At 48.3% G+C, this 57,671-nt stretch carries 55 protein-coding genes, 1 tRNA gene and 1 pseudogene (2 of these 57 running past the window's edge); 35 read left to right on the top strand and 22 right to left on the bottom strand.

All coding sequences use genetic code 11. The features are described 5' to 3' along the window. The 10 genes from AC1RJL_RS09060 to AC1RJL_RS09015 all read right to left on the bottom strand — a co-directional run. Positions 1 to 1,054: the 5' portion of a glycosyltransferase family 4 protein gene (locus AC1RJL_RS09060; RefSeq protein WP_492913088.1), read on the bottom strand. 143 nt of this gene lie to the left of the window's left edge; 1,054 of the gene's 1,197 nt are visible here — the first part of the coding sequence; it begins with the start codon at positions 1,052 to 1,054; its stop codon lies beyond the left edge, outside the window. 120 nt (positions 1,055 to 1,174) lie between these two features. Then, positions 1,175 to 2,665: a lipopolysaccharide biosynthesis protein gene (locus AC1RJL_RS09055; RefSeq protein WP_492913086.1), complete on the bottom strand. Its 1,491-nt coding sequence runs from the start codon at positions 2,663 to 2,665 to the stop codon at positions 1,175 to 1,177. A 55-nt stretch (positions 2,666 to 2,720) separates the two neighbouring features. Continuing rightward, positions 2,721 to 3,509 carry a WecB/TagA/CpsF family glycosyltransferase gene (locus AC1RJL_RS09050; protein ID WP_492913084.1) on the bottom strand — a complete coding sequence of 263 codons (789 nt, stop codon included), beginning with the start codon at positions 3,507 to 3,509 and terminating at the stop codon, positions 2,721 to 2,723. Further along, a complete protein-coding gene (locus AC1RJL_RS09045) occupies positions 3,509 to 4,735 on the bottom strand; it encodes a GumK N-terminal domain-containing glycosyltransferase (RefSeq protein ID WP_492913082.1) in 1,227 nt (408 codons plus the stop codon). Before AC1RJL_RS09045 ends, AC1RJL_RS09050 begins: the two co-directional genes overlap by 1 nt. 36 nt (positions 4,736 to 4,771) lie before the next feature. Continuing rightward, positions 4,772 to 5,890 (bottom strand): glycoside hydrolase family 5 protein, encoded by a 1,119-nt coding sequence (locus AC1RJL_RS09040; RefSeq protein WP_492913080.1) that lies wholly within the window; start codon positions 5,888 to 5,890, stop codon positions 4,772 to 4,774. Next, positions 5,887 to 7,029 (bottom strand): glycosyltransferase family 4 protein, encoded by a 1,143-nt coding sequence (locus tag AC1RJL_RS09035; protein ID WP_492913078.1) that lies wholly within the window; start codon positions 7,027 to 7,029, stop codon positions 5,887 to 5,889. The genes AC1RJL_RS09040 and AC1RJL_RS09035 overlap by 4 nt, the downstream gene beginning before the upstream one ends. After that, positions 7,019 to 8,332 (bottom strand): polysaccharide biosynthesis protein GumE, encoded by a 1,314-nt coding sequence (locus tag AC1RJL_RS09030; protein ID WP_492913076.1) that lies wholly within the window; start codon positions 8,330 to 8,332, stop codon positions 7,019 to 7,021. Before AC1RJL_RS09030 ends, AC1RJL_RS09035 begins: the two co-directional genes overlap by 11 nt. Before the next feature lie 21 nt (positions 8,333 to 8,353). Further along, positions 8,354 to 9,226: a polysaccharide biosynthesis tyrosine autokinase gene (locus tag AC1RJL_RS09025; RefSeq protein WP_492913074.1), complete on the bottom strand. Its 873-nt coding sequence runs from the start codon at positions 9,224 to 9,226 to the stop codon at positions 8,354 to 8,356. Further along, a complete protein-coding gene (locus tag AC1RJL_RS09020) occupies positions 9,223 to 10,617 on the bottom strand; it encodes a Wzz/FepE/Etk N-terminal domain-containing protein (protein WP_492913072.1) in 1,395 nt (464 codons plus the stop codon). Before AC1RJL_RS09020 ends, AC1RJL_RS09025 begins: the two co-directional genes overlap by 4 nt. An 11-nt stretch (positions 10,618 to 10,628) precedes the next feature. Then, positions 10,629 to 11,459: a polysaccharide biosynthesis/export family protein gene (locus tag AC1RJL_RS09015; RefSeq protein ID WP_492913070.1), complete on the bottom strand. Its 831-nt coding sequence runs from the start codon at positions 11,457 to 11,459 to the stop codon at positions 10,629 to 10,631. Positions 11,460 to 11,898: 439 nt separating this feature from the next. On the opposite strand from AC1RJL_RS09015, the gene glyA reads away from it, so the two are divergent. Continuing rightward, positions 11,899 to 13,164, top strand: a complete 1,266-nt coding sequence (gene glyA, locus AC1RJL_RS09010) for a serine hydroxymethyltransferase (RefSeq protein WP_492913068.1) — start codon at positions 11,899 to 11,901, stop codon at positions 13,162 to 13,164. 214 nt (positions 13,165 to 13,378) lie between these two features. On the opposite strand, the gene AC1RJL_RS09005 is transcribed toward glyA, so the two are convergent. Beyond that, positions 13,379 to 13,828 (bottom strand): RidA family protein, encoded by a 450-nt coding sequence (locus AC1RJL_RS09005; protein ID WP_492913066.1) that lies wholly within the window; start codon positions 13,826 to 13,828, stop codon positions 13,379 to 13,381. Positions 13,829 to 14,099: 271 nt separating this feature from the next. Between AC1RJL_RS09005 and AC1RJL_RS09000 the strand changes: the two genes are divergently transcribed. From AC1RJL_RS09000 to AC1RJL_RS08930, 15 genes are all read left to right on the top strand, one after another. After that, entirely contained in the window at positions 14,100 to 15,278 is a 1,179-nt protein-coding gene (locus tag AC1RJL_RS09000; protein ID WP_492913064.1) for a glycoside hydrolase family 88/105 protein, read from the top strand. An 89-nt stretch (positions 15,279 to 15,367) separates the two neighbouring features. Further along, positions 15,368 to 15,928 carry a peroxiredoxin gene (locus tag AC1RJL_RS08995; protein ID WP_492913062.1) on the top strand — a complete coding sequence of 187 codons (561 nt, stop codon included), beginning with the start codon at positions 15,368 to 15,370 and terminating at the stop codon, positions 15,926 to 15,928. 633 nt (positions 15,929 to 16,561) lie between these two features. Continuing rightward, positions 16,562 to 16,798: a hypothetical protein gene (locus tag AC1RJL_RS08990; RefSeq protein WP_492913060.1), complete on the top strand. Its 237-nt coding sequence runs from the start codon at positions 16,562 to 16,564 to the stop codon at positions 16,796 to 16,798. Positions 16,799 to 17,176: 378 nt separating this feature from the next. Continuing rightward, positions 17,177 to 17,644, top strand: coding sequence for a transcriptional regulator NrdR (nrdR, locus tag AC1RJL_RS08985; RefSeq protein WP_492913460.1), 468 nt, complete (start codon positions 17,177 to 17,179; stop codon positions 17,642 to 17,644). A gap of 21 nt (positions 17,645 to 17,665) precedes the next feature. Next, entirely contained in the window at positions 17,666 to 18,790 is a 1,125-nt protein-coding gene (ribD, locus tag AC1RJL_RS08980) for a bifunctional diaminohydroxyphosphoribosylaminopyrimidine deaminase/5-amino-6-(5-phosphoribosylamino)uracil reductase RibD (RefSeq protein ID WP_492913058.1), read from the top strand. A 14-nt stretch (positions 18,791 to 18,804) separates the two neighbouring features. Then, a complete protein-coding gene (locus tag AC1RJL_RS08975) occupies positions 18,805 to 19,386 on the top strand; it encodes an RDD family protein (protein ID WP_492913056.1) in 582 nt (193 codons plus the stop codon). 33 nt (positions 19,387 to 19,419) lie between these two features. Beyond that, positions 19,420 to 20,076: a riboflavin synthase gene (locus AC1RJL_RS08970; RefSeq protein ID WP_492913054.1), complete on the top strand. Its 657-nt coding sequence runs from the start codon at positions 19,420 to 19,422 to the stop codon at positions 20,074 to 20,076. A 94-nt stretch (positions 20,077 to 20,170) separates the two neighbouring features. After that, on the top strand, positions 20,171 to 21,283 hold the full coding sequence (gene ribBA / locus AC1RJL_RS08965; protein WP_492913052.1) for a bifunctional 3,4-dihydroxy-2-butanone-4-phosphate synthase/GTP cyclohydrolase II: 1,113 nt from the start codon (positions 20,171 to 20,173) through the stop codon (positions 21,281 to 21,283). A 148-nt stretch (positions 21,284 to 21,431) separates the two neighbouring features. Beyond that, entirely contained in the window at positions 21,432 to 21,902 is a 471-nt protein-coding gene (gene ribH, locus AC1RJL_RS08960) for a 6,7-dimethyl-8-ribityllumazine synthase (protein ID WP_492913050.1), read from the top strand. A 190-nt stretch (positions 21,903 to 22,092) separates the two neighbouring features. Next, on the top strand, positions 22,093 to 22,515 hold the full coding sequence (gene nusB, locus AC1RJL_RS08955) for a transcription antitermination factor NusB (protein WP_492913458.1): 423 nt from the start codon (positions 22,093 to 22,095) through the stop codon (positions 22,513 to 22,515). A gap of 83 nt (positions 22,516 to 22,598) precedes the next feature. Then, a complete protein-coding gene (thiL, locus tag AC1RJL_RS08950; RefSeq protein ID WP_492913048.1) occupies positions 22,599 to 23,570 on the top strand; it encodes a thiamine-phosphate kinase in 972 nt (323 codons plus the stop codon). Then, positions 23,567 to 24,052, top strand: a complete 486-nt coding sequence (locus tag AC1RJL_RS08945) for a phosphatidylglycerophosphatase A family protein (RefSeq protein WP_492913046.1) — start codon at positions 23,567 to 23,569, stop codon at positions 24,050 to 24,052. The genes thiL and AC1RJL_RS08945 overlap by 4 nt, the downstream gene beginning before the upstream one ends. Further along, positions 24,049 to 24,651, top strand: a complete 603-nt coding sequence (ribA, locus tag AC1RJL_RS08940) for a GTP cyclohydrolase II (RefSeq protein WP_492913044.1) — start codon at positions 24,049 to 24,051, stop codon at positions 24,649 to 24,651. The genes AC1RJL_RS08945 and ribA overlap by 4 nt, the downstream gene beginning before the upstream one ends. Positions 24,652 to 24,667: 16 nt before the next feature. Continuing rightward, positions 24,668 to 25,471 carry a 4-hydroxy-tetrahydrodipicolinate reductase gene (gene dapB, locus AC1RJL_RS08935; RefSeq protein WP_492913042.1) on the top strand — a complete coding sequence of 268 codons (804 nt, stop codon included), beginning with the start codon at positions 24,668 to 24,670 and terminating at the stop codon, positions 25,469 to 25,471. A gap of 82 nt (positions 25,472 to 25,553) precedes the next feature. Further along, positions 25,554 to 26,462: a DUF808 domain-containing protein gene (locus AC1RJL_RS08930; protein ID WP_492913040.1), complete on the top strand. Its 909-nt coding sequence runs from the start codon at positions 25,554 to 25,556 to the stop codon at positions 26,460 to 26,462. Between the two features lie 402 nt (positions 26,463 to 26,864). Here the strand turns inward: AC1RJL_RS08930 and AC1RJL_RS08925 are convergent, their stop codons facing one another. From AC1RJL_RS08925 to AC1RJL_RS08915, 3 genes are all read right to left on the bottom strand, one after another. Continuing rightward, positions 26,865 to 27,248, bottom strand: coding sequence for a hypothetical protein (locus AC1RJL_RS08925; RefSeq protein ID WP_492913038.1), 384 nt, complete (start codon positions 27,246 to 27,248; stop codon positions 26,865 to 26,867). A 1-nt stretch (position 27,249) separates the two neighbouring features. Continuing rightward, positions 27,250 to 27,630 (bottom strand): polymorphic toxin type 44 domain-containing protein, encoded by a 381-nt coding sequence (locus tag AC1RJL_RS08920; RefSeq protein WP_492913036.1) that lies wholly within the window; start codon positions 27,628 to 27,630, stop codon positions 27,250 to 27,252. A 65-nt stretch (positions 27,631 to 27,695) separates the two neighbouring features. Then, positions 27,696 to 28,325 carry an RHS repeat-associated core domain-containing protein gene (locus AC1RJL_RS08915; protein WP_492913034.1) on the bottom strand — a complete coding sequence of 210 codons (630 nt, stop codon included), beginning with the start codon at positions 28,323 to 28,325 and terminating at the stop codon, positions 27,696 to 27,698. A 97-nt stretch (positions 28,326 to 28,422) separates the two neighbouring features. Here AC1RJL_RS08915 and AC1RJL_RS08910 point away from each other — a divergent pair. Continuing rightward, a pseudogene (locus AC1RJL_RS08910) lies at positions 28,423 to 28,536 on the top strand (transposase domain-containing protein); the annotation flags it as partial. Positions 28,537 to 28,690: 154 nt separating this feature from the next. Here the strand turns inward: AC1RJL_RS08910 and AC1RJL_RS08905 are convergent. Further along, on the bottom strand, positions 28,691 to 29,011 hold the full coding sequence (locus tag AC1RJL_RS08905; RefSeq protein ID WP_492913032.1) for a hypothetical protein: 321 nt from the start codon (positions 29,009 to 29,011) through the stop codon (positions 28,691 to 28,693). Then, positions 28,999 to 29,391, bottom strand: a complete 393-nt coding sequence (locus AC1RJL_RS08900; RefSeq protein ID WP_492913030.1) for a hypothetical protein — start codon at positions 29,389 to 29,391, stop codon at positions 28,999 to 29,001. Before AC1RJL_RS08900 ends, AC1RJL_RS08905 begins: the two co-directional genes overlap by 13 nt. A 41-nt stretch (positions 29,392 to 29,432) precedes the next feature. On the opposite strand from AC1RJL_RS08900, the gene AC1RJL_RS08895 reads away from it, so the two are divergent. Then, a complete protein-coding gene (locus tag AC1RJL_RS08895) occupies positions 29,433 to 29,657 on the top strand; it encodes a SymE family type I addiction module toxin (protein WP_492913028.1) in 225 nt (74 codons plus the stop codon). Positions 29,658 to 29,739: 82 nt separating this feature from the next. Here the strand turns inward: AC1RJL_RS08895 and AC1RJL_RS08890 are convergent, their stop codons facing one another. Beyond that, positions 29,740 to 30,258, bottom strand: coding sequence for a YcxB family protein (locus AC1RJL_RS08890; protein ID WP_492913026.1), 519 nt, complete (start codon positions 30,256 to 30,258; stop codon positions 29,740 to 29,742). After that, positions 30,258 to 30,971 carry an RHS repeat-associated core domain-containing protein gene (locus tag AC1RJL_RS08885; protein ID WP_492913024.1) on the bottom strand — a complete coding sequence of 238 codons (714 nt, stop codon included), beginning with the start codon at positions 30,969 to 30,971 and terminating at the stop codon, positions 30,258 to 30,260. Before AC1RJL_RS08885 ends, AC1RJL_RS08890 begins: the two co-directional genes overlap by 1 nt. A gap of 140 nt (positions 30,972 to 31,111) precedes the next feature. On the opposite strand from AC1RJL_RS08885, the gene AC1RJL_RS08880 reads away from it, so the two are divergent. After that, positions 31,112 to 31,270: a SymE family type I addiction module toxin gene (locus AC1RJL_RS08880; protein WP_492913022.1), complete on the top strand. Its 159-nt coding sequence runs from the start codon at positions 31,112 to 31,114 to the stop codon at positions 31,268 to 31,270. A gap of 86 nt (positions 31,271 to 31,356) precedes the next feature. Here the strand turns inward: AC1RJL_RS08880 and AC1RJL_RS08875 are convergent, their stop codons facing one another. Continuing rightward, the gene (locus AC1RJL_RS08875; RefSeq protein WP_492913020.1) at positions 31,357 to 31,806 is read right to left on the bottom strand and encodes a hypothetical protein; all 450 of its coding nucleotides are present in this window, start codon (positions 31,804 to 31,806) and stop codon (positions 31,357 to 31,359) included. Continuing rightward, positions 31,790 to 36,319 carry an RHS repeat-associated core domain-containing protein gene (locus tag AC1RJL_RS08870; protein WP_492913018.1) on the bottom strand — a complete coding sequence of 1,510 codons (4,530 nt, stop codon included), beginning with the start codon at positions 36,317 to 36,319 and terminating at the stop codon, positions 31,790 to 31,792. The genes AC1RJL_RS08875 and AC1RJL_RS08870 overlap by 17 nt, the downstream gene beginning before the upstream one ends. Before the next feature lie 810 nt (positions 36,320 to 37,129). Between AC1RJL_RS08870 and carA the strand changes: the two genes are divergently transcribed. From carA to greA, 3 genes are read left to right on the top strand one after another with little or no spacing between them, the layout of a single operon-like run. Next, a complete protein-coding gene (gene carA, locus AC1RJL_RS08865; protein WP_492913016.1) occupies positions 37,130 to 38,302 on the top strand; it encodes a glutamine-hydrolyzing carbamoyl-phosphate synthase small subunit in 1,173 nt (390 codons plus the stop codon). Between the two features lie 11 nt (positions 38,303 to 38,313). Next, positions 38,314 to 41,535 carry a carbamoyl-phosphate synthase large subunit gene (gene carB / locus AC1RJL_RS08860; RefSeq protein WP_492913014.1) on the top strand — a complete coding sequence of 1,074 codons (3,222 nt, stop codon included), beginning with the start codon at positions 38,314 to 38,316 and terminating at the stop codon, positions 41,533 to 41,535. Between the two features lie 9 nt (positions 41,536 to 41,544). Continuing rightward, positions 41,545 to 42,024, top strand: a complete 480-nt coding sequence (gene greA / locus AC1RJL_RS08855; RefSeq protein ID WP_492913012.1) for a transcription elongation factor GreA — start codon at positions 41,545 to 41,547, stop codon at positions 42,022 to 42,024. A 90-nt stretch (positions 42,025 to 42,114) separates the two neighbouring features. Here the strand turns inward: greA and AC1RJL_RS08850 are convergent, their stop codons facing one another. Beyond that, entirely contained in the window at positions 42,115 to 42,417 is a 303-nt protein-coding gene (locus tag AC1RJL_RS08850; protein WP_133684458.1) for a YhbY family RNA-binding protein, read from the bottom strand. 424 nt (positions 42,418 to 42,841) lie between these two features. On the opposite strand from AC1RJL_RS08850, the gene ftsH reads away from it, so the two are divergent. From ftsH to AC1RJL_RS08815, 7 genes are all read left to right on the top strand, one after another. Beyond that, entirely contained in the window at positions 42,842 to 44,749 is a 1,908-nt protein-coding gene (gene ftsH, locus AC1RJL_RS08845) for an ATP-dependent zinc metalloprotease FtsH (RefSeq protein WP_492913009.1), read from the top strand. A gap of 97 nt (positions 44,750 to 44,846) precedes the next feature. Beyond that, entirely contained in the window at positions 44,847 to 45,707 is an 861-nt protein-coding gene (gene folP, locus AC1RJL_RS08840) for a dihydropteroate synthase (RefSeq protein WP_492913007.1), read from the top strand. A gap of 35 nt (positions 45,708 to 45,742) precedes the next feature. Next, complete coding sequence (gene glmM, locus AC1RJL_RS08835; RefSeq protein WP_492913005.1) at positions 45,743 to 47,080, top strand: phosphoglucosamine mutase; 1,338 nt, start codon at positions 45,743 to 45,745, stop codon at positions 47,078 to 47,080. A 219-nt stretch (positions 47,081 to 47,299) separates the two neighbouring features. Continuing rightward, positions 47,300 to 48,061 carry a triose-phosphate isomerase gene (gene tpiA / locus AC1RJL_RS08830; RefSeq protein WP_492913003.1) on the top strand — a complete coding sequence of 254 codons (762 nt, stop codon included), beginning with the start codon at positions 47,300 to 47,302 and terminating at the stop codon, positions 48,059 to 48,061. A gap of 40 nt (positions 48,062 to 48,101) precedes the next feature. Next, the gene (gene secG / locus AC1RJL_RS08825) at positions 48,102 to 48,509 is read left to right on the top strand and encodes a preprotein translocase subunit SecG (RefSeq protein WP_492913001.1); all 408 of its coding nucleotides are present in this window, start codon (positions 48,102 to 48,104) and stop codon (positions 48,507 to 48,509) included. Between the two features lie 14 nt (positions 48,510 to 48,523). Next, positions 48,524 to 48,608, top strand: a tRNA-Leu gene (locus AC1RJL_RS08820). 81 nt (positions 48,609 to 48,689) lie between these two features. Then, positions 48,690 to 49,427: a tRNA-uridine aminocarboxypropyltransferase gene (locus tag AC1RJL_RS08815; RefSeq protein WP_492912999.1), complete on the top strand. Its 738-nt coding sequence runs from the start codon at positions 48,690 to 48,692 to the stop codon at positions 49,425 to 49,427. A 334-nt stretch (positions 49,428 to 49,761) separates the two neighbouring features. Here the strand turns inward: AC1RJL_RS08815 and AC1RJL_RS08810 are convergent, their stop codons facing one another. Beyond that, on the bottom strand, positions 49,762 to 50,895 hold the full coding sequence (locus tag AC1RJL_RS08810; RefSeq protein ID WP_492912997.1) for a DUF3530 family protein: 1,134 nt from the start codon (positions 50,893 to 50,895) through the stop codon (positions 49,762 to 49,764). Positions 50,896 to 50,973: 78 nt separating this feature from the next. On the opposite strand from AC1RJL_RS08810, the gene rpe reads away from it, so the two are divergent. From rpe to AC1RJL_RS08780, 6 genes are all read left to right on the top strand, one after another. After that, positions 50,974 to 51,672 (top strand): ribulose-phosphate 3-epimerase, encoded by a 699-nt coding sequence (gene rpe, locus AC1RJL_RS08805; protein ID WP_492912995.1) that lies wholly within the window; start codon positions 50,974 to 50,976, stop codon positions 51,670 to 51,672. Positions 51,673 to 51,998: 326 nt separating this feature from the next. Next, positions 51,999 to 53,492, top strand: a complete 1,494-nt coding sequence (gene trpE, locus AC1RJL_RS08800; protein WP_492912993.1) for an anthranilate synthase component I — start codon at positions 51,999 to 52,001, stop codon at positions 53,490 to 53,492. 502 nt (positions 53,493 to 53,994) lie between these two features. Continuing rightward, positions 53,995 to 55,377: a TolC family protein gene (locus tag AC1RJL_RS08795; protein ID WP_492912991.1), complete on the top strand. Its 1,383-nt coding sequence runs from the start codon at positions 53,995 to 53,997 to the stop codon at positions 55,375 to 55,377. Then, on the top strand, positions 55,374 to 56,369 hold the full coding sequence (locus tag AC1RJL_RS08790; RefSeq protein WP_492912989.1) for an HlyD family secretion protein: 996 nt from the start codon (positions 55,374 to 55,376) through the stop codon (positions 56,367 to 56,369). The genes AC1RJL_RS08795 and AC1RJL_RS08790 overlap by 4 nt, the downstream gene beginning before the upstream one ends. Continuing rightward, positions 56,354 to 57,538: an ABC transporter permease gene (locus tag AC1RJL_RS08785; protein ID WP_492912987.1), complete on the top strand. Its 1,185-nt coding sequence runs from the start codon at positions 56,354 to 56,356 to the stop codon at positions 57,536 to 57,538. Before AC1RJL_RS08790 ends, AC1RJL_RS08785 begins: the two co-directional genes overlap by 16 nt. Then, a protein-coding gene (locus AC1RJL_RS08780; protein ID WP_492912986.1) for an ABC transporter permease crosses the window boundary here: on the top strand, positions 57,535 to 57,671 show its start. It continues 1,003 nt past the right edge of the window; only the first 137 of its 1,140 coding nucleotides appear in the window; it begins with the start codon at positions 57,535 to 57,537; its stop codon lies beyond the right edge, outside the window. Before AC1RJL_RS08785 ends, AC1RJL_RS08780 begins: the two co-directional genes overlap by 4 nt.

Here is a 57,671-nt window from a genome sequence, read left to right as displayed (position 1 = left end):
TCTTCAGAAGTAGTTCCCGATCTTGATAAATCTGCGCAAATAATTGCGCAGTTTGTTGTATATCGGCGTCAGCCCAAGTCGCATTTTCAAACTCCTGAAATTCCGGGTGCGTTGAATTTACTTTTATAGGTTTATATCCCACTAAAAAGCTATTCTCTTCGTTGCAAAAGTCCATGTTGCCTGACCAAGCAGTCACTAGTGTTGGAGTATCCAGCAACATCGCTTCCGCAATAGTCAAACCAAAACCTTCGGAGCGGTGTAGTGAGGCATAGAGATCGGAGCTCTCAATCAATCCGAGCACATTCGCGCGGCTCCAATGTTCATCTACCAAACGGATATTGGAATGGGATGCTATCACCTTTAATAAATTTTCTTTCTCGGGCGTATTTGTACCTGCATTGGCCTTCAATACTAGATAGGCAGCATTATTTCCACTAAATGCTTGAGTAAAGGCGGCAATTAATCCCATGGGATTTTTTCGCTCCATCGCGCTGCCAAAGCTGAAAATGTTGGAAATCAAAAATGCACCTTCCGGGATATTCAAACGCTTGCGCATGCCGGCGGTGGCTATTCCACGAGTAACTGGATGGGTTGCGGTGAGAACGGGAGATTGCGTATAGTTTTTTATAACCTTGGTGGTGAAATGTGAAGGAGTAATGATCGCATTCATATAGCGTAAAGCTTTAATCCACTCTGCCGGTATGGCCTCTAATTCCCAAGCCCAATAACCGATATTGTATTTTTTCTTAAAATCGGCGCGTCCCATCTGAAGAATCACTGGCGGTAGCATGGGAGGATTAAGATGGTAAATACGGCAATTGATTTCAGCGTCTTCAATATCATCTGGCCATTGCCAATCGACTTCTTTGGGTTTGTGGAAGAATTTTTCTACGCTAGTGCATTTGACGCGATAGCCATCAGCAGCTAATTGTTGAGCACATAATCGCGCTGATTCTCCAATACCGGAAATGCTTTGAAAAAAACCAATGACTTCGATGCGCAGATCTTGCTCATCTGCCAAATTTACTGAGCTCTTTGGAATAATGCGCTGCAATAATTGCGCACGAAAATAACGATAGAGCTGACGTACTTGTTGTTTCATTGCGGTTATCCAGTTTATCCAGGTGCATAGACGATCAGGTATATAGACGAATGAGGAATCGTCATTTACAAATCAGTTCAAACGGAGCCAACCTTGCAGGCGTAATAGCAATGGCGAGAATTTTGCTGGCGCGATACTTAAACCTTCCTGCAGGAAATTTTTGGTTTCTTTTCTGAATACCAATAATCCTAGTAGCAAGTAAGTAAAGCCGCCGGTTGCGCAGACTAATATAATTTGCAAAGTGCTTGGTAGCGTTGCAGGTAATTCCTGTTTAAGTATCATGCATATCGCCAGCATAATTCCTGACGCGAGGTAGCTTGGCCAAAGTGCATTAATAATAGAAAGCAATCGGCATCCGAAAACACGATAAAAAACCAGCAAACTGATAATACCTGTAATGTAGCTCACTGCGATGTAAGCAAGCGCTGCATATTGAAGCCCATATGGAATAGCGATGTAACCTATAGTTAGCGTAATAAGTAAGGTAGTGATTGTACTAAACATAACCCAACCGGACTTTTTCTGCGAGGTAAGTGCTGCGTTAACTTGCAATCGAACTACCAGTGGTGTAGACCCTATAGCAAGCAAACTCATGAGTGATCCACTTGCGCTCCACTTCTCACCAAAAACCAATTCGATGAATTCGGCTGCAATTGCTGCGGTACCAAAAAAGATCGGTACTATCACAAAGCAACTCATGCGCATGATGCGCAAGGTAGCTTCGGCACAGGACAACTTATCGTTAAGACGAGACAGTGCTGGAAATACAGTCTGTTCCATCGGGCGGATAATAATATCTTGTAGAATAAATAACGCGCGGCCGGCGATGCGATAAATACCTAATGCAATAGGGCCGAGAATGATCCCGACCATAAATTCCAGCAAGGTATTACAGAGCGTGTAAATAAAGTTGGCCAGCATCATCGGGGCAGAGAACGCCAGCGCTTCACGTGCGAGTGAAAATGAAAATCTTAATCGCGGCCACCAGTGTGCACTGATAAGGGTGACCGCTGTAATTAATACTTGCCCGGTAAGTTGCTGCGCAACCAACGCCCAAACACCATAACCTTGTAGCGCAAGCGTGACACCGACGACGCCGGAGATGCTGCTTGCCAAAATGCTGCGCAATGCAATGACTTTAAATAAAAATTCGCGCCGTAATTTTCCTTCATGGACAACTTTTATCGCTTCAATAAGAAAAATAACAGAGAGTACCTGCAGTATTTCTACTGCTGCCGGATCATAAAATTTGTGCGTCAGTTGTGCGCCGACGGTGACTACGAGCGCAGTAAAAAGAATTCCATAGAGTAAGCTGAGGTAGAAGCAGGTCGATGAATAATTGTCGTCCCATTCTTTACGCTGTACGACGGCAATGGTAATGCCACCGTTGATCACAATTTTTCCCAGCTCAACAACAAGAATGGCAAATACTACCAAACCAATTTCATTCGGGGACAAAATGCGCGAAATAATAATAAAAACAAGGAAACTCACCAGACTCATGCCGCTGGCAGCAAGGCTCATCCAGGCAGTACTGCTACTTAATTGACGCTTCAAACTCATAGATAACCCGGAAAAACAATATGAAGAATTTAAAAATGAAAAGCAGTAGGGGTGGTTAACTGTTGTCTACTGGCTGGCTTACGGAAGTGTTAAGGGTTTTTCCTTGTTGCATACATAGCCGTAAAAATACGGCTATGTCCAATGTGTAGCGACGTAATAATCGCGATGGCTCAAGACATAAACGATAAAACCATTCGAGCCGCAACTTCTGTACTAATGCCGGTGCACGCGCTTTGTCACCGGCAAGAAAATCCAGCAATGCTCCCACGCCCATTAATACTTGTGCATTGAGTTGGTGGCGATGCCGCAAGATCCACTCTTCTTGATAGGGGTTCCCCATGGCAATGAGAACCACATTGGCGTTTGATGAGTTGATTGCATCAATAAGCTCGCCGGTATTTTTTGCTTCGTCATAACCGTTTCGTGCACCGACCACATTGACTTGATATTCATTGCGTAAACGCTCCGCTGCACGCTGTGCAATGCCGGGTTTTGCACCCATTAAAAACACCCTGGCTTCGGCTCCAAGACTCTGTAAAAAAAGCGGCGAGAAATCTGTTCCGTTCAAATTTTCAATAAAAGTTTTTCGGTGGATTAACCACGTGGCTATGTCAATGCCAATGCCATCATTGACAATAATAGTATCGTCTCCTGACATGGCCGCTTTGTACGCTTGGCATTTAACAACAAAATTTGTGTTTGCAAAAAAAAGTGCAACCTGTTGCTGCTGCATCTTTTGGCGTAATACCGGTACCAAGGCAATGCTGGTGGTTCGCCGGATAGGAAAGCCACCCAGTGCAATTATTTCTTCGCGTGCATTTGAATCAATTGCGCCAGTTGTCATTATGCAAACACCTCGGTATCGCTGAATTTTTTTGGAGCAAGCATGCGTTCAGTAACCTGGCTCCAATCCAGGACGGTGCGTTTGGTGAGTGGGGCCTGGGGATTTAATGCACGCGAAATCGCTTGTGCAATAGATTCCTCATTGCCAATTTCGTAACCAAAACGGGTTGGATAGTCGGCTGCAATAAAGTGTGGGCAAATAGCGGGCAAGCCAAAGAATTCATACTGCGTTAACTTGAGCGAGGTATCGCGCAAATAGGCAGGCAGATTGACACTGGAGTATGGCGCAATACCCAAGGTTGCATGTTTGATGTAGGGCAATGTTTTATCAAACGGCATTTCACCATAGACAGTTACATTATCGCCGTACTCGGGATGGCGCGGCTGGCAAGAGCCGATAATATGAAAATGGATATGGGGAAAGCGACGCGCAGCTAAAACAAAAAATTCTGGATCAAACAGCATGGAACCGACAGATACAGCATGGATGCCTTCGGGATAAGGAGACGGATTGGCTTTTTCTCCGACCGCATGATCAATTCCCTGTGGCACAAAAGCAAGATTGTGTTTTGATGGAATTGTGTCGGCGAGCGCTTTTGATGGCAACACAATCGTATCAATATCTTTTGCAATTCGATCAAAAGTTTTGCTGATATAAGCAGCAGCATCAATAGTATCGAGTGCATCCGATGCGCGGTAGAGTATTCTCGCTTTCGGATTCAGGCGCTTAATCAAATCAAAGAAAATCGGCGCTACGCCGCTTTCTAACACAATGACATCCGAGTCACGTATCCAGTCGCGCAGCACGCTGTTAAAACCGTACCCATACAAACGGTACATTAGCGATTCAAACGGACGAATGCGGATGGGGTGAATGAGGGTTTTCCATAAATAGCATTCGACACCTTGGTAAAACACAATTTTATTGGCTTGGTCATCTAATGACAGGCGCGGATCATGTTTATAGCGCGATAGAAAACTGTAGCGTAACGAGAAGAAACGGGTAGTGCCCATTTTTGCTAACTCGCTGGCAACAAAATGCATACCGGCTTTGCGCGGTGAGCGAAAATCGTGAGCTGAAAGCAACAGGTATTTTTGTTTGTTTTTTGGGGAATGCATGGTCGAGCTGTCGCTTGCTGAATCAACGGTAGTTGAATAATTAATCGAGGCTCCATTCGTTGCTAACGATGCTTGATCTGTACCCGCTAGTACATTATGTGCTGACATGGTTTTCTCCTATACAACCTGATTAGGCATTAGCAGTTAAGGATTTAATTCATCCGCTAGTGGGGGTTTAGGTGGACTGTGTCCACTGGGGGATTCCGGATGATAAAAAAATGCTTGTAGCGGAGCCCAGTGTGGCGAGACAGGTTGATTCGGACCGCTTAATGCCAGTGGGTAATTACCCCACCAACTGCCTGCTGCCCAGTAAGTCCAACCACGCCATGGGCTGTTTTCCATCAATTCCAGAAAGCGGGTAAGGGTAAGTAGGCATTCCGCACTGGGAGGGACGCCAAATTCGCCGAGGAAAAGAGTTTGTTGGTTGGCGATTGCCCATGTGCTGATGCGCTCAAATTTAGCATCGAATTCCGCTGCAGGGCGGCATCCCTTTCCTGTAGTCGCGGTATGGGTGCCAGAATAATCGCTGTCAGTGTATTGATGTACTTCAATAATGGTGCGTTTGAGCGGATCCTTCAGATCGTCAAATTCGGTGGAGTTACTGAATTGAAGCCCCGCAAACCAGTCATGCACGCCACTCCAGCGGCCACCGCTAACCAAAACCAGGTTGGTCGCTTTGGCGGTACGCAATGCGGCTAACGTCTGTTTGGCAATTACCGCCCAATCGACTAAATGAATGCTCGCAGGTTCGTTCATCAACCCATAGGCAGTCATGGTTGGATCGGGAAATTCAGCCGCTAAAGCAACCCAAAATGCGACAAAAGCGCTGCTGACGCTGCTGCCATCAGGCAAGGTATCGGTCAGTTTGTAGCTGTAATATTTGGCATAATTGTGAACGTCCAGCAAAACACATAAACCTTGGGCGCTGGCGTTATTCACTGTTGCGCGCAGTCGCGCTAATTCCGCTGTGTCGAATGGACCATTGGCGACCGGTTGCAAGCGTTCCCACAGAAAGGGCAGCCGGATGATATTGGCCCCCTGACTGGCAATAAACCTCAGCTCTGCCGTACTGGGATAAGTGTAATCCTTGAATACTACACCTGGCAGTTGTTTGGTATTGAACTCGGCACCTGCCAGGTTTACGCCCGTTAATCGTGCCTGATCCAGGCAACCGGCAATAGCGTTAAAGGCAGGGAAGCTTAATATCATCCCCAGCATGGCCCGGAAGAAAAGGGCGTAACAGTGATCGGTGTAGGTTTTCACGATGCTCTCCGCAATTGGTGGTACAGCGCGAGGTATCTATCTGCTACTTGTGGCCAGGCATAACGTGTGGCGAAAGCTTGCGCGCTCGCTACACGTGTTTGATAGGCGGACTCACCTTGATCGTGCAATTGCAATAATTGGTCGATTGCCTTTCGCCCTTCAGTGGCGGGGTCGAAGCAAAATCCCAAATTGGATTCATTAGTCAAACGTTGGAATGGCGGGATGGCGCTTAATATGGGGGTTAGTCCGGCACTCATCGCCTCTATTGGTGCTATCCCGAAGCCTTCGTGGCGAGAGAGGCAGAGGAAGTAACTCGCTTGGCGCAGGAGCGCCTGGATCTCGCTGTCACTGGGGTTAGCGGCCAGGGTTACGGCTTCCGCAATACCAAGCTTGGTACTGACTTCTTTCAATTCGGCAAGGGAGTGATCGTATTCACGCCCGGCGATGATCAAGCGCCACTCGGGATGTTGGCGGTGCAAATCGGCAAACAACTCCAGTGCGGGGATCAGTCCTTTATTAGACGACCAGCGGCCAAAATACATCAGCGTGGGCGTCAGCACAGGGGCGGCACAACCTGCATATTTTTCTACATCAACCCCGTTTTCTATCACGTGCAATTTGCGTTGATTCATTATCTGCCCGAACAAATCACCGTCGTTGGCGCTGGTGGCGACTACATGGCTATAAGCGTTGGCAGATAAGCGGGTGATACTGTTGAAATAAGCCTGTTTGGCTCGGGAGGCAAAACTGGTATGGAAGAAACCACCGTGCGTGGAAAGCACCAGCGGTCGGCGATGGAGCCATTTGGTGGCAGCAAGGAAATCATAGAAAAAGTCCACGCCATGTACATGGATTACGTCGGCATCTTTCAGGTATTTGAGCACGCCGGGGCATAAGGGATAGCGGCTGGAGCCGATATAAGGCAAGCGGATAACTTCGATGCCATCAATTATTTCCTGCTTGGGCAGGGTTTCATCCGAATTACGAAATAAACGATTGAGGGTAATGATGCGGGTCGCCTGCTGCCCTTCGCGTAATTGGTGACGGGCGATATTACGTACCACCTCTTCCATGCCGCCAATTGAGGGAAGGTATTGACGCACGATATGGGTAACTTTTACCTGTTCTTTAACTGCCATTGTGGCCTCCGGTAACTGCATTGTGGCCGGGTAAAGGGCGCGAGATTACGGGCGCGGGTTGTAACAAGCTGCAGCCGACTAAAAACCACAGTACACCGGCGCTTTTAAGTGCGAAAAAGGAAGATCCGCTGACACACAAAATCAGCGCGATATAAACCGAGACCAGTGCTCTGAATCGGCGGCTACGATCGGTCGGCATGGGTAATATCCAGAGGCTTAGCCAAAAGATCAGGCACATGGGAAGGCCAAAGGTAGAAAGCATGTGCGCATATCCTTCATCGGGATACGCATCATTGATATTTACCGCCAGGAGCATCTGGAGATCAAACTCCATGAGCGACCAACCGCTATAGGCAAGGCGTCCATGCAGGTCATCGCTGATCATTCCATCGGTTTCATGTTTGGTCGCCATGCCAAACATAACCAGCATGGCGACAGCAATGAAGGGGGCAATAATGGCGATATTGATAAATTTTCCCTGTAATAGCACACGGATAACCACAAACAGGCTAACGGTCATAAGTGCAAAACGGGAGTCGGACAGCACCATCAGAAAAATGGCCGCCACCACAAAAAACACACCTTTGCGCCACTCCTCGCGATTGCGGGCAATACCCCATGCGGCGCAGAGGGTAGCAAAGTTGCCGAGCGAGACAGGTTCAAGGAATACTGAAGAGACGCGATGTGGGCCGAGCAGACCGGGTAGTAAAGTACGGCCGATACCTTCCGGGCGTAGGCCGTTGAACTGCAGTTTGCTTTCGCGCACATAGTCGGTCACAGGTAACACACTGCCGATATTGACGTAGTAGCTGAAAATATCGAATAGCTCGGTATATTGATCAACAAATAAAAGCTCAAACATGCCCAGCGTAATCACCACCCAAATAGCCATTTTTAAGGCGCGGTCAGCCATTTCGGGTTTACCAATATTGCAGCCCAACCAGAAATAGCAAAGAGGGATGGCTATATCGCGAAACGCCTTGATGTTGAGTTGTTGGTTGAACACGCCAATTATGCAAAGCATTGCGCCGGCGATACAGGCAAGTGTAACTACCCCGGGCAATAGGCGGCGTGCCAACAGCGGAGCGCAGGCGAGAAGGATGATTGCTTCTGCAAGGCCAACCAGCGGGCGCGAGGCAGGGATAACGAAGTTGTTAATCAGACAAAGCACAGCCTGGTAGCCGACGCTGGCAATGATAATGAACGTAAGTAGCCGCTGATCAGTTAGCCATTGCCGCTCCTGCGCCGGATACAAATGTGTCGGCAAGGGGGCGATAGGCGGATAGGCCGATTGGTAATTCATCCTTTACCTCTAGGGCGACTATTAGTCGCGCAATACCGTTCCAAGCAGACGTACATTCAGTTCGCGCAGGCGGTTACCAATTGCAACCAGGGCCTTGGTTTTGGTTACATGAGTTTGTGCAACCAATACAGCCGCGCCCGCATGAGCAGCTACCAGTTGTGCATCGCGATTGGAATCCATCGGTGAAGTGCTGATCAGGGTCACATCAAAACTGTGGCTCAAGGGTGTCAGGCGCTCGTGGTATTGCTTGCTCGCCAATAGCTCTTGCGGATTGGGCGCGCGCGTACCTGCAGGCAGTATCCAGAGCGAGCGAATCGACTCAATCGCAGTGGGAATTACCGCCGTGCGGTCGGCAATCCAATCGGATAAGCCCGGCGCGTGCTCGTGAATATGGAATAGCTTATTGAGTTGCGGTGTGCGCAAGTTGCTGTCGATTAGTAAAGTGCGAAGGCCTAATTGCGCGAAGCTGATGGCAAGGTTCGCCGCTGTCAATGCGATACCGGCTGGATCTTCCGCGCTAACCAATGCGAGTGAACGATTGGGTTGCGGGTTGAAATAACGCAACATCAATTCACTGCGAAGGCTGCGCACCGCTTCTGCCTGGATGCTATCCGGCTGGAATAGGGCACTTAAGCCGCGATCAAATTTGCTCGACGCTGCGGGGGTTTGGGTGTAGGCAAATTGTTCGGCAAGAATGGCATTAATGTCTTCAGCTTTGACCAAGCCCAGTTTTACCGCGGCATCGCCAAAACGCAGGCCGTGTTTTTTCTGGGTTGCCAATATCAGGCTCAAGTCTTTGGGGCTGAGTTTACCGGTGGCTACCAGCATGGGCCCCATTTTGGTCGATGTAGCAAGCAGGCTTTCACTGCTTAGGACTTGTGCGAGATCGTTCATGCTGATACCTCCTTCATGATTTTCCCCTTCGCATTACTACCGGTTATTTCGGCAGGAATATAAGCGAGCACTGTTAAACCTAACCCCTGTTCTAAATCCAACACACTGCGAACACGTTGATCAATCCATTCCCAGCAGAGGGCAATAGCGGTGCCTAACAAAACACCCGCAATGCAGGCAAGCACAAGGGTCAGTGCCGGTTTGGGTGATGTTGGACGTCCGGGAACTACAGCACTGTTGAGCACGGCAACATCGGCGGCGGCGATCTGGCTTTCCAGTCGTGTCTCTGCGGTACGGGCGAGCGCTGCATCGTAAGCCGACTGGGCGTTATCTGCTTCCTGTTTAAGGAGTGTTAACTCATTTCGGTTACGACTCAGTTGCAATACCAATTCTTTTTGTGCAGCCAGATCAGCTTTAAGTTGATCTTCGCGCGCTTGTGATAGCTCGACGGACGATTTCACACTGCCGCTGATCAACTCCAGCATACGATTCATCTGCCGCTGCAGGGTATCGACATCACTGCGTGCCTGGCGGTACTGCGGATGGTTTTCGCCTACTTGATTGGCTAATTCACTCAAGCGCGCTTGCGCCTGTGCAAGATCAGTTGCGAGCCGTTGCACTTGTGGGTTATCCATCGAGCGCGCTTCCAATTGGCCGCGTTTTGTATTGGCGATCAAGTCGCTGCGGCTTTGTGAATTCTGGCGTTCGCTTTGAACGGAAATCAGCATGGATGACAGTTCCGCCAGCTTGGCAGATTCCAGATCCAGGCGATCAGAGGAGGCGATGATGTTGTGCTCCTCCTGGTAGTTCGAAAGCGCATTTTGCTTTTCGATCAATTCCGTACGCAGGCCGGTAAGTTGCTGGTTGTACCACAGGGTAGTTTGCTTGGCGGGTTCGGTCCGCAGTTCAAGATTGGTGAACATATAAGCTTGAGCAAAGGCATCTGCAAGTTGGGCGGCAAGGGCTGGATCCTGCGCTGTAAATGCAATGGATAACACACTGCTGTCGCGCCTTGGGGTAACGATTAAACCTTGGGCGAGAAAACCAAGCATGCGCACTTGATCGCGAGCCGCATCGCCGCTTAGCTTGGCGGCTTTGATCATGGCGGGAGAGTTATGCAGATCCAGCTGTTTGATCACTTTGGTAGCTACATTGCGACTGCGGATAATATCTGCCTGTGTAGCGATATAAGCACCTGTTTGACGGGTCGGTTGCGATTGGCCGCTAATGGGATCCGATCCGCGGCTATCGATCAACATATCGGTAGAAGCGGTATAGGATTTGGGAGTGAGCAGGCTCAACACTATGGCGGCCACTATCGCGACCAGCGTAGTCGCAATAATCGCCCACTTGCGCGCCAGTAAAATGCCTAAAAGGGTATTCAAGTTCATGATGGCTCCTGTTAGAAAAGACTTTCCTTAACAACCAGTACGTCACCATCCATCACCCGGTCAGCGGGTTTGGCGCGCAATTCTTTGGTTGAACCGTCCGCCTGCTGGCGGAAGAGTTTAATACTGCTATCGCTGGCGCGGGCGGTAGGTCCGCCGCCGACACTGAGGGCTTGCATCACGTTCAGCGGCCTATCAAGGACATACATGCCCGGTGCATGGACTTCGCCATTGATATAGAAACGCCCGGCGTTTGGCACGTAAAGGGTGTCACCATCTTTTAGCCACACTGGTGGTACCTCGTCGGCATCGTAATTCAATAATTTTTGGAGATCGTACTCAATTCGCTCCGGGCGGCCATTTTTGGTAATACGGGTGAGGATGAGACGCTCGCTCCCGCTAGCGGCTATACCACCTGCCCAGGCAAGTGCCTGGGTAAGGCTGGTTGGGCCTTCCAATACCAGTTTGCCAGGGTTGTTGACCTTGCCGAGGATTGCCACGACTTGGCTGCGGTATTTGGTAACGAGCAAATTGACTTGGGCATTTTTCAAAAAATTACCCTGTTGGTAACGCTCGGAAATTAAAAAGGCTGCATCGGCACTGGTCTTGCCCGCGATAGATAAGTTACCCAAGAGCGGCACCACTACCATCCCACTTGCGCTTACCTGGCCCTCTGCCGTCAGTTCTGGCTGGCCATATACGGTGATGCGAATTTCATCCCCTGCGCCGATGGTATAGCTTGCGGGGCTATTGCCGGTTCCTGCGCCAGTTTGCGCTTGAGCCAGGGAGCCCAATAAAACCATACTTAACCCGGCCCAAAGCCATGTGCGAAAACCCAAAATCATGTGTTGTCCTTACTGGTCGATAGCAGCCAGACCCTGGTTAAAAAACCAACATCCGGCCTGTGATTGGTTACTGTCGGACTTGCTACTGCAAAAGCGAGGCCTACTTTGACCTAATGACGTTAAAAATAAATGAAAATGCGGGTTAATCCTTTTTACGAAGCGTGTTTGGCGCAAAGCTGCCCATTTTTAATGATGGAAAAACCAACAACCACAAGCTGGACAGGTTATTGCGAGCTAATTTTGTACTATTTTGGTGCGGGCCGGCGTGTCCGAATCGACTTTATAGTGGCCCACATGAATGGAATTAGCGCCTTGCATGAGTTTTTTGCGTGGAAGCTTTTTGGGCGCTTGGTGTACAATGCGCGCCTACATTTTTCCCCCTTCCCATCCATAACCTCGGCCGGTTCTTGCGGCTCGCGGGCCAACTCAGGACTTACCTATGTTTGATAAAAACCAAACTATTGCTTCTTTTGATCCCGAAATCTGGGCTTCCATTCAGAACGAAGGCCAACGCCAGGAAGACCATATCGAGTTGATCGCTTCAGAAAACTATACCAGCCCGTTGGTCATCGCGGCGCAAGGCACCAAGCTGACCAACAAGTACGCCGAAGGCTATCCGGGCAAGCGTTATTACGGTGGTTGTGAATACGTTGACGTAGCTGAAGCGCTGGCTATTTCGCGCGCTAAAGAATTGTTTGGTGCTGATTACGCTAACGTTCAACCTCACTCGGGTTCACAGGCTAACTCAGCTGTTTACGCTGCACTCTGCGCCCCGGGCGATACCGTTTTGGGTATGAGTTTGGCCCACGGCGGTCACTTGACGCACGGTGCCAAGGTCAGTTTCTCTGGTAAAATTTACAATGCTGTGCAATATGGACTAAACCCTGAAACCGGTTTGGTTGACTACGATGAAGTTGAACGTTTGGCCGTTGAGCATAAACCTAAAATGATCGTTGCCGGTTTTTCAGCCTATTCACAAGTATTGGATTGGCAGCGTTTCCGCGATATCGCCGATAAAGTAGGCGCTTATTTGTTTGTGGATATGGCTCACGTCGCCGGTCTGGTTGCTGCCGGTGTTTACCCTAACCCGGTGAAAATCGCTGACGTAACTACCACCACTACCCACAAAACCCTGCGTGGTCCACGCGGCGGTATCATCCTTGCCAAAGCGAACGAAGAGATCGAGAAAAAACTCAACTCTGCGGTATTCCCAGGTGGCCAAGGTGGTCCTTTGATGCACGTGATTGCCGCTAAAGCGATCAGCTTCAAAGAAGCAATGACTCCGGAATACAAGGCTTACCAACAGCAAGTAGTGGTGAACGCCAAAGCGATGGCCGCCACTTTCATTGGGCGCGGTATCAATATCGTCTCTGGCGGTACTGAAAACCACTTGATGCTGGTTGATTTGATCGGCAAGCCATACAGCGGTAAAGATGCCGATGAAGCTCTGGGCAAGGCGCATATCACTGTGAATAAAAACGCAGTGCCAAATGACCCGCGCTCACCCTTCGTGACTTCCGGTATCCGTGTAGGTACTCCTGCGGTAACCACCCGCGGTTTCGGTGAAGCTGAGTGCGTGCAACTGACCCATTGGATCTGTGACATTTTTGATGCACTGGAAGCCGGCAATGCTGACGAAGTAATTGCCAGCGTTAAAACCAAAGTGGCTGAAGTCTGCAAAAAATTCCCGGTGTACGCTGAATAACTTTTTCTTTGAAGGTTTGTCGTTTAACAAAAGCAGCTCATCGAGCTGCTTTTTTTCTTTATAAAAATTAAACCAGGAAAGTGATTCAGAATTTCATTCTCGCTCCCAGCTCCAGCTTGGGAGCGAGAGGGTAATGCTTAATTGACTGGCATTAAGCTGCGACTGCCTTTTACATTTCAAATGTTTCACCCGGAAGTCAATTTTCCATCCGCAATTATTTTTTCTGTGGAATCTGTACTGTCACATCTATTTCAATTTTCATGTCAGGAGAATACAGGCGCTCTATCTGTACCCAGGTAGATGCGGGGTATTCATTATTGTTGAAATGCTTCTTTCGTTCGGCTGTTGCCGCAATAAGCTCGTCGATGTTCGTGGTGTAAATGACTTCCTTGACAATGTCGCTGGTGGTGGCATTGTAATCCATCAAAATCTTTTTAATGGTTTGGTAGGTACTTTCCATTTGCTCTGCCTGCGTTTCTCCCTCACCACCTAAACCCGCTAAATGAAGTGTGTTGCCAATGCGTACTACCTGGGTATAACCGACATCCTTTTCCCAATCGCCATAATGTTTCCGCTCAATGCTGGTGGTATCAAGGCTCGTTGTAGTACAGCCGGCGAGAAGGGCGCCGGTAAGTGCAGTAATTAATAAAATTTTGTCAGTCATATCGATTTCTCATTGGGGTTGTTGGGTATGTAATACCTGATTCACGAATTTGGGCGTAGCTGCCAGAATTAATTATCTCCGAGCATTATCAGTGTTGGGTAGCAGTGATCTTGGAGCAGCTGCAGCTGCTTTTTGTGTCTTATTTATTAGGAAAAGGTAAAGCTCCGTAAAGTGCTTCTTTTTGACTATTGGCTATCCTAGGATGCACAGCATAAGAAAGAGGACCTGACATAACAATAATGCTGACGTGCTTTATATAGGAAATATCGACATGAATAAATTATTTTTGTCCCGTCGTTATATGCTGGAACAAAATGTTGGTCTGGTGTTATTCATTGTATTAGTGTCTCTGACGGGATGTGCTAATCAATATCCGTCAACATCAATAAAACCCTCGGCGGTAACTGATATCGCCAACCGCGCTGCCGATTGGCAATTGGCGCACATGAACACCTTTGATTACGTACGCACTTTTCGCGACCACACAGAAAATCCCCATGGCTGGATTCAAGGTGCATTTTATGTTGGGTTGGATCGCTGGGCAGTGCGTACAAATAATCCCCATTACCTGCAAGCCTTAATTGCTAAAGGCGAAGCCAATCACTGGCAGCTTGGCGAAAAAAACTGGCATGCCGACGATCAGGTCATTGGCTTTAGCTACGCCGCTGCTGCCGCGCGCAAAAATGATCTCAGCCTGATTGCACCAACACAAAAAGTATTTAAAGAGATTATGGCAAACCGCGCTACCCACAGCCTTGAATATGCATCTGACCCAACCCATCAAGGCGAAGCGACTTGCCAGCGTCGCTGGTGCTGGTGCGATGCATTATTTATGGCTCCGCCCGTATGGGCAGCCGTGGGCAAGTTAACCGGTGATCCATCGTATTTGAATTATGTGGATGAAGAGTACCAAGCAACGATTGATTATTTGTTTGATAAAAACGAGCACCTGTTTTATCGCGATGGCCGCTTTTTTGAACGTCGCAGTAAAAACAATAAGAAAATTTTCTGGAGCCGTGGCAACGGTTGGGTATTTGCAGGATTGCCATTATTAATTGAACAAATTCCCGCGAATGATCTGCGCAAGCAAAAATATGAGCAGCTGTTTAAAACCATGGCGGCGAGTTTGGTCAAGCTGCAACAACCCAATGGTTTCTGGCCGTCATCATTACTCGATAAAGACGAATTCAATGTCCCCGAAACCAGCGGCACCGGCTTTATGACCTTCGGTCTCGCATGGGGAATCAATAATGGTTTGTTATCAAAAGCAGAATATTTATCGGCAGTAAATTCCGGCTGGAATGGACTCGCCAGCGCGGTGGATAAAACAGGCAAACTCGGTTGGGTTCAGCAAGTTGGTGCATCCCCGGAAAAAATCTTACCGGAAGATACACAACTCTACGGCGTAGGTGCGCTGTTGTTGGCAGCATCTGAAGTAAGCCGGTTATAAAAATAGGAGAAAAACGGAAGGCGGCAATAGCCGCCTTTATTTAGGCAGCTGCCACTGATTGGCATTATTAATTAAAGGAAAATTAAAGGATGAAGAATCTATATGTGTTACCCGCTAATTTGCCTGTTCCTGAAGATGATGGTGCGTGCAGTCATTTAGAGGGCATGAAGTTTCCCTCCCTTGCTTTACTGGGGACATCTGGAAGCAAAATTGATATTAGTACTATTCGCGGTTTAGTGGTTGTTTATTTCTATCCACTTATTGGCAATCCCGATTCACCACCTATGCTGGGCTGGAATGAAATTCCGGGCGCTAGAGGTTGTACACCGCAATCTTGCGCGTTTCGTGATCTTCACGCCGAATTCACTGAGCTGGATGCGAGTGTTTATGGTGCAAGTAGCCAATCGTATTTAGAGCAAGTTGAAGCATCAGAACGCCTTCATCTTCCTTTTGAGTTAATTAGTGATTACTCATTTGAATTGGCTTCTGCATTAAGGCTACCAACTTTTGAATACAATTCATTAACGTTAATCAAAAGGCTTACTTTAGTTATCGAAAATGGAGTAATCAAAAAAGTTTTTTATCCAGTTTTTCCGCCAAATGAAAATGCTACTAATGTCATAGCTTGGCTTAAAGACTACCAATCCTAGCCATCCAATATATGTATGCCTTTATAAAGCCTGAGGTATCTTGATTGGATGCTTCTCAACTAACAGGTAAATATTTTAATGATATTTTCTGAGTAATAAAATAAAGCAGATGCACTGTATGTTTCATGCATCTGCTTGTCAACGCGGGTGCGGTAATCGGTTGTAATTCAAACTGGCGCTTAATGTCGCTATGGTCTTTAATTGATTTTTATTGCCGACGAGAGCTGTTTTGTTACTGGTGAGTTGGATGGTTTGTCTTTTTTTTTGCATGGATAAATGGAGTGCAGTTTCTAGGCTCATTTTATATTTGGACTGCCGCTTAGTGCCCAGAGACCTTCGCATTACGGTGCTCAATTGCACTCTGTACAATTCTCAAAGCACTACAAGCTAAAAATTCTTATAGTCAACGGCTTGATTGTACGTTGGTGCAGATATGGCTTATTTGCTGTTTATATAGTGGCTTTAATTTGTACCGCAGGTTTGCTTTCGGAAATAAAGTGCCTAACATGCAATCAACCTGATGATTTTTAAGTTGCATTTTTTGTCACTACATATCGCTCCATTTTATGGGAAACACCAAGCTGAATATCCGCTTTTGGCCGTTTGAAGTCATCAACTTTTCAGGTATTAAAGATGGTTGATAAAAAGAATCTGGCTCTTGTTCTTCTTTGCCTTACACCTACAGCATTGCTTGTTTTGTTTTCAATCTATGGTGACGATTGTCTTGATGAGAAAAGCGCTGTGATACTTTTTGATCAAGCTAGTCAGTTGGAAAAGCAAGGGAATCTTAAAGACGCTTATCTCAAATATAAAATTATTGATGTATCTGCGTGTGAGAATTATGAGTTTAGTGAACTCGCTTTTAAATAGGGCTGTAGCGATTAAAAAAGTGCTTGGTGGTCCATAGAAGCACTTCTTCTTATGTGATTAGACCGATTCTCGCTCAATAATCGTGTAATCAAGAGTACGATTATTCTTCACCTTAATATCAAGCAATGTTTCCGCTTTAATTTTTTCAATCAATAAATCCACAGCCGCAATCGCCATACTTTTAATCGGTTATTGCACGATAATAAGTTGCGGTCAGATGGTAGTGGCGATGTTGGTATCGTCGAAGCCTACGGTGGCGATCTTAGTTACCCTTATATTCACACCACAAGAACCCCTGATTCAGCGCCTTGTGCAGCCAGATTCACCAGATTTTATGCTAGTATGCGCCCACTTTATCAATCGCTGGGGCCGATGATCATGCATTGTCCGTTTTGTAGTGCGGAAGATACCAAAGTTATAGATTCACGTTTGGTGGCTGAAGGCGACCAGGTGCGCCGTCGCCGTGAGTGTTTATCCTGCCATGAACGCTTCACTACGTTTGAAGTGGCCGAATTGGTGATGCCGCGCATCATCAAACAAAACGGTACCCGCGAACCCTTCGATGAAAACAAACTGCGCGCCGGTTTATTGCGTGCACTGGAAAAACGCCCGGTGAGCATTGAGGCGATTGAATCGGCCATCAACCATATCAAACACTTTTTACAAGCTACCGGTGAGCGTGAAGTCAAAGCCTTGCTGGTCGGCGAAAAAGTGATGGAGCAGCTGAAAAAGCTCGATGAAGTTGCCTATGTGCGCTTCGCATCTGTGTATCGCCGCTTTAAGGATTTGAACGAATTCCGTCAGGAAATCGACCGCCTCGAACAGCAACCTGAAAACGACCAGTAATCTGAAACGATTGACGCTCCCATGACTATCACTGCGGTTGATTTTGAATTTATGGCGCATGCGTTCCGCCTTGCGGAGCGCGGCCTTTACACCACTATGCCCAATCCGCGTGTTGGCTGTGTGTTGGTGAAAGACGGACAAATTATCGGCGAAGGCTGGCATGTTCGCACTGGCGAAGCCCACGCCGAGATCAATGCGCTGCGCGCTGCGGGCGAGAATGCACGGGGCGCGACTGCTTATGTGAGCCTCGAACCCTGCAGCCATACCGGAAAGACCGGCCCCTGTTCGCAGGCGTTGGTGGATGCGGGCATTGCCCGTTTGGTGTTCGGGATGGAAGATCCTAATCCGCTGGTGTCCGGCAATGGTATCGCCACAGTTCGCGCTGCGGGGATTCAGGTGGATGGCCCGGTGCTGGAAGATGATGCGCGTGCGCTCAACCCCGGTTTTATCCGTCGCATGGAGCGTAAGCTGCCCTATGTTCGCTGCAAGATGGCGATGAGTATTGATGGCCGCACGGCGATGGAATCCGGTGAGAGCAAGTGGATTACCGGCCCCAAAGCCCGCGCGGATGTACAGCGTTTGCGTGCCCGATCCTGCGCGATTATCTCCGGTGTCGATTCCATCCTGCAGGACAACGCCTCCCTTACCGTGCGCGTAGATGAGCTGGGTCTACCCAATGCGGAAGCAGCGGCAGAGAAGCAGCCATTGCGGGTAATCCTTGATTCGCAATTGCGCACACCGCGCACGGCCTTGATGTTTAAACAGGCGACCCCGATATTGCTGGTACACAACGGCGCAGTTGAGCCGGCACAGTTGCAGGATTGGCCGGATTTTGTCGAGCTACTGGCGTTGCCGGGCAAAGACGGGCGTATCGATTTAAGCGCACTTTTGCGCGAACTCGCCCAGCGACAATGCAATGAAGTGCTGGTTGAAGCCGGTGCGACCCTCTCGGGCAGTTTTTTACGGCGCGGTTTGCTGGATGAAATTATTATGTACGTTGCGCCCAAACTGCTCGGCAGCAATGCGCGCCCGCTGTTTGAGTTGCCGCTCGATACCATGTCTGCCTCGCTCTCGCTCAAGATTAAAGACATTCGCGCAGTAGGGCGGGATTGGCGCATCACCGCCGCTCCCGACACTGAATACTAGTAATAGGTAAACTTTTGAACGATCAACATCAGTCTCCCGATTTCCAACCCGGCCCGTCTGCACCGCAGGTCGATAACACCGCATCGCTCGGCAAACGCTTTTTGGCGTTTTTCCTCGATGGCTTTTTTATGTGCGTGGCGCTGCTGATGGTGATGCAAGCCATGGGCTTGCTTGACCCGGCAACCAATCAGGATATGCAGGCTGCGCAAGCGGAGCTGCAAAAGCGTTTGACCGCGTTGTCCGATGGGCAAAAGTTCATGCTGTCGATTTCCCCCTTTATCATCTTTTTTGTGTTGCACGGTTTCCTGTTGCAGCAATACGGCCAGACGCTGGGCAAGCGCATCGTCGGCATCGCGATTGTGACTATGGATAACCAGAAGCCATCGTTCGGCCAACTGATTGTGTGGCGCTATTTATCCCAGTGGGCGGTGGGCCAGATACCGCTGGTCGGTGTCTTCCTGCGCCTTGTTGATATCCTGGCGATTTTCCGTCCGGACAAGCGTTGTATCCACGATCATCTGGCGAAAACCAAAGTGATCGATCTTAAAATCCCCGTCGCTGTTGTTGAAGGTAAACCGACCAGCATCATCGTGTAGGTGTGTTAGCTGCGACGATTCCGAGGTAAATCTATGTTCACCGGTATTATCGAAGCCATCGGCGAAGTGGTGGCATTGCAACCTAAAAACGGCGACCTGCGCCTGCGTATCAAAACCAATAACCTGAATCTGGGTGATGTCCATCTGGGCGATTCTATCGCCACCAACGGTGTCTGCCTGACGGTAGTGGATTTGCCAGGCGATGGTTACTGGGCTGATGTATCGCGCGAAACCCTGGACAACACCACCTTGCCCGGCTGGAAAGTCGGCCAGCGTGTGAATCTGGAAAAAGCCCTGACGCCGCAAACCCGTCTGGGTGGCCATATTGTCAGCGGTCATGTGGATGGTGTGGGCGAGGTTGTCAGCCGTTATCCCGACGCGCGCTCCGAGCGCTTCCGCATCCGCGCACCAAAATCGCTGGCAAAATATATCGCCCATAAAGGGTCAATTACCGTGGATGGTACTAGTCTTACGGTTAACAAAGTGGACGGTGCTGAATTCGAACTCAATATAGTCCCGCACACCCTGCAATGGACCATTATGGATAGCTACAAAACCGGTACCCAACTCAATCTCGAGGTGGATGTGCTCGCCCGCTATCTGGAGCGCCTGATGCTGGGCGACAAAGCCGCTGAAGGCGAAGGGCAGGGAATTACCCTGGAGTTTTTGGCGAAGAATGGTTTCGCGTAGGTTGGGCAGCAATGCCCAACAAACTGCTGGCCGTTGTATTTCCATTTTGCTCGTTGGGCATTGCTGCCCAACCTACGTTCTCACGAGATGAATTATGCAACTCAACACCATTGAAGAACTGATTGAAGACCTGCGCCACGGCAAGATGGTCATCCTGATGGATGATGAAGATCGTGAAAACGAAGGCGATTTGATTATGGTCGCCGAGCAGGTGCGTCCGGAAGATATCAACTTTATGGCGACCTACGCACGCGGCTTGATTTGTTTGACGCTCTCCCCCGAGCGCTGCAAACAACTCGATCTGCCCTTGATGGTGACCGACAATAAATCCCAGCACACCACAAATTTCACCCTGTCCATTGAAGCGGCCGAAGGCGTGAGCACCGGTATTTCGGCGGCAGATCGCGCGCTTACTGTACGTGCTGCGGTGAAGGCTAATGCCAAGCCAACGGATATTGTCCAGCCCGGCCACATTTTTCCACTGATGGCGCAACCGGGTGGCGTTATGAGCCGCGCCGGTCATACCGAAGCAGGCTGCGACCTGGCGCGTTTGGCCGGATTCGAGCCGGCGGCGGTGATTGTCGAGGTAATGAATCCCGACGGCACCATGGCGCGACGCGCGGATCTTGAGCAATTTGGCGAGCAACACGGGCTGAAAATCGGTACCATTGCCGACCTGATTCACTATCGCGCCACCAAAGAAAAAACCGTTGCCTGCATCAATACCCGCAAAGTGGAGACGCTTTACGGCGAATTTGAGTTGCGTACCTACCGCGATCTGGCGCGTGGCGACCTGCATTTTGTGATGGTTAGAGGTGAGATTGACGCGGAACCAACATTGGTACGTGTGCATGTAATGGATATCGCCCGCGATGTACTCAGCCTCAAACGCTCCTCCGTTGCCGGTGGCAAAAGCTGGACTTACCAGGATGCGTTGCGCAAGGTGAGTGAGGAGGGTAAAGGTGTCGTATTGCTGATTTGCCACGACGAATCGACTACCGAAGTAGAAGACAGCATCGACTGGCTGATCTCCGGCAAACAAATGCGCCGCAGCTCGGAAGTGCTCTACAAACAAGTGGGCACCGGCTCGCAAATCCTGCGCGATTTGGGTGTGCGCAAAATGCGCGTGATGTCTGCGCCAATGCGTTACTCGGCCCTCTCGGGTTTTGATTTGGAAGTGGTCGATTACGTTTGCCCTGATGAATAACTAACCCCTCCCCACAATCCCCCCTTGAAAACGGGGCGCGTAGCTGGGAGGGGCAACGAGCACTCCGAATGAGTGGGTGTTGCTCCTCCCAGCTGTGTGTCCGGCTAGGGGAGGGGGTAATAAACTTGAAATTTAAAGAGAAAAAAGTATGAGCAATATCAAAGTTATTGAAGGTGATTTTTCTGCATCAGCAGGCAAGTACGCGTTGATCGTTAGCCGCTGGAACAGTTTTGTGGTTGAGAGTTTGAAAGACGGCGCATTGGATACTTTGCGTCGCCACGGTATTAAAGACGAAAACATCACTATCTATTACGCTCCCGGCGCGTTTGAATTCCCGCTGACTGCGCAAAAAATTGCAGCGAAAAAAGAGTTTGATGCGATCATCGCATTGGGTGCGGTTATTCGCGGCGGCACACCACATTTTGATTATGTTGCCGGTGAATGCGTTAAAGGTTTGGCTCAGGTTTCCCTGCAATACAGCGTGCCTGTCACCTTCGGTGTGCTGACTGTCGATTCAATTGAACAAGCAATTGAGCGCTCTGGCACCAAAGCAGGCAACAAGGGTGTTGAAGCAGCTTCGACAGCACTGGAAATGGTTTCGCTTTTTGGAAAAATCTAAAGCTGGAAATCAAAAGCTCAATACAATTTAACGTCGCGTTATTTTTATTTCATGCCCGTGTACGCGGGCATTCAAGTTCTTTATCAGGTAATTGTTCATGACTACTCCTTCAGGTCAAACCGGCCCTTTGGATCAAACCGGAAATGCCAGTCCATCCGCGCAAAAAGGCCACACTGCTGCAACCCGCCGTATGGCTCGTCACTATGCGATGCAAGCGCTGTATCAATGGCATATGACCGGCAATTCACTCAATTCAATCGAAGCGGAATTCCGCACCGATAACGATATGGGCAAAGTGGATGTGGAATATTTCCACGATATCCTCCACGGCGTGCCTGAACATTTGAGCGAACTTGATGCGGTTTATGAACCCTTCCTGGTTGAGCGCTCATTGGCAGAATTGGATGCAATTACGCGCGCGTTGCTGCGTCTTGCCACTTATGAATTTAAATTCCGTATTGATGTCCCATACAAAGTAGTGATTAACGAAGCGGTTGCGTTGGCGAAAAAGTTTGGTGCAGAAGACAGCCACAAATTTATCAATGGCGTATTGGATAAAACTGCTGTTGTGTTGCGTGCTCCAGAAGTTAACGCCGAACGCAAAAGCCGTTAATTCCAGGGCGATCATTGCTTGCCTTCACTTCAAAAACTATTCAACTCTCTTAAATTACTTAACTCTTCTAAAACGACTTAACAGTGCCCAGTGAATTCCAACTGATCCAGCAATTTTTCCAGCGTGAGCAAGCCGAGCAGCCTGCCGCTGGAGTATTGCTGGGCATTGGCGACGACTGCGCACTCTTGCAAATCCCATCAGGCAAACAATTAGCGATAACCGTAGATACGTTGGTTGCCGGTGTTCACTTTCCTGCAGCTGCCGATCCCCAACTAATGGCCGAGCGGGCACTGCGCACCAATTTAAGTGACCTTGCCGCCATGGGCGCAGATCCTTTGTGGTTTACCCTCGCGCTGACACTGCCCGATGCCAATGAAGATTGGCTGCGCAGTTTTAGTCGCGGTTTGTTTGCCTGTGCACGCGAATACGGAATTGCCCTGGTTGGGGGTGATACTACCTCTGGCCCTTTAACAATTACGATTCAAGCGATGGGTGCGATTGCTCCGCAACAAACCATGCGTCGCGACGGTGCCAATGCCGGTGATTTTATTTTGGTCACTAATACACTTGGTGATGGTGCGGCCGCATTGGCGTCAATCCAAAACACGCGCATGTTTAATGGCGAACATGCAGAGTATTTATTGCAACGGTTTTATCGCCCGATACCGCGTCTATTTGAATCCGCATTGATCCGTGAGTTTGCGAGCAGCGCCGTGGATATCTCCGATGGTTTGGTTGCAGACTTGCAGCATATTTGCGACGCGAGTGATCTTGGTGCAGTGATTGATGTTGAAAATCTTCCGCTGTCGGCAGCGGTGCTTTCACTCGCTGATTCGGCACAAGGCTACCAATGGGCACTCGCTGGTGGCGACGACTATGAATTATGTTTCACTGTGCCGCCCGAGAATATGGCAGATATTGCTATGTTAATTGCGCAGGGAAAATTAAACGCAACGGTTATTGGCGAAATGATTCCCGGCCATAAGGTTATTTGCGAATATGAAGGCGAACCTTTTGCGTTAGCCACAACCGGATATCAACATTTCTCATCATGAAAACGCCCAGCTTCAAAGAAATGCTCGCGAATCCCAACCATTTATTTGCGTTTGGATTTGGTAGCGGGCTGGCGAAAAGAGCGCCCGGTACCTTCGGCACGCTGGCGGCGATTCCTTTTTTCCTGCTGCTGCAACATCTGACTTGGCCAGTTTATTTAAGCTGGTTATTGGTGACCTTTGCGCTGGGTGTATTCTGGTGTGATCGCTCATCAAAAGCATTGGGTGTACACGATCACGGCGGCATTGTGTGGGACGAATTTGTCGGGTTCTGGATCACCATGTTTATGGCTCCTGCCGGCGTTTGGTGGATAGTGCTCGGGTTTTTCCTGTTCCGCTTTTTCGACATCCTTAAGCCTTGGCCCATCAGCTGGCTGGATAAAAAAGTGCACGGCGGTTTTGGCATTATGATCGATGATGCGCTGGCCGGAGTATACGCACTGATTGTGTTGCAACTAATTGTTTTTTCTGTGAGGTCCCTGTGACTGTTCGCTTTGTTGAATCATCCAAATTGCCTACGCCTTGGGGCATTTTTGTCATGCATGGTTTTTGCGATGAAGAAAATTTAAAAGAGCATGTCGTGCTTACCATGGGCGACATTAGCGGCGACGAGCCGTTGCTTGCGCGCATCCATTCGGAGTGTTTAACCGGTGATGCACTCTTCAGTATGCGCTGCGATTGCGGTCCGCAATTGCAAGCGGCGATGCACAAAATTGCATTAGCTGGCCGCGGCGTAATTTTTTATTTGCGCCAGGAAGGTCGTGGTATTGGCCTGCTAAATAAAATCAGGGCTTATCATTTGCAGGATCAAGGAGCGGATACCGTCGAAGCAAATGAACAGTTGGGTTTTGGTGCAGATATGCGCGATTACTCCATTCTCAAGCCCATGCTTGAACATTTGAATATCACAGCATTGAAATTGCTCACCAATAATCCGCGCAAAGTAAAAGCCCTGCAGGATATGGGCATTAATGTGATCGAGCGGATGCCGCACCAAACCGGGCGCAATCCGCACAACGCAAAATATCTGGAAACAAAAAAAGGCAAACTCGGCCATTTGTTTAACAGTGAAGACGACGAATAATTTCAGGAAAAATACGATGACAAGAATTGCAATCGCTGGCGCAGCAGGCCGTATGGGCAAGGCGCTGATTGAAGCCACACAAAAAAATCCGCAAACCTTTTTAGGTGCAGCCAGCCTTCGCCCCGGCAGCTCGCTGATTGGTGCTGACGCAGGTGAATTGGGCAATGTAGGAAAACTCGGTGTGTTTTTAGTTGGCGATATTGCCGACGTGGTTGATCAGTTTGATGTATTGATTGATTTCAGTTCGCCCACGGCAACCCTGCAAAATGTGAAAATATGTGCTGCCAACAATAAACCTATCGTTATTGGTACTACGGGATTTAGTGTCGCAGAAAAAGCAGAGTTGCTTGCCTATCAAACTCAAATTCCATTGCTACTCTCTGCTAATTTTTCTACCGGCGTGAATTTATGTTTTAAATTGCTCGACCTCGCTGCGCGCGTGTTAGGTGATGAATATGATGTGGAAGTCTATGAAGCACATCATCGCCATAAAGTGGATTCACCATCAGGTACTGCGGTGCGTATGGGCGAAGTGCTTGCGAATGCATTGGAGCGCGATTTGGAGAAGGTTGCGGTCTATGGTCGCGAAGGTCAAATCGGCGCACGTCCGCGCGATACTATTGGTTTTGCCACTGTCCGTGGCGGCGATGTAGTGGGTGATCACACCGTCATGTTTATGGCCGATGGTGAGCGCGTAGAAATCACCCACAAAGCATCGAGCCGTTTGGCATTTGCCAATGGTGCTGTGCGTGCAGCAGTGTGGCTGCAACAACAAAAATCCGGCTTGTTTGATATGCAAGATGTGTTGGGGTTGCGTTGATCTTGCGTAGGTTGGGCAGCCATGCCCAACAATAAACTGATATTTTGGGCATGACTGCCCAACTTACAAAACAAGGTGTGTTATGGCAGGTTCCAGCTTATTGATGTTGCTCGATGATATCGCCACCGTATTGGACGATGTGGCAGTGATGACCAAAGTTGCCGCCAAAAAAACAGCTGGTGTGTTGGGTGATGACCTGGCGCTAAATGCTCAGCAAGTGCAGGGAATTCGGGCAGAGCGTGAGCTGCCGGTAGTATGGGCGGTAGCGAAAGGTTCAGCGCTCAACAAAGCGATTCTTGTTCCCGCCGCGCTGTTAATCAGCGCGCTTGTTCCCTGGTTGATTACACCGCTCTTGATGATCGGCGGTGCTTATTTGTGCTTTGAGGGTTTCGAAAAACTTGCGCACAAATTTTTGTATCCAAAACATGAAGTGCAACAGCAACATCAGGAGTTAATTGAGGCAGTCGCGAATCCTGAAGTGGATTTGGTTGCCTTTGAGAAAGAAAAAATCAAAGGTGCAGTGCGCACCGATTTTATTCTCTCCGCCGAAATTATCGTTATCGCACTCGGTACTGTCGCCGCCGCGACTTTCGCAAAGCAAGCCGCCGTAGTAGTGAGTATCGCGATACTAATGACTGTCGGTGTGTATGGTTTCGTCGCGCTGATTGTGAAGCTGGATGATATGGGCGCGCACCTGTGCAAAAAGCCGGGCGCGATAGCGCAATTCTTTGGCAATATCCTGCTCGCCGCTGCACCCAAACTGATGAAACTTCTGTCGGTACTCGGCACTGCTGCCATGTTTATGGTGGGGGGCGGGATTGTTACCCACAGTATCCCGATAATCCATCATTGGATCGAACATGTGGCCGCCGCAACCGAGCCGGTAGGCTGGTTGACTTCATCGGTCGTGAGTGGTCTTGCCGGGGTGGTGATTGGTGCGCTGGTGCTTGTGGTAATGATTCTGATTGGCAAGATATTCAATCGCCAGTAATATGTTTTTTACGCTACAAATCGTATTGATCATGCAATTGGTTGGAAACCAAGATATCGCCGACCATCATTATGTGTTCATATGTGTACGTTTTGCACAGCCGACATTTGTGTTGCTTATGCTTGGTAAACGATTACCAACAACAGGGGTTGCATAGGTATCTGTACTGCCACCCCAAGTGTGGCTGGCAGCGTTTGATGGATATGGTTGAGGATTATCAGGATGTTTGTGGGTAATGCTAAGCGTTGGTTAGGCGCTTACGGTTCATGACAATCATTCAAAAAATAGAATTGTTCTATCGGCGGGCTAAAAAAACAAAACCCCACTTTTTTAGAGTGGGGTTTGTCAGCGATCTAAGCCACCAATCAGGGCTTTTTTATAGATATCAAACCCAAATGGTTTTTATTTACTGCAAAGCTTAACACTATTCATAGTTATTTTAACCCTCTTAAAGTCTCGGTATATAAAGTCTGCAAAATTTCTAAATTCAAATATTCTTCCGCATGCTATTTCTATCTTTATGTGGTCATTATCGATCCACCTTACAGAAACACCGTCAGTATCATCAACCTTCAATACTTTTACTGGTTTCGCATTAGGTAAATTACTCATAAGGTAGACAGAAAAAATATTTGATGTAGTGGCATCAACAGAATCCTTTGCCACAATAATTTTTTCGTTGTCAGAGTTTTTAGCTTCATAAACTAGCTCACCAGGAACATTAGAGTACGATGAATTGGAAAGCAAAAAAAATGCTGCAACAAAGATAAATTTAGAATAGTTCATTTTATTTTCTACACCTGTAATAGTAATCAAAACCCTTCTTAATTAATGCCTGATCTGCAGGATCATCACCGTACGGCGCTTCACCAAAAGGGTCGCCCCATTCAGGCAATGATGTACCAGCTTGATGCTGCGCATATCCCGCCATCTGCAACAAGATAGTTTCCGAAAATCCTGCTGCCAAACCTGTAGCCCCGTAGTTGAAGTTACCAAAATCACCATATTGACGCCCCTGCTGCTTGTAATCCCATGGGCCTTTATTCTGGACAAAAGATTTAAATATTCTAGGGTCTCGCGCTCTAATTAAGAATCCAGTTTTAATATCTTTATCAATATCCGCTCCGGGTGGAGAGTCAGGAATATCTTTGCAATCGCATTCGCTCAACCCTGACGGGTCAATTTTACTAATTGGATTTCCACTTACGTAAGCGTAGGTATTAATCCCACCCTCTAATCCAATCGGATCACTTTGGATGTATCGCCCAATACTCGATCATAATACCGATTCCAGTTGTACCAAAGGGCGCTTTCCTTATCGTAATACTGCCCCGGAAAACCAGGATTAAAACCGCCAACATTATCAACTGTTACCGTGCGGTCAAATGCTCCGTTGTTTGCTCGCCATACGATAGCTTTAGTGGAATTTGTAATCACTTCTGCACGTCCTAAATGATCATTATGAACGGCGTATACCTGATTATTGCGTATCAACCCAACGATTTGTCCATTGAGATAGACATATATACTGCCAATGCTTGTGGAGTTTGCTGCAGTCTCGGCAACAAGTTTTCCGGAGGTATCATAGAGATAATAATAAGCTGGACTAATTCCCTGGTTGTTAGACGATTTATAGACTCGCTGATTGAAGGCATTATTCACATAGGATGTGTTTCCTCCAATACTATTGGAAATATGTGTCAGTCGATTAAATACATCATAAGTGTAATTGCCTCCGGCCCCGGCAGGACTGCCCCAGCTGGTCACATTTCCTATTGAATTATAAGTGTAACCTTTTGTACGGATGACATTTGCATTGGTGATGCCCGGCAAATGATTGCCAATTGTGGTTGCCGTATTCACTGTATTTTTTCATAAAGCCTCAGGTTAAATGAGAGGCTCACGCTAGTTGAAAAAGGGAAGTGTCGGTAGCGTGGTGTTGGTTAGGTGCTTACGAATGGGCTGGAGCCCCTATGCCTATCTGCGAAAAATCTTTACAGAGCTTCCGCAGGCATCAGCGCTTGAGCAGATCGAGAGGTTATTGCCTTGGAATGTAAAGGATGGGGTTGGTTAGGTTCTTACGTAGGGAGCCGTATGCGTTAGCAGCGCACGTACGGAACTGTGCGGGGGGCCAGGTGACCGGCATTCCTACCGCGACCGGTAAAAAAGCCCGTCGCGATTTCTCGAGGCGGGCCTATTATTCGATCAGCGAACATCAAAAAATTGACTTATGTTGTCCAAAGAACATTTCGAATTGATATTGTCATCACCACCACAGCACTTAGCAAAAAGAACAATATGAACCGCACAACCTTACCAATTTTCAGCGATGGAGCTAAAGATATTAGGGCTATTGAAAACAACCAGCCTTCACTAAAGGCACCCAACCAATATGCAAACTCAAGTTGTTCCCAGAATTCTGGATATAACTCGAGATCACCTTTAGGAAGCTTGTGTATATTAAATAGTGTAATTTCGGCCAATACAGCAAGCAGAGCATACACACAAGATAATATTAGAAGTACATAATTTAATTTTATTTTTTGCATTTACAGCTACCTTTTCCTGTCTCTAAAATTTTACCTTTCGCTTTAGCTGTCCGAGTATCACCTTCTCTGTAAGCATCCTTTTCCATTAACCCGTCATCTAATTTGAGGCCCGCCATGAATCTATCTCCGAAAGATTGGTGGTTAGCATGCCAGTTCTCATGAACAATTGTGTTGTAAAGCATCACCTTTTGCTCAGGACTTAGCGTCCCACCATATACATTTTTGTTTAGCAATGGAGAGGCCCATGGCGTGAGAGGGGTATACCCCGCTTTCATTCTTCCGGTAGTTCGATCTCGCGATGTGTTGTAAAGATATTCATTCATCCATTCCGGCCGATTAATAGTCATGTCTGGATTTTCCTGAATTGCAAGTGCAATCATGTCATCAACATCACACTCAGCCAAACCTGAAGGAGTCAACAATGGCTAAGCGCGATTCTACGCAAGCAACACCACCCTGTCACATTCGCCAGGTCAAGACCGGGCGCATGGTCTACGACTACCGGCGCAAGACACAGTACCCGCCACAGGCTACGGTGCCCTGGTTGCAACTCAAGGGGCATTGGTTGGAGCAGGCGGGGTTCACGATTAATTCGCCGGTGACGGTTCGAGTGATGCGCGGGTGTTTGGTGTTGACGACGGAATAAATACTGCGAATAGGTTGCATAAAAACAAAGGCCCCAATTAACACTGGGGCCTTTTGCAATCAATAAAAAATATAACCGATAGCTACGTTCTAACTTGATGCTCCAGCAAAAAATCTATGAATGCCTGTCGTTCTCCCTGCTCTGATAAAAGCCGTTTAGGTAGCCAACTCATAACACTATCATCAAAATAAAAAATGATGCCTTTTGGGGTGTCTATAAATGTAAGAAGCTCATCCCAGTTCCTTGTAAAGCTACCCATATCATCAGCTTCAATCTTTATACAATCATCATAAAACTCTAAAACAAGTTCTTGTTGAGGTGCATTGTTTAGTTTAATTTTCCTGCGCCTTAAATATGGCTTGGCAACAAAATAATAAATAACTCCAATGCCAAGAAGCAGCCACACTACTGGTCGCCAACTTAGGTTAGCTACGTCAAATGTGAATATACCTGCTAACAGCCATGCAATCCCCAGCAGGATAATTATCCAGCGGAATGGTGCTCGAAATAAGCGGGCAGTTCGTTCAGCTTCTTCGGCTTCAAGTAAGTCGTGTACTGTGCTTATAAATCGATATTGATATATGGGTGTTTTATTAATCATTACGGACACCCACAATTATTGCCTGATGCGCTTGCGCCGGCAGCCGCCCCAGCAGCAGCGCCTTTATAAACATTTGGAATGCGGTCAAGTTGTTGAATTGGCGCAGGCCATTTCTCACCTGATCTTTGACTGTGTGATGGATAACGATAAGGGTCATGTTTGTAATGGCGATTGGGGGTAACATAATTGCCATTCCAATTTGAGCGTGGGCCACCGAATCTATTTGGTATCCAGTGCGAAAATTCCATACCCTGCGCTTTTTGCCCAGCAGAGCGCCAACCTGCTGCACCACCTGCCGCAAAACCATAACCAATTCCAGCCCACTCACCAGCACCGTATCCACCTGAGCACTTATCAACGGCAGAATTGGTTCCCATTTGATCACGGAGCCAATCGGTCATTCCAAAAGAAATCGTATCGCCAAAACCCGCAGAGAAATCAACTAAGCCTTGCGGCAGTGGATCACCAATCGCCCAAAGACCATAGGGATCATAAAACATGACAGGATTGTTTGCAGCGTAAGCATAGGTATTCGGCCCGTCATAAAGCCCCAAAGGATCACTTTGGATGTATTTGCCAATACTCGCATCATAATACCGATTCCAGTTGTACCAAAGGGCGCTTTCCTTATCGTAATACTGCCCCGGAAACAATTTATCTGACGCAAAATCGTAGTAACAACCCCTACAGCCCAAGTCCCGTGCGGCTTCCAAAGCTGCACAGCCTAACAGAACTCCCCCGGATTTTCACACAGACCCCAACGCGGGTTTTCGGCTTAATAGCCCCAATGGCTAGACGCGATTCTACGCAAGCAACACCGCCCTGTCACATTCGCAAGATCAAGACCGGGAGCATGATTTACGACTACCGGCGCAAGACACAGTACCCGCCACAGGCCACCGTGCCCTGGTTGCAATTGAAGGGGCATTGGTTGGAGCAGGCGGGGTTCACGATTAACTCGCCGGTGACGATTCGGGTTATGCAGGGGTGTTTGGTGTTGACGACGGAATAATTCAGCACCAACAAATAAAACTCATAAAAAAGCCCAGCGTTTATAGCTGGGCTTTTTTATTTTATTTAAAAAGTAAGAAACAATTTTTAGCCTGATGATTCTTTTTTGTCAGCGATTGCCTTCCACTTACGCTTGAACTGTATGATGACCGCCACCGCACAAGCAATTTCAAACAGTTGGAAGCAAAGATATCGCCATCCATAATCATGCGCAGAAACCGCAGCCACGACATAATGCAACACGATAAAGGAAGGCAATATAAGAAACGCCCCAAGAAAAAAATCTTCTGACCTTCTAAAGAACACTAGGAAGAATCCTCCAATAATCAAAGGGACTAATCCTGGAAAAAGTAAAATTTCCTTTATAAAAAAACTAACAAAACTGAAATTTTTTAAATGTTTATGATGAGAAATGTCTATCCACCCAAGCACAAAAAAGCTTAAGTAGATAGCAAGACCAAACAACCAGAAAATTATTCCATAAATACGCAGCAAAAGGTGTTCTTTAAACCAGGGAGTCTTATTGATTACAGCCACATTGATCTCCTGCTGGTAATAATTGATTGCGAGGGTCATAAGGGGAATTACCAACCGGGTCATAAGGCACGACATTTGGCAGCACACCCTGTGGCCAACGATTTCCGCCATACCAGAAGGTACTGACACCTGCATTTTGGAAAGCTGCATTGTGGTATTGATCAATGTGATCGCCTCGTGGTGGGTAATTGCCACGACCATTTAATGCACGGGCAATTTGATCCTGGCTTATTAAGTCAGCCCTGATTTGATTGGCTATTGCAGATTGGGAGGCAGTAGTGTTTCCACTCATCCATGCTTGAGTAATACCAGCTTGTAGCATTCTATTTACACCGCCATGTTCGCCTCTGCAAATTTGCGCAGCGTCTTTGTAATACTGGCATCCAGTTTGTGAAGCCAGATTGTCGTAATAGGAACACATTGACGTATCACCCCAACCGTCATAATCCCATTTAGCCAAACCATAAGGGTCAATGTATTTAATTGGATTCCCCTCAACGTAGGCATAGGTATTAATTCCTCCCTCTAATCCAATAGGATCACTCTGGATGTATTTGCCAATACTCGCATCATAATACCGGTTCCAGTTGTACCAAAGGCCGCTTTCCTTATCATAATACTGCCCCAGAAAACCAGGATTAAAGCCGCCAACGTTATCAACTGTTACCGTGCGGTCAAACGCTCCATTGTTTGCTCGCCATACAATAGCTTTAGTGGAATTTGTAATCACTTCTGCACGTCCTAAATGATCATTATGCACGGCGTATACCTGATTATTGCGTATCAACCCAACGATTTGTCCATTGAGATAGACATACATACTGCCAATGCTTGTGGAATTTGCTGCAGTCTCAGCAACAAGTTTTCCGGAGGTATCATAGAGATAATAATAAGCTGGACTAATGCCCTGGTTGTTAGACGATTTATAGACTCGCTGATTGAAGGCATTATTCACATAGGATGTGTTTCCTCCAATACTATTGGAAATATGTGTCAGTCGATTAAATACATCGTAAGTGTAATTGCCTCCGGCCCCGGCAGGACTGCCCCAGCTGGTCACATTTCCTATTGAATTATAAGTGTAACCTTTTGTACGGCTGACATTTGCGTTAGTGATACCCGGCAAACGGTTGCCACTTGTGGCTGCCGTATAAGTATCCGTACTGCCGCCCCAGGTATGGCTGGTGCGGTTGCCGTTGGCATCATAGGTGAAACTTTGATTGCCCAATCCAGAGGTTATTGTTTTTAAGCGCGAAGCATTGTCATAAGTGTAGGTCTGGCTAGCAGTAGTATTGATACTGTTTGTAATTCCGGTAATTTCCGATGCAGTATTTTGCGTGTACTTTAAATTTTGAATTCCCGTCGTCGAAATGTAATCCAATAAACCATCCGGATGGTAATTCACCGTTCTTATTAAGCCATTACCAAATTGATAGTTCCGGGCAGTGGGATGTACATGGCTAATATCGGAGATGACGGTTGTCCACGCACCGGCAATATTCGCTTCAATTTTTATAACGGCGTTATTAATGTCATAACTATATCGAAGGACAATGCCATTAGGATAAGTTTCTGTAGCCAAGCGACCGTAGGCGTCATAACTATAGTTTATGACAAGGCTTAACCCATTAATTACGCTGGTTTGTTTAGTTATTTGGCCGAGCACATTATATTCATAACTCACGCTGCCGGAGCTATCGGTTACCGAACACAAACGTCCTTTACCATTGGGGCAATCACTGCCAAGCACGCCGTATTTTTTAACGATACTTTGTGAGGGGAATCCACCGCCTGATGCGGTAAGGTGGGTTAACCGATTTAATGCATCATAGGTATAGGTATTAACGACACCGTTTGCTTGTGTCATGGTACTGACTAATCCATTTGGATAATACGTATAGCTACTTCCATTTGTATCCGGGCTGCTGAGGTTAATTAACTCTCCTACACCATTTCTACCGTAGCTGGTCGTTTTATTGCTTGGGTCGATAATACTGCCAATGTTGCCAGCAGCATTATATTGGAACGTGGTGACTTCATTGAGAGGATTGGTAATAGTACCTAATTGGTTGTCTGGTTTATAGGTAAAGCGAGTTGTTCGGTTTAATCCATCCTTGATGGTTTCCACATTAGTATTGGCGTCATAAGTGTAATCAGAGCGGCGATTAGATGCGCCTTTCGTTGCAGATAAATTGCCGAAACTATCATATTCGAATATTTGGCGTACAGCGCGTGTCGGAGGAATGGTAGTGCCTGGCGGACAGCCTGGGCAGACACCATTGGTTAAGGGATATACATCAACTATTTCGGTAATGTTACTGAGGTTGTCATAATTATATTCAGTGTATTCTCCACTAAAGGGTGATTGCCCAGCACCTGGATGGCTCGGTAGAGGTTTTCTCGTTGTTTTTAAACGACCAATCGTGTCGTAGGTGTTTGCAACATAGTCACCATTGGGATAGGTAATATTGGTAACAGCATCAAATGCATTGTATGTGATTGAAGTTACCAGCGGGTTTGCACCATATTTGTTGAGGGTTTTTTTCTTGAGCCTAGATTTTCCATCATATTCGTAACCATTTATCATTCCATTGGGATCGGTAACTTCCACTGGAAAATCTTCTGAGGCTACATAGGAATAAATGGTATCGTTATTAAGTGGATCTTTTGTTGAAGTTAAACGACCAACGCTATTGTATGTATAGGTCGTAATATCATTGACATCAGTTCGAGGACCATTGACTGTTTTTGTAGCAATTAATTTACTAGAATAAAAAGTGTAGTCATATGTCGTTGTTCTTGAAGTAAGCGTTTCATCTTTTATAGTAACTGATTTTATTCTGTAATTTTTTTCTGCACCATAATATCCATATGAAATATCACGTAGCGGGTTTCCACTCGCTGATGGGCAATATTCTCCCGATTTGCAAGTAACCCCGGCAATTGCACCATTCCAGATTTTTTCACCTGCTAATCGGTTCGATTCGCCCCAAATATATTCTTTAGTTTGTCCGTTGAAGAATTCTGTTTTTAGCCTTTTTTGGGCGTCATAAGTGTAACTGGTACGATTTCCCTTCCAGTCTTCCTTATAGGATAAGCTGGTTCTATCAGATGCATACTGTGAGGCTGCTGTAGCGAAGGGACAATTTGGAGTGCCATCGCGTGTAATCCCATTTAATTTTCGATCGGCCGGATCGTAATGGTATGTTGTTACCGCATTTTTGGCGTTAAACACTTGAGTCATTGTATAAAGATAAGAAAAATTAGTTTTTTCAACACCACCAACTTTTCCGCTTTGTGCAACCTTATTATTTTGAAGGCCTGGCTCCAGATAAATATATTGTGTTTGCCTAACATTATTAATTGAGAATCCTTCCAAGCGCCCCCAATTGTCGTAATGATACTTCTTGGTATCGCTATTAGCGTAGGTTACTTGCTCCAGTCTAATAAGTTCTGTATATCCATTACTGTCATAATAGGAATGATCGAAATGTGAGTAATTTATTACTCGACCTGTTGGCAATGTGATGGACGCAACGCGCGAAAGAGTATTATTCCACGTAAAAACTAATTGTCGCCCGGTTGTATGTGTAATGGATTGAATTCGATACCCGTTATAAGTAAACGTCCAGCCAATTCCGTGCACATCATATTGCGATGCAATTTGGCCATTTGAATAATAGGTTTTAACTGCACCATCCGAACTATTCAACAACCATGTGCCATTTGCTTGCTGCTGTAATGAAAAACCTTCAATGGGAGATCCCAAGTGCACCCACTTTAGTAGGCTAGCTGACCATTCAAAACTATAAATATTACCTTGATCTATTAAATTAATAGTTTTGATGGTGGTTGAGTTCATTACCTTATTGCAATCAGCATCTGCCTTTCCGTATTCGATTTCGCACTGGGACTTATCATTAAATAAAAAGCTTAGCTTGTTATCTATTTGGCTGGCCCATGTATCCCCAAAAACTCCTCCCTTGTAATAAACATTATATTCCCTGCTAATCATTAGAGGACTTTCATCATTTGCGGTGTAATCATTTTCATGAAGTAGTTTTTGTCCGGTCGCTATGTTTACAGGCAAACAGGTATCTTCACGTGGCGTCCCATCTTTTTTATCACCTGATTCCATTTTTGGGGTGAAATTTTGGGGTGCATATGGGTTGGCTATCTGCGGAACCAGAAAATCTAACGGTATATTCCTCCACCAATCGTCAAGTGCTTCAGCCTCAACCTTTACCTTTGGTAATTTGGTTCGCGATGTCTCTTGGCATGATTGAGCTTCCCATTGCTGGCATTCAGCCATATTTTTATAGCCATTAAAATCAAATGTATTACATTTGGCTTGAGCCTCGTTAATGCATTCGTTGTAAGTAAGCGCATTTGTTGAAGAAACAAATGTCATTGCCGAGAGAGTTATTAATAGTGATATTTTTCTAAAAGCATCATTAAACTTATTTTTAACTTGAAAGAAATAACTGCATAACTCCAGTGGTGTACACGACATACATAATTCCTATTATGTTTAAAGAAGGCAGAGATTGAATGGATTGAAAACGCAAAAAAGATTGAAGATCTTTTCTTTATTTGAAAAAGAAAAAACAAGGGAAGGGCATTGAAAAACTAAATGCAGAGGTGTTATGTCCTTGTCTCATCCATGCAACTTTTGAAATGGCCAGATCCAGCCAGTGCAAAAAAACGTTTCTGGCGGCTACTAAATTAAAGAGTTTGTAAAGTTTTGTCAAGAATGATTCCTGTTTGTATGTGGTACATCGAGGACACAGGTACGATTTCAAATTAGATTTTTAACAAGCCTTGAGCCACGGCCTTTATAAAATGTTATTAGATTAGATAAGAAGGCAAGGTATTTAGAGAAGATATTTGATGACCAATGATACAATCGGACGCTGATTCAGGCTAGATTCCCATGGACATAAAGGCATCACTCCCGTAGAATTCGCGGTCAGATTGCGGCTGACCCAATCAAGTCCGCACAACGAATACAAAACGGTTCGTACAAGAACATAAAAAGGCGAGATGAGATTTGGGTTTCATCTCGCTTTTTTACAACCAGACGTTTTACAGCCGGAATAAATTTGCCTTTAAACTCAATCGCTTATCGCGCTGCCCACCTAATCCGTGTCATGTGCGACTGCCTTGTTGAGCCCAAATAAAGGCCATCTGCTGAAGTGTCAAGCAACGAACCGACACCCGTTTTATTAGCTTGCTTTAAGGGTATCTCTGCAGCGAACCGGCGCCAAACCGATTCTTGCAGGTGTTGTCCAAGCCAAAACCCCAACCAGCTCAGGAGGTTGTTTTGACTACTCAGGAATCCCTTCCTGCCCCGACCAAGGCCATATTGGTTCTTGCTGACGGTAGTGTGTTCCGTGGTACTGCAATTGGTGCCGAAGGCTTATCTGTTGGTGAAGTGGTGTTCAATACCGCAATCACCGGTTATCAGGAAATCCTTACCGATCCCTCTTACGCCCAGCAAATCGTCACTCTTACTTATCCCCATATCGGTAATACCGGTACCAATAGCGAAGACGAAGAATGCCAGCGCATTTGGGCAACTGGCCTGGTTATCCGCGATCTTCCTTTGTTAGCCAGCAACTTCCGCAATCAGGAAAGCCTCTCCGATTACCTCAAGGCGCGCAACGTGATCGGTATCGCCGATATCGATACCCGCCGCTTGACCCGCATCCTGCGCGACAAAGGTGCGCAAAGCGGTTGCTTGATGGCAGGTGCCCGGTTTATTAAAGATGGCAAGCTGGATGAAGCCAAAGCCTTGGCTGCGGCTAAAGCATTTGGTGGTTTGAAAGGTCTCGATCTGGCGAAAGAAGTAACCGTTAGTGAACCCTACACCTGGAATGAAACCAGTTGGGAATTGGGCGAAGGCCACAGCGCTGGCGATGCAAAAAAATTCAAAGTCGTTGCCTACGATTACGGCGTGAAGCGCAACATTTTGCGCATGCTGGTGGATCGCGGTTGCGACCTGACTGTAGTGCCCGCCAAAACGACTGCCGCAGAAGTGCTGGCGCTGAATCCGGACGGCGTGTTCCTCTCCAATGGTCCTGGTGACCCTGAGCCTTGCACTTACGCTATTGAAGCTATCAAAGATATTTTGGAAACTGATGTGCCTGTATTCGGCATCTGTCTAGGTCACCAATTGTTGGCGCTGGCATCCGGTGCCAAAACTATCAAAATGAAATTTGGCCATCACGGCGGCAACCATCCGGTACAGGATCTGGATTCCAAGCGCGTGATGATCACCGCGCAAAACCACGGTTTTGCGGTTGAAGAATCCAGTTTGCCAGCCAATCTCAAAGCGACTCACAAGTCACTGTTTGACGGTTCGCTGCAAGGTATCCATCGCACCGATAAAGCCGCGTTCAGCTTCCAGGGCCACCCTGAAGCGAGCCCTGGCCCGCACGAAGCCGATACCCTGTTTGACCACTTTATTGAATTGATGCAAGCCCGCAAGTCCTAATCGGAGCCGACATGCCAAAACGTACCGACATAAACAGTATTTTGATTCTCGGCGCCGGCCCGATTGTGATCGGTCAGGCCTGTGAGTTTGACTACTCCGGCGCCCAAGCCTGTAAAGCCCTGCGCGAAGAGGGTTACCGTGTAATTCTGGTTAACTCGAACCCTGCAACTATCATGACCGACCCCGCGATGGCGGATGCAACCTATATCGAGCCGATTGAATGGCAGACAGTTGCGAAAATTATTGAGAAAGAGCGCCCCGATGTAATCTTGCCAACCATGGGCGGCCAGACTGCATTGAACTGCGCGCTGGCACTTGCCAAAAATGGCGTGCTGGAAAAATACAATGTTGAATTGATCGGCGCGAAAGAAGAAGCCATCAACATGGCGGAAGATCGCAACCTGTTTGATCAGGCGATGAAGCGTATTGGTCTTTCTTGTGCGCGCGCAAAAATCGTTCACACCTTGGAAGAAGCGAAAGAAGCGCCGAAAGAATTCGGCTTCCCTTGCATTATTCGCCCGTCATTTACTATGGGCGGTTCCGGTGGCGGCATCGCTTACAACTGGGACGAGTTTGAAGAAATTTGTACGCGCGGTTTGGATTTATCGCCCACTAATGAATTGTTGATCGACGAATCGCTACTCGGTTGGAAAGAGTACGAGATGGAAGTGGTGCGCGATAAAAACGATAACTGCATTATCGTGTGCTCCATTGAAAACTTTGATCCGATGGGTGTTCACACTGGCGACTCGATTACCGTTGCTCCAGCGCAAACCCTGACCGATAAGGAATACCAAATCATGCGAAATGCATCGATTGCGGTATTGCGTGAAATCGGTGTGGAAACTGGCGGTTCCAACGTGCAATTTGCGGTGAACCCGGTTGATGGCCGTATGGTTGTTATTGAGATGAACCCGCGTGTATCGCGCTCATCAGCACTCGCATCAAAAGCGACCGGTTTTCCGATTGCAAAAATCGCAGCGAAACTCGCGGTAGGTTACACGCTCGATGAATTGAAAAACGATATCACCGGCGGGGCAACACCGGCATCGTTTGAACCCTCAATCGATTATGTCGTTACCAAAGTGCCGCGCTTCACCTTTGAAAAATTCGGTGATGCAGATGCACGTTTGACTACGCAAATGAAATCTGTGGGCGAAGTCATGGCGATTGGCCGTACTTTCCAGGAATCCTTGCAAAAAGCCTTGCGCGGTTTGGAAGTCGGCTCGGCCGGTTTTGAGTCAAAAGTGGATTACACCACTGAAGAAGGCGCTGCAAAAGTTCGTCGTGAATTGACTACGGCTGGCGCTGAGCGCATCTGGTATGTCGGCGATGCATTCCGCATGGGCTTGAGCGTTAATGATGCATTCAACCTCTCCAAAATCGATCCATGGTTTTTGGTACAAGTAAAAGAGTTGATTGATATCGAACAATCGCTGCGCGGCAAATCATTGAAGGATTTGGATGCGGATAAATTGTTCCAACTGAAACGCAAAGGTTTTTCTGACAAGCGTTTGGCGCTGTTGTTAGGTGTAACTGAAAAAGTAGTGCGTCACTATCGCCAGGGTTTGAATATTCGCCCGGCGTACAAGCGTGTTGATACTTGCGCAGCTGAATTCTCTACCTCGACGGCTTACATGTACTCAACTTATGAAGAAGAGTGTGAAGCTAATCCGAGTGATAAGAAAAAGATTTTGGTAATCGGCGGTGGTCCTAACCGTATCGGTCAAGGTATCGAATTCGATTACTGCTGTGTACATGCGGCACTGGCGATGCGTGAGGATGGTTACGAAACCATTATGGTTAACTGTAACCCCGAAACGGTTTCTACTGATTACGATACGTCCGATCGTTTGTTCTTCGAACCGGTGACGTTGGAAGATGTGTTGGAAATCGTCCATAAAGAAAAACCGGTTGGTGTCATCGTACAATTCGGTGGACAAACTCCGCTGAAATTAGCGCGTGCGCTTGAAGCAGAAGGGGTGCCTATTATCGGCACCAGCCCGGACGCAATTGATAAAGCGGAAGACCGCGAACGCTTCCAGCAAATGATCAATAAGCTTGGTCTGTTACAGCCGCCAAATGCGATTGTTCGCTCGCTGGAAGAAGCCTTGCTGGCAGCGGATAAAGTGGGCTATCCCCTGGTGGTTCGTCCGTCTTATGTACTGGGCGGCCGCGCAATGGAAATCGTCTACAAAGAAGATGAGCTGCGCACCTACATGCGCACCGCAGTGCAAGTGTCTGAAGACGCACCGGTATTGCTTGATCACTTCCTGAATAATGCGATCGAAGTGGATATTGATTCTGTATCCGATGGTCAGCAAGTGGTAATCGGCGGAATCATGCAACACATTGAGCAATGTGGTGTCCACTCAGGTGACTCGGCATGTTCGCTGCCGCCTTACTCCCTGCCTGCCGATGTGCAGGATGAAATGCGCGAGCAAGTAAAGCAAATGGCGATTGAATTGGGGGTGATCGGTTTGATGAACACCCAGCTCGCTTATCAAGACGGCAAGATTTACGTCATCGAAGTCAATCCACGTGCATCGCGCACTGTACCGTTTGTGTCTAAATGCATTGGCGTGTCATTGGCAAAAGTAGCCGCGCGTTGCCAGGCGGGTACATCGCTGGCAGACCAGGGCTTTACCAAAGAAATTATCCCTACCTATTTCAGCGTTAAAGAAGCGGTATTCCCGTTCAACAAATTCCCGGCAGTTGACCCTATCCTCGGGCCAGAAATGAAATCTACCGGTGAAGTAATGGGTGTTGGCGATACCTTCGGCGAGGCTTACGGTAAATCGCAATTAGGTGCGAGCAACCGTATCCCTGCAACCGGTACTGCATTCCTTAGTGTTCGCGATATGGATAAAGATGGTATTGTCGGCGTAGGCGTTGATTTGGCAGGCCTTGGGTTCAAGCTGGTAGCAACACGCGGCACTGCAGAAGTGTTGAAAGCAGCTGGTTTGGAAGTACAAGTTGTCAATAAAGTGCAGGAAGGCCGCCCGCATATTGTGGATATGATCAAGAACGACGAGATCGATTTAATCCTCAATACGGTGGAAGGTCGTCAGGCAACGCGCGATTCGTCGTCGATTCGTCGCAGTGCGGAAAATCACCGTGTGTATTACAACACCACACTCGCTGCGAGCCAGGCAGTTTGCATGGCATTGAAGCAAGGCCAACATATTGAAGTTCGCCGCCTGCAAGATTTGCATGTGCGGTTAAACAAATAAGGATTGTCCATGAGTACTAAATTTCCTATGACTAACCAGGGCGCCGAGAAATTGGCTCTTGAATTGGAAGACCTGAAAAAAGTACAGCGTCCGCGTATTGTCAACGCAATTGCCGAAGCGCGTGCGCATGGCGATTTGAAAGAAAACGCGGAGTATTCTGCGGCGCGCGAACAACAAAGTTTTTGTGAGGGGCGCATTCAGGAAATTGAAGGCAAACTGAGTAACGCGCAAATTATCGATGTGACCAAAATTCCGCACACCGGAAAAGTCATTTTTGGTACCACTGTAACCATCATCAACCTCGACACTGATCAATCCATGAAATACCAAATCGTGGGTGATGATGAGGCCGATGTAAAATCCAACAAGATCTCGGTAAATTCGCCTATCGCGCGCGCGTTAGTAGGGAAAGAAGAGGGCGATATTGTGGTTGTACGGGCGCCTGGCGGTGATGTGGACTACGAAATTGGTAAAGTTGAGCATATCTAGGCAAACATACTTTGCTGTGACTTGGCTTGACCCATAAAAAAACCGCCATCAAATGGCGGTTTTTTTATGGATTAACTTTTCATCTATGGACTAGCGTTGCACATTGGAAAGCTTGGGGTTGGCTCTTTTATTGTGGCGATAGAGTAAAACTACTTTGCCAATCTCCTGAATCAGTTCAACATTAGGCAATGCTTCAAGTTCGGCCACAACTTCTTTGCGCTCATCGCGCTCGGCAATTGCCAGTTTTACCTTGATCAGCTCATGGTCATCCAGTGCGCGATTGAGTTCGGCCAGCACGCCATCGCTCAATCCATTACCCGCTATGGTCACAATGGGATTAAGCTTGTGGCCAATAGTACGAAATTGTTTTTTGCGCTCTGGGTTAATGGGCATAAACTTACCTTAATAGGGTTGGGAGAATAATGGTGCGCATTCTACTCCATTCTTCCTTTAGAAGGTTTGGCTTCGACCGCATTAGCCTGTGGATATCAATCATAAGAATGGATTTTATTTAAGAGGTGTAAGGGGATAGGGCGTAGGATCTGGCATATTGGACTTGTAATTCGGATATAAGCCCCCAAATGTTTCCTATTGATACTGCCGATTTTAAATCTTCCTATATCTTGAGTTTCTTAAAGTGTGGTTTTTAATATGGATTTTAGAAAGTCAGGATAGGGGTGCCAAGAAAGACGTTAAGCTGTGAAAAACTCGACGATTTCAGCGAGTAAATGTGCGAGTATCTATCGTTTACAGTGATGGGTATAGATAGTTTACTGCTAGCTGACAATACATTTGATGTAACTATGAGGAATCTTCCTTGAACGATATAACCAAGAATCTTGTGCTCTGGCTGGTCATTGCCGTAGTCCTCTTTAGTGTTTTCGAGGGCTTTAACAAGCAATCCGGCAGTAACACACTCAATTATTCTGAGTTTATCGCGAGTGTGCGCGATGATCGGGTGCAAGAGGTCACAATTGATGGCTTGGTTATAGAGGGATTGTATAAAGACAATTCCACTTTCAAAACCATCCGCCCTCAGGTGGCAGATCCAAAATTGATCGACGACCTTTATAACCACAATGTGACTATTAAAGGGCGCGAGGTTGAGCAACCGAGCTTGCTCAACCAGCTATTGGTCGCAAGCTTTCCGATTCTGATCATTATCGCGGTATTCTGGTTCTTTATGCGCCAGATGCAGGGCGGGGCTGGCGGAAAAGGCGGCCCTATGAGCTTCGGTAAGAGCAAGGCACGCCTGCTGGGTGAAGATCAGATCAAAACTACCTTTGCCGATGTGGCCGGTGTAGACGAAGCAAAAGAAGAAGTTCAGGAACTGGTTCAGTATCTGCGCGACCCTTCAAAATTCCAGCGTTTGGGTGGCCAGATTCCTCGTGGCGTATTGATGGTTGGCCCGCCAGGTACAGGTAAGACTTTATTGGCTAAAGCAATTGCTGGTGAAGCCAAGGTACCCTTCTTCTCAATCTCCGGTTCCGATTTCGTAGAAATGTTTGTGGGTGTAGGGGCAAGCCGCGTACGTGACATGTTCGAGCAAGCCAAGAAGCAGGCTCCCTGTATTATCTTTATCGATGAGATCGATGCTGTAGGTCGCCATCGTGGCGGTGGCCATGGTGGTGGTCATGACGAACGTGAACAAACCCTCAACCAATTGTTGGTCGAGATGGATGGTTTTGAAGGTAATGATGGTGTAATCATCATTGCCGCAACCAACCGCGCCGATGTGCTCGACAAAGCATTATTGCGTCCAGGTCGTTTTGACCGCCAGGTATATGTAGGTTTGCCTGATATCCGCGGTCGTGAGCAGATTTTGAAAGTCCACATGCGCAAAGTACCTTTGGACGAGCGAGTAAGTGCCTCGGTAATCGCCCGCGGTACTCCAGGGTTTTCCGGTGCCGAGTTGGCGAACCTTGTAAACGAAGCTGCGTTGATGGCAGCGCGTGGTAACAAGCGTTTAGTCAACATGGAAGATTTTGAGAAAGCTCGCGATAAAATCATGATGGGCGCTGAGCGCAAATCCATGGTGATGAACGAAAAGGAAAAAGAAAATACCGCCTATCATGAAGCCGGTCACGCCATCATTGGCTGTCTGGTACCCGAGCATGATCCGGTGCATAAAGTGTCAATTATTCCTCGTGGTAGAGCTTTGGGTGTAACCCATTATTTGCCGGAGGAAGATAAGTACAGCTACAGCAAGCGTGCGCTGGAGTCCAGTTTGTGCAGCCTTTTTGGTGGCCGTATCGCAGAAGAGATGACCTTGGGTTTGGATGGAGTAACAACAGGTGCGTCCAATGATATTGAGCGTGCCACGAGTTTAGCGCGCAATATGGTTACTAAATGGGGTTTGTCGGCCAAGTTGGGTCCGCTTCATTATGGTGATGAAGAGGGTGCTTACCCGGGTATGGCGACGCAGCAATACTCTGGTGAAACATCAAAACAAATTGACGAAGAAGTGCGTCGTATAATCCATGAATGCTATGCGCGTTCGAAAAAAATTCTTGAGGATAATCGCGATATTCTTGAAGCAATGAAAGATGCACTAATGGAATATGAAACTATCGATTCTGAACAAGTTGCCGATTTGATGGCGCGCCGCAAAGTGCGCCCACCGCGCGAGTGGAATGATGATGATTTCAACAGTCATTTGCGCGATAAAGATGCATCGGGCGAAAGTCCTGCTGGTCCGATTGGTGGTCCCGCCAATACGCATTAATCGGTCATATTGAGTACAACAAGAACCCCGAGCTTGCTCGGGGTTCTTGTTTTAGCCATCGAGTATTTATATCAAATTAGCTTGTCAGGCCTTCAAAATGCAGTCTCTTCCCGGCAACTCCCAACTCATATGCGGCAAGCATGTCCTGGATCTTTCACATCCCGTGGTAATGGGCATTCTCAATATTACCCCTGACTCGTTTTCAGATGGCGGTAGCTATTATTCAGGAAATACGTTTTCGCTGGATCTGGCATTGCGCCGCGCCGAGCAAATATTAGCTGAAGGGGCAAGAATTATTGATGTGGGCGGTGAATCAACTCGACCCGGTTCTGCCACTGTGTCCGAACAGGAAGAATTGGATCGTGTTATTCCAGTTGTTGAGGCATTAGTTGATAAATTGGATGCGCTCGTTTCTGTCGATACCAGCACCGCCAGCGTTATTACAGAGTCAGCCAAAAAGGGTGCCGGCATGATTAATGATGTGCGTGCCTTGCAGCGTGATGGTGCCTTGGCGGCGGCCGCTGCAACCAGCTTGCCTATCTGTTTGATGCACATGCAGGGACAACCAGACACTATGCAGCAGCGTCCTGAATATTCTGATGTTGTCGCTGAGGTGGCGGGCTTTTTGCGCGATCGTATTGAAGCTTGTCGTGCCCGGGATATCACTCCCGAACGCATCGTGCTTGATCCGGGATTTGGCTTTGGCAAGACACTCGCGCATAATCTCGCGCTTTTACAGCGACTGCCGGAATTGGGTGATCTGGGCTACCCCCTTCTTGTGGGTATGTCACGTAAATCTATGGTGGCGCAACTGCTTGATCGACCGGTTAACGAACGTTTACCGGGTAGTCTGGCTTTGGCTCTGCTTGCTGCGGAGCGCGGTGCTGCCATCATCCGGGTGCATGACGTTGCTGCAACCCTGGACGTATTAAAGGTTCTCGCCGCTGTAGCCGAATAAACACAGCGTAATTATTGTTAGTGGAGTTAGGAATTATGTCTCGCAAGTATTTTGGTACAGATGGTATTCGCGGTTTAGTGGGTGAATTTCCGATTACCCCGGACTTTATGCTTAAGCTGGGTTGGGCTGCGGGCTGTGTACTCAAGGATCGTTTTGATGGTCAAAATATGATTTTGATTGGTAAAGATACACGTATTTCAGGTTACATGTTTGAGTCTGCATTGCAGGCCGGTTTGATTAATGCCGGTGTGGATGTTGGTTTGCTCGGCCCTATGCCTACCCCCGGTGTTGCCTATTTATCCCGTACTTTTAAAGCGCAAGCGGGCATAGTTATCAGTGCTTCCCACAACAGTTATGTTGATAACGGGATCAAGTTCTTTGGCGGTAATGGCAGCAAACTCCCCGATGAACTCGAAAATCTGATCGAAGCACAACTCGAAAAGCCCATGTCCACAGGTGAAAAATTAGGTAAGGCCCGCCGAATTGCCGATGCATCGGGCCGTTACATTGAATTCTGTAAAGGCACTATGCCTTGGGGCTTTAATCTCAAGGGAATGCATATTGTCCTTGATTGCGCGAATGGTGCGACCTACCACATTGCCCCCGATGTGTTTACCGAGCTGGGTGCTCGTGTCACTTCGCTGTTTGTTGAACCCAATGGCACTAATATCAATCGCAGCTGTGGTTCCACCAAGCCAGAGGCATTGCAGGAAAAAGTGATTGAGCTGGGTGCAGATCTCGGAATCGCTTTTGACGGTGATGGCGACCGCGTTGTCTTCGTTGATCACAAAGGTGAATTGGTTGATGGCGATGAGCTGCTTTACATTATCGCTGCCTATCAACAAGAATACACCGGTGGTTGCGATGGTGTTGTAGGCACCTTGATGAGCAATTTTGGTTTTGAGTTGGGACTTAAAAAGCTCAATATTCCGTTCGCACGTGCCAAAGTCGGTGACCGTTATGTGATTGAAATGATGCGCAATAATGGCTGGCGTTTGGGTGGTGAAAACTCCGGGCATATTGTTTGCAGTAATGTGACTACGACTGGCGATGGAATTATCGCCGCATTGCAGGTTTTGCTTGCGGTTACCACTATCGGTGAATCCTTGCATCGCATTAAAAAGGGAATGACCAAACTGCCGCAGGTTATGATCAATGTCCACATATCAAAGCGGGTTGACTTGGCGAGTAATGAAACAGTGCAATCGGCAGTGAAATTGACCGAAGAAAAGCTGGCCGGAACCGGTCGTGTCCTGTTGCGCCCCTCAGGTACTGAGCCTGTTGTGCGGGTGATGGTGGAGGGTGAGGATAAAAAACAGGTAAAAGAACTTGCACAGGAATTGGCAGCAACGGTAGAGGTTGCCCTCAGCTAAAATTAGTAGTGATGCAATCCTGATTAATAGTGATAAGAATCTGCGCTTAAAAATCGGTCAAGGCGCAGATTTTATATTCGGTCACCTGGTGAGCTGTACCTTCTCGCCGGACAAAAGAACAAAAAAACAGAGAAAAATCAGGGCCTAAGCTAATATTTGGTTGTATGTTCAAATCTTCTTAGCTAACATTGGCGCCCGCTTTGGGGGGAGGTATTGCTGTTGAGCAAAGCAAGTAACGCCAAGCGTCGCCAACTGGTGGTTGGCAATTGGAAAATGAATGGAAATATGCGTGAAAACGCAGAGTTATTGGCCAAGGTTGTGGCTGGTTGGCAAGGTGAGCACAAAGCTGATGTTGTAATTTGTCCTCCCTATCCTTATTTGATGCATACCCATAGTTTGCTAGTCGGTTCGGCAATTTTGCTGGGCGCACAAACTGTCAGTGAGCACAATAAGGGCGCATATACCGGGGAAGTTTCAGCACCAATGCTTGCAGATTTGGATTGCAAATTTGTAATAATTGGTCACAATGAGCGCCGCCGGATGCAGGGTGAAACGGATGAGCAAGTCGCTCGCCAATTTATCGCCGTGCAACAAGCAGGTTTAATACCGATACTTTGCGTAGGTGAGTCTTTACAAGATCGCGAGCAAAGTCGTCACTTAGAGACAATCGGTAGGCAGTTGAATGCAGTTTTTGCGCATACAGGCAAAGATGTATTTAAAGATGCTGTCCTTGCTTATGAGCCGGTTTGGGCCGTAGGTACAGGTAAAACAGCTACGCCAGAGCAAGCAGAAGAAGTGCATTGTTTCATGCGTGCACAGCTTCCTGATTTGGCTGATGAAGTAAGAATTTTGTACGGTGGCAGCGTTAAAGCGCACAATGCACAGCAGTTATTTGCATTGCCCGATATAGACGGTGCCTTACTTGGTGGCGCATCTTTAGACGCTGACGAGTTTTTAGCAATCTGTAACGCTGCTAATTAATATTGGTAGCTAAACATCAAACGCTCAAGAGAGCTTTGCAATGGAAAAATTGGTACTTATTATTCACTCGCTTGCAGCATTGGCCATTATTGGTTTGATTCTGTTGCAGCAAGGTAAAGGTGCAGCGGCTGGTGCTTCATTTGGTGCTGGTGCTTCGCAAACTGTATTCGGAAGTGAAGGTAGCGGCAATTTCTTTACCCGCGCTACTTGGGTTATCGCAACAATATTCTTTTGCACCAGCTTTGGTTTGGCTGTGATTGCAAAAAATCATTCAAAAGTAGCAACGCAAGGTTTAGTTGTTCCCGCTGTGCAGCAAGAAGTTCCCTCAGCTTCTGATGTTCCTGCCAGTGATCTGCCAGCTACTACTTCTGACATTCCTGCTGCGCAAAGTGAAGCTGCTCCTGCTTCAGCCGATGCAGCCGCACAACCAGAAAAACAGAAAGAGTAGTAAAAAAGTTTAATGCCCCGGTGGTGGAATTGGTAGACACGCTATGTTGAGGTCGTAGTGGCGAATGCTGTGCCGGTTCGAGTCCGGCCCAGGGCACCAAATTAAAAGCGCTCACTAGAGCGCTTTTTTTTCGTCTGTAATTTGCTGGTTTTTAGTAATAATTCTCCAAATGGGTGATTGATGGACGGTGATTTTTCCAATCAATATCTACACTTGCGCGCGCAACGATTAGCGGAATCGACACGCGAATTTTTAGCTCGTGGAAAATCCGTAGTGCGTTGTGAGCATTGCCAGCTTGCGGTATTCGCGTGTATTTGCCCTTGGCGTCCGGAATTGGATGCTCGCTGTGAATTTGTGTTGGTGATGCATCGCGATGAAGTCTTCAAGCCGACAAACACCGGGCGATTGATTGCGGATGTACTGCCGCAACAAACACATGCTTTTTGCTGGAGCCGAACAGCGCCGGCGCAGGAGCTGATTGATTTGTTGGCGGATGCCCACCGCCGTTGTGTGATTGTATTTCCATCTGATGCGAATGCTACAGGCTCCACGCCGCGCACATTGGTTACAGAATTTCCAGATGATGGAAAAACTATTACTTTTATTTTATTGGATGGGACCTGGAAACAAAGCGGTAGGATGTTTCATTTGAGTCGCTGGTTGGATGCTGTCCCCTGCGTTGTTTTACCAGAGGCATTGGTGCGCGGTTATGCGGTGCGTAAGTCCCATCAGGAACATTATTTATCGACAGCTGAGGCTGCCGGGTTGTGTTTGGAGATGGCAGGGGAACTGCGTGCAGCAAATGCATTGCAGGATTATTTCCAGCTTTTCAATGTTCACTACCTGGCGACGCGCGGTGCATACCTTCCTGAAGTTGGTGAGTTGCACGCGCGGATGCTTAATTATAAGAATGACTAATTGATGAAATATCCGGTTCTGGATTACAGCGATCGGGCATATTGCTACTGACAAATACGTCAAATACCACAGTCAGTTGTAGTTAATTTCCTACAAGATTCAGTGAATTTTGCGACTATCCTCCCATGCGGCTTTGCTTGAAAATGGCTTCTAACAAGGAGGTCGTCAGGGAGGGTAGGTTGGCCAAGCAGGGTCAAGGGAAGCGCCTAATTTACGTACCATCGTCGCTCAATCAAGGCATGCAAGCGAGAGGGAGATAGCCAGATTCGGCATAGGAAGCGCTAAATCAGGTGAATCAATTAAAAACGGGATCGGCCACAAGCCGATCCCGTTTTTAATTTTTGCTGCCGTTATTGGATTCGTTGTTCTTATTATCGGCAGAAGATTTTGCTTCCGAACCATCTGCCTTTTGCTGCATAAAGCCCCGTACCCTTCCTAACAGGAAGCTCTGATGATCTTGCTCAACGATTTTGGGCGGATTATCCAACAAGAGTTGTTGATAGCTATCCAGCTTCTTGCGCATGGCAACAGCCTTGTGCAGATCGCGCGACTCAGCCTGTTCGGCATTGTCAGGTGCAAAAAAGATATCCTGTACAGGCAATTTCTCCGCACCAAAAATCGCTTCCAGTTCCAGTTTGTTGATAGGTTCTTGCTGCTGAAGATTGGTTATCACCAATGCCTGGAGTGGTCCATCCAAAGTTTCCTTGTCACGTTTGTTTTCCTGAACTTGTGGAATTAATTTTTGAAGGACCTGATAGGCAGAGCTGTTATCCACCAGAATCACACGATTCAGCTGGCCCTTTCCCTCCAGAAAAGTAAACACGGCGTTCACATAGGCTTCTATTAACAAATCGCGTGTGATACTTGATGACGCCGCCGATGATGAACTGGAAGTATCGGCGGACGACACAGCAGCATTTTCTTTGGCTGCGGGATCGGCGGTCTCAGGTACAGCAGCTTCCGTTTCAGCACCTGCTGATGAGGCACTGGCCGACGAGGAGCTTGGTCTTGCGGGAATTGCCGCCGGGTATTTTTGCGGCAGGCTAAGTGCGAGAGTCTCCCAGCCATAGCGGGGCAGGTTGGCGCGCAGGTTCTCCAGCATGGGCGGCCAAAGTTGTGGATTTTCAGCTGCATGGAAAAGGATCAATATGCCGCGGGTTACTTTGGCTTCGGTTGGGCGATATAACACCAGGATTTTCCCGTGTTCAGTTTCCAGCCATTGCGCTTCATCATTTACCGCATTGGCGAGCAGGGTTTTATCCCGAATGTCGCGCGATGGATAAAGTGGTACTTCCGATGATTTACTGCTGGAACTGGTTTCGCTGCTCGCAGCGGATGTTTCGGCGTTTGTATCCGGTTCTTGCGCGAGAAGATTGGCGGAAATCAGGTAAAAAAGAAGTGTTGCGCCGGTAAAACCAACACGAAAATTAATTACTACTATTGGCCATAAGTAGGCGACTGATCGCATGGTTCAACCTTGGGTAGTTTTGATGGCAAACCTTATCACGTAGAATGCGGTTAGCCATTTATCAATATCGGGACAATTATGCAGAACTTTAATCGTATGCAGAACTTTAAGCGGGATTACAAAATAGCGCCTTCCATTCTTTCCGCCGACTTCGCCCGTTTAGGCGCCGAAGTAGATGCCGTGCTCGCCGCCGGTGCCGATATCATCCACTTCGATGTGATGGATAATCACTACGTACCCAACCTGACCATCGGTCCCATGGTATGCAAAGCTTTGCGTAAATATGGGATTAGCGCGCCGATTGACGTACATTTAATGGTTGAGCCGGTGGATGATCTAATCGTCCAGTTTGCCGATGCCGGTGCAACTTATATTACCTTTCATCCGGAAGCGTCGCGCCATGTGGATCGCTCGCTACAGCTAATTAAAGATAAAGGCTGCAAAGCCGGTTTAGTGCTTACCCCGGCCAGTTCCCTTGATCATGTTAAGTATGTAATGGGTAAGCTGGATATGCTGCTGTTAATGTCGGTTAACCCAGGGTTTGGCGGTCAGGCATTTATTCCTTATGTACTCGACAAGCTGCGCGAAGCCCGTGCTCTCATTGATGCCAGCGGCCTGCCGATCCGGCTTGAGATTGATGGTGGCGTTGGTTTGGCTAATATTCGCGAAGTGGCTGAAGCGGGCGCGGATACCTTTGTTGCCGGCTCAGCGATTTTTAATGCCCCGGATTATGCAGCGGTGATCGCCGGTATGCGTGAACAATTGGCACTTGTCTAAATTGCAGGCTATATGCCGTAGTCTGGAGCGGGTTGAGGGTAGGCATCGGCAAATTATTTCAGTACACTTGCCCTCAGCTTAAACAGGAACCATCCTCGTGAAACACGCAACCTTCATTACAGAGCGCGCTCCCTTCCTCGTCGCCCGATGGCGTCGCTAGTTCCTCTCGCTTTGCCTGAACCTTTGTCGGTTTTGCGCTGAGCCGCCTTTCTCTGTTTGCGCATTGAATTTCTGTTAATTGTTTCCCGTTAATAGCCCGGCGCAATACAATGTTGATATAAAGATAAAAGCTTGCCCCTTGCCCGGCGAGCATAAAAGGTAATGTCATGAACTCCGAACAATTTGCCCAATTAGCCGCTCAAGGCTACAACCGTATCCCTGTTATGCGTGAAGTGCTGGCTGATCTGGATACACCACTGTCTTCCTATCTCAAATTAGCGTCCGGCCCATACTCTTATTTATTTGAATCGGTGCAGGGTGGCGAAAAATGGGGTCGTTACTCCATGATCGGTTTGCCGGCGCGCACGGTGCTGAAAGCGTTTGGAGAAACCATCCAGGTTGAACGCGATGGAACCGTTGTTGAAACCCGCACCTGTGCCGATGCCTTGGCGTTTGTAGAAGAATTCAAGCTGCGTTATCGCGCACCGGAATTGCCAGGACTGCCGCGTTTTACCGGCGGTTTGGTGGGCTATTTTGCTTACGATTGCGTGCGTTATGTCGAGCCGCACTTAAAGGCGAATGCGCCAGCAGATGTTATTGGCACGCCGGATATTTTGCTGAGTGTATCCGATGAAGTACTGGTATTTGATAACCTTGCCGGTAAATTAATTCTGGTAATCCACGCGAACCCGGAAGTGGAAAATGCTTTTGGTAAAGCTACTGCACGCCTCGATGAACTTGAACAAAAACTGCGCGGCGAAATGCCTGTAACACCAAGTTTATCCCTGAGTAATAATGGTCATAATGAGCCGCATTTTGTTTCGAATGTCGGCGAACAGTATTTCCACGAGATGGTTGGCAAAATCAAAGAGTACATTTTTGCCGGCGATATTATGCAGGCGGTAATCTCCCAGCGATTGTCGATTGACTTCACCCTGGAACCAATCAATCTCTATCGCGCATTGCGCAATTTAAATCCATCGCCCTACATGTATTTTATGAATCTCGGCGATCACCATGTTGTTGGGTCGAGCCCGGAAATTCTCGCGCGTCTTGAAGATGGCGAAGTGACTGTGCGACCTATTGCCGGTACTCGTCGTCGCGGCTATACGCAGGAAGAAGACAAGGCATTGGAAGTCGAACTGGTTAATGATCCAAAAGAAATCGCCGAGCATTTAATGCTGATCGATTTGGGTCGTAATGATGTTGGTCGTGTTGCCGAAATTGGTAGCGTTAAACTTACTGATAAAATGGTGGTAGAGCGCTATTCCCACGTAATGCATATTACGTCCAATGTCACTGGTAAATTAAAACCGGAACTGCGTGCGATGGACGTGTTGCGTGCGGCGCTACCGGCAGGGACTTTAAGTGGCGCCCCGAAAATTCGCGCGATGGAAATTATCGACGAATTGGAAACCGAAAAACGCGGTATTTACGGTGGGGCTGTAGGTTATATTTCCTGGAACGGCAATATGGATACCGCTATTGCAATTCGTACGGCGGTGATAAAAAACGGCAAGCTTTATGTGCAAGCCGGCGCAGGCGTAGTAGCCGATTCAGTGCCAGCACTGGAGTGGAAAGAAACCATGAACAAAGCGCGCGCGATTTTCAAAGCTGTTGATATGGTGGGCGCTGCAGCAGTGAAAGGGGATACAAAATGATTTTAATGATTGATCAAGGCGATAGTTGAACCCATCACAAAAAACGAACTTATTCCGATTTAGTAATATATTTTTGAATAGATAATTTAAAGAGCCAGCAATTCCGCCCCCTAACTGATTTAGTTGTTTTTTATTTGGCACAGAGCTACCGCTTAAAAATTACAGCTAAGGAATTAATATTCTCGGACGGCTTGATGCAGATCCTGACTTTTAATATCAATATTAAAAGTTGGCTTTCATTCACCGGCAATTATCCCAAGCGAGAGAAGGGTTATGGCGTTTTGATCCACATTTTTATCAATCATAATATCTGGCTGATTTATAAAAAAGGCACTTAATGCCTATTGATAAACGAGAAGTGAGGTTGGATTCCAGCCTGAGTTGGGGTGGGGGCAGTGAAGGGGGAAAGCAGGCAACCAGAGGATAATCTGAAACTGGATTAAATGGGTTGGGATCTTATACTCTCCCTATATTTCACTTGGTGGGAAGGAAAGGAAACATTATGCCGATATTCCTCGGTCGCAGGTTGCTGGTACTGCTGACACTTTGTTCCCTTACCACATTCAATTCCTTTGCCGTGCAGGCACAGCCGTTGGCGCTGCATTTTGAGGAGGCACAAGAGCGCCTCTTGCAAGTCTCCGATGCCCTGACCAGTTCGCGCAACCAGGTGGAGAGCCGTCGCCAACTGGCCGAGGCCAGCCGCAGTTTGTCCTACCCGGATGTGTCCATCGATGTACGCCGCCTACGTTTTCAGAAAAGCCTTGAGTTGCCATTGGGTTCGCTGGCGCCGGTGGCCGAGGCTTTCGGTATTCCCAGCCCGCTTGAATTTGAAGAAACCGATTGGCGCACCCGCCCGATTGTGACGGCGGTGATGCCGGTTTGGACTGGCGGGCAAATCAGTGCGGCCAAAGCCGCCGCCGATGCTGCAGCGGACGAAGCGGACGCCCTGCTGGCCCGAACCGGCCAGCATGAAACCGTGCAACTGGTGGAGGCCTACTTCGGGCAGCAGTTAGCGCAACAGGTTGTTGCAGTGCGATTGGAGGTTCGCGACGGTTTGCAGGAACACTATGGGCACGCGCAAAAACTGGAGCGCGAGGGTTTTGCCACCCGCGCCCAACTGTTGCAGGCGCAGGTAGCGCTGGACAATGCCGAGCGCGAATACCTCAAGGCAATCAATGACCTGCGCGGTGCCGAAGCGGCACTGGCCGGATTGCTGCGCAGCGAGTTTCCCGTTCAACCCTTATCGCCGCTGTTTGTCGTGCAGGCACCGCTGGAGCCTGTCGAGTCTTTTGTTGAGGCTGCCTTGCACCAGCACCCGGGTTTGGCGCAACTGCGCGCGGTGGGCGAGCAGGCCCGGCAAAAAGTGCGGGTGGAACAGGCCAACTGGAAGCCGCGGGTGTATCTGTTCGGCCAATACGATCTGAAACGCGAAGACGCGCTGCTCACCGAATCCGACTGGGCGTTTGGTGTCGGGGTGAGTTACACGCTTTTTTCCAATAAAGATCGCCCGCGCCAACTGGGTGCGGCACGCAGCCAGCAATTGCAAGCGGAGTACGGTTTACGCGATACCGCTGTCAAACTGGAAATCGGCGTGGCTCGCGCCTGGCTGGCAGCTGACAGTGCGCGCCAGCAATTTACCCTGCTCGACAATGCCCTGGCCAGTGCCGAAGAAAACCTGCGTTTGCAAGGTTTGTCATTCCGGGAGGGGCAGGCAACCTCCCTGGATGTGATTGACGCCCGCCTCCAGTTGGGCAAAACCCGCATTGATCGCGCCCTGGCGGCCTGGCAATTTGACCTTGCCTTGATTCAGTTGCTGGATGTCAGCGGACAGACCGATCGCTATAGCGATTACCTTCGCCAAGCCAACAAGGTGCTTTCACCATGACCCATACCCGCTCCTCCCTTCCTCGCCTGTTGCTGCTGGCTGTTTTGCTGGCGCTGGCCGTTGTCCTCGTCGGGCTCTGGCTGGCTTTCCGCACCACCACGGGATTGGTGCAAGGCATGGCCGATGCCGATTCAGTCAAGGTGTCGGCAAAAATTCCGGCCCGGATTGCCGAACTGCATGTGCGCGAGGGTGAACGTGTCGCTACCGGGCAGCATTTGTTCACCCTCGACAGCCCGGAAGTAGAAGCCAAATTTCGCCAGGCCACTGCAGTATTGGATGCGGCTCGCGCCCAGGCCGCCAAAGCCGAGGAGGGTGCACGAGCCGAACAAATTCGCGCTGCCGAGGCCAACTGGCAGCGCGCAAAAACCGCATCGGATCTGGCGCGCACCACGGCCACGCGCCTCGACCGCTTGCATCAGGAAGGCGTGATCTCCCGCCAGCAGCGCGATGAAGCCTTGGCCCAGGCAAGTGCCGCCGAATCCCTGACCAAGGCAGCGCGCGCGCAATACGATGAAGCACTGGCCGGTGCCCGCCGCGAAGACAAGGATGCAGCCGATGCCCAGGTGCGCCAGGCCGAAGCGGCGGTAGCCGAAGTCACCGCGGCTCGCGATGAAACTTTGGGGCTGGCGCCGGCCTCGGGCGAAGTCAGCAAGCGCCTGGCCGATGTGGGCGAACTGGTGCCTGCCGGTTATCCGGTGTTTACACTGGTGGATATTGACAACCTGTGGGTGTCCTTCACCCTGCGGGAAGATCAGTTTGGCGGTGTGAGCATGGGCCGCACACTCAAAGGCGACATTCCCGCGTTGGGGCTGAGCGGGGTTGATTTTCAGGTGTACTTTATCAACCCGGCGGGCGATTTCGCCACCTGGCGGGCAACCCGGCAATCGGCGGGTTACGATGTAAAAAGTTTTGAAGTGCGCGCCCGGCCGGTGGAGCCGGTTGCCAATTTTCGACCGGGGATGAGCGTGCTGTTTCCGTGGCCGCAACCGTGACCGGCTTTCGGGCATCGCTGCGCCGCTCGGCGCAACGCGAGTGGCAATTCCTCTGTCACTCACCCTGGGACATGGCCCTGATCACCTGGATTCCCTGGCTGACCATGATCCTGTTTGCAGCGATGTTTTACAGCGCGGTGCCCCGTGCGTTGCCGGTTGCCGTGGTGGATGACAGCCGCGGCCCGGTCAGCCGGGAATTGATTCGCGCGCTGCAAGCGGCACCGGCATTGGATGTGCGCTCGCATCCGCTGGATTTGCATCAGGCCTGGCCGCTGGTGCGCGCCATGCAGGTGGATGCGGTGATACATATTCCCGCCGATACCGATGACCGGATCCAGCGCGGCCAACCCGCCACACTGTTCGCGTTTTATAACGCGGCACTCACCACCGCAGGCGCCACCGCCTTTCGCGATATCGATGCGGCGGTAAAAAATCTCTCCGGCCGGATTGTGTTGGAACACACCGCCCTGCAACAGGGCGTAGGCGTATTGAAGCCCGCCCCGGTCAGCGCCCAGGTAACCGTGTTGTACAACCCGGCGCGCAGCTTTGAACAATTCCTGTTGGGATTACTGCTGCCCGGCGTGTTACATCTGATGTTGTGCGTGGCCGTCACCAGTGCCTGTTGCCGCGAACTGCGCGATGGCACTGCCGGACACTGGCTGGAAGAATGCGGCGGCAACCTGCCGGGCGCCATTCTCGGCAAATGGCTGCTCTATATCCCCGTATTTTCCCTCTACGGTTTTGCGGCGGTGTTGTGGGTGAGTGTGATTCGCGGCGATGGCATTGCCGGTTCACTGATGGCGCTGCTGGCGGGCCAAGTGTTGTTGTACACCGCCTATGCCGCCATCGGGCTGCTGCTGTCCGGTGTGGTGCGCAATATGGGCACTGCCTTATCGGGCGTCGGCTTGTATGCCGGAACCTCGCTGGCTTTTTGCGGCGCCACCTTTCCCATCGACGGCGCGTCCCTGTTCGCCCGCACCTGGCATTACCTCTTGCCCTTTACCAGCTATGTGAAACTGGATGCAGCGGAGCGCTATCTGGCCGCACCGGCGGCGGTGACTTTCACCCATCTGGGGGCGCTGGTATTGTTTATCCTGATACCGGGGGCCATTGGTTATTGCGCTTACCGCCAGGCGGTTTTTGATCCCTCCACCTGGGGGCAGCGATGACCCACATGGCCATGCAAAAATATCGCACAGTTTTTCTGGGAGCTTTTGTCAGCACCTTTCGCGCTATTTTTACCGATCGTGCCGTGGTTATGGTGATGGTGGGTGCCGTTATTCTCTACTCGTTTTTTTATCC

This window comes from Cellvibrio sp. GW822-FHT04B05 (assembly GCF_058800985.1).
The sequence above is the reverse complement of the archived record's forward strand: the minus strand, read 5'-3'. Positions and strand labels throughout refer to the sequence as shown.

Excerpts from the sequence above, each read along its gene's own strand:
- AC1RJL_RS09030 (WP_492913076.1), bottom strand. The coding sequence starts at position 8,332 with ATGAATTACCAATCGGCCTATCCGCCTATCGCCCCCTTGCCGACACAT.
- AC1RJL_RS09000 (WP_492913064.1), top strand. The coding sequence starts at position 14,100 with ATGAATAAATTATTTTTGTCCCGTCGTTATATGCTGGAACAAAATGTT.
- AC1RJL_RS09055 (WP_492913086.1), bottom strand. The coding sequence starts at position 2,665 with ATGAGTTTGAAGCGTCAATTAAGTAGCAGTACTGCCTGGATGAGCCTT.
- ribD (WP_492913058.1), top strand. The coding sequence starts at position 17,666 with ATGACTATCACTGCGGTTGATTTTGAATTTATGGCGCATGCGTTCCGC.
- folP (WP_492913007.1), top strand. The coding sequence starts at position 44,847 with ATGCAGTCTCTTCCCGGCAACTCCCAACTCATATGCGGCAAGCATGTC.
- greA (WP_492913012.1), top strand. The coding sequence starts at position 41,545 with ATGAGTACTAAATTTCCTATGACTAACCAGGGCGCCGAGAAATTGGCT.
- AC1RJL_RS08850 (WP_133684458.1), bottom strand. The coding sequence starts at position 42,417 with ATGCCCATTAACCCAGAGCGCAAAAAACAATTTCGTACTATTGGCCAC.
- AC1RJL_RS08895 (WP_492913028.1), top strand. The coding sequence starts at position 29,433 with ATGGCTAAGCGCGATTCTACGCAAGCAACACCACCCTGTCACATTCGC.
- nrdR (WP_492913460.1), top strand. The coding sequence starts at position 17,177 with ATGCATTGTCCGTTTTGTAGTGCGGAAGATACCAAAGTTATAGATTCA.
- AC1RJL_RS08890 (WP_492913026.1), bottom strand. The coding sequence starts at position 30,258 with ATGATTAATAAAACACCCATATATCAATATCGATTTATAAGCACAGTA.
- AC1RJL_RS09015 (WP_492913070.1), bottom strand. The coding sequence starts at position 11,459 with ATGATTTTGGGTTTTCGCACATGGCTTTGGGCCGGGTTAAGTATGGTT.
- dapB (WP_492913042.1), top strand. The coding sequence starts at position 24,668 with ATGACAAGAATTGCAATCGCTGGCGCAGCAGGCCGTATGGGCAAGGCG.
- AC1RJL_RS08810 (WP_492912997.1), bottom strand. The coding sequence starts at position 50,895 with ATGCGATCAGTCGCCTACTTATGGCCAATAGTAGTAATTAATTTTCGT.
- AC1RJL_RS09050 (WP_492913084.1), bottom strand. The coding sequence starts at position 3,509 with ATGACAACTGGCGCAATTGATTCAAATGCACGCGAAGAAATAATTGCA.
- AC1RJL_RS08970 (WP_492913054.1), top strand. The coding sequence starts at position 19,420 with ATGTTCACCGGTATTATCGAAGCCATCGGCGAAGTGGTGGCATTGCAA.
- AC1RJL_RS08945 (WP_492913046.1), top strand. The coding sequence starts at position 23,567 with ATGAAAACGCCCAGCTTCAAAGAAATGCTCGCGAATCCCAACCATTTA.
- carB (WP_492913014.1), top strand. The coding sequence starts at position 38,314 with ATGCCAAAACGTACCGACATAAACAGTATTTTGATTCTCGGCGCCGGC.
- AC1RJL_RS09025 (WP_492913074.1), bottom strand. The coding sequence starts at position 9,226 with ATGAACGATCTCGCACAAGTCCTAAGCAGTGAAAGCCTGCTTGCTACA.
- secG (WP_492913001.1), top strand. The coding sequence starts at position 48,102 with ATGGAAAAATTGGTACTTATTATTCACTCGCTTGCAGCATTGGCCATT.
- glmM (WP_492913005.1), top strand. The coding sequence starts at position 45,743 with ATGTCTCGCAAGTATTTTGGTACAGATGGTATTCGCGGTTTAGTGGGT.
- AC1RJL_RS08880 (WP_492913022.1), top strand. The coding sequence starts at position 31,112 with ATGATTTACGACTACCGGCGCAAGACACAGTACCCGCCACAGGCCACC.
- rpe (WP_492912995.1), top strand. The coding sequence starts at position 50,974 with ATGCAGAACTTTAATCGTATGCAGAACTTTAAGCGGGATTACAAAATA.
- AC1RJL_RS09045 (WP_492913082.1), bottom strand. The coding sequence starts at position 4,735 with ATGTCAGCACATAATGTACTAGCGGGTACAGATCAAGCATCGTTAGCA.
- AC1RJL_RS09035 (WP_492913078.1), bottom strand. The coding sequence starts at position 7,029 with ATGGCAGTTAAAGAACAGGTAAAAGTTACCCATATCGTGCGTCAATAC.
- AC1RJL_RS08930 (WP_492913040.1), top strand. The coding sequence starts at position 25,554 with ATGGCAGGTTCCAGCTTATTGATGTTGCTCGATGATATCGCCACCGTA.
- ribBA (WP_492913052.1), top strand. The coding sequence starts at position 20,171 with ATGCAACTCAACACCATTGAAGAACTGATTGAAGACCTGCGCCACGGC.
- AC1RJL_RS08900 (WP_492913030.1), bottom strand. The coding sequence starts at position 29,391 with ATGATTGCACTTGCAATTCAGGAAAATCCAGACATGACTATTAATCGG.
- AC1RJL_RS08870 (WP_492913018.1), bottom strand. The coding sequence starts at position 36,319 with ATGTCGTGTACACCACTGGAGTTATGCAGTTATTTCTTTCAAGTTAAA.
- AC1RJL_RS08995 (WP_492913062.1), top strand. The coding sequence starts at position 15,368 with ATGAAGAATCTATATGTGTTACCCGCTAATTTGCCTGTTCCTGAAGAT.
- AC1RJL_RS08795 (WP_492912991.1), top strand. The coding sequence starts at position 53,995 with ATGCCGATATTCCTCGGTCGCAGGTTGCTGGTACTGCTGACACTTTGT.
- AC1RJL_RS08990 (WP_492913060.1), top strand. The coding sequence starts at position 16,562 with ATGGTTGATAAAAAGAATCTGGCTCTTGTTCTTCTTTGCCTTACACCT.
- glyA (WP_492913068.1), top strand. The coding sequence starts at position 11,899 with ATGTTTGATAAAAACCAAACTATTGCTTCTTTTGATCCCGAAATCTGG.
- AC1RJL_RS08790 (WP_492912989.1), top strand. The coding sequence starts at position 55,374 with ATGACCCATACCCGCTCCTCCCTTCCTCGCCTGTTGCTGCTGGCTGTT.
- AC1RJL_RS08815 (WP_492912999.1), top strand. The coding sequence starts at position 48,690 with ATGGACGGTGATTTTTCCAATCAATATCTACACTTGCGCGCGCAACGA.
- AC1RJL_RS08925 (WP_492913038.1), bottom strand. The coding sequence starts at position 27,248 with ATGAACTATTCTAAATTTATCTTTGTTGCAGCATTTTTTTTGCTTTCC.
- AC1RJL_RS08905 (WP_492913032.1), bottom strand. The coding sequence starts at position 29,011 with ATGCAAAAAATAAAATTAAATTATGTACTTCTAATATTATCTTGTGTG.
- AC1RJL_RS09020 (WP_492913072.1), bottom strand. The coding sequence starts at position 10,617 with ATGAACTTGAATACCCTTTTAGGCATTTTACTGGCGCGCAAGTGGGCG.
- ribH (WP_492913050.1), top strand. The coding sequence starts at position 21,432 with ATGAGCAATATCAAAGTTATTGAAGGTGATTTTTCTGCATCAGCAGGC.
- nusB (WP_492913458.1), top strand. The coding sequence starts at position 22,093 with ATGGCTCGTCACTATGCGATGCAAGCGCTGTATCAATGGCATATGACC.
- trpE (WP_492912993.1), top strand. The coding sequence starts at position 51,999 with ATGAACTCCGAACAATTTGCCCAATTAGCCGCTCAAGGCTACAACCGT.
- AC1RJL_RS09005 (WP_492913066.1), bottom strand. The coding sequence starts at position 13,828 with ATGACTGACAAAATTTTATTAATTACTGCACTTACCGGCGCCCTTCTC.